The 57,671-nt window shown below is 35.5% G+C and carries 52 protein-coding genes and 4 tRNA genes (1 of these 56 running past the window's edge); 15 read left to right on the forward strand and 41 right to left on the reverse strand.

The features are described from left to right. The 22 genes from FNW21_RS02615 to FNW21_RS02720 all read right to left on the reverse strand — a co-directional run. The coding region (locus FNW21_RS02615; RefSeq protein ID WP_185963872.1) for an FG-GAP-like repeat-containing protein at positions 1-3,702 on the reverse strand (3,702 nt) is incomplete at its 3' end. Between the two features lie 55 nt (positions 3,703-3,757). After that, positions 3,758-5,290: an apolipoprotein N-acyltransferase gene (lnt, locus tag FNW21_RS02620; protein WP_144255189.1), complete on the reverse strand. Its 1,533-nt coding sequence runs from the start codon at positions 5,288-5,290 to the stop codon at positions 3,758-3,760. Positions 5,291-5,415: 125 nt separating this feature from the next. Continuing rightward, the gene (locus FNW21_RS02625) at positions 5,416-6,477 is read right to left on the reverse strand and encodes a helix-turn-helix domain-containing protein (RefSeq protein ID WP_144255190.1); all 1,062 of its coding nucleotides are present in this window, start codon (positions 6,475-6,477) and stop codon (positions 5,416-5,418) included. Between the two features lie 148 nt (positions 6,478-6,625). Further along, complete coding sequence (locus FNW21_RS02630; protein ID WP_144255191.1) at positions 6,626-6,928, reverse strand: DUF3467 domain-containing protein; 303 nt, start codon at positions 6,926-6,928, stop codon at positions 6,626-6,628. A 99-nt stretch (positions 6,929-7,027) separates the two neighbouring features. Then, on the reverse strand, positions 7,028-11,341 hold the full coding sequence (gene rpoC / locus FNW21_RS02635; RefSeq protein ID WP_144255192.1) for a DNA-directed RNA polymerase subunit beta': 4,314 nt from the start codon (positions 11,339-11,341) through the stop codon (positions 7,028-7,030). A 277-nt stretch (positions 11,342-11,618) separates the two neighbouring features. Then, a complete protein-coding gene (gene rpoB / locus FNW21_RS02640) occupies positions 11,619-15,431 on the reverse strand; it encodes a DNA-directed RNA polymerase subunit beta (RefSeq protein WP_144255193.1) in 3,813 nt (1,270 codons plus the stop codon). A 275-nt stretch (positions 15,432-15,706) separates the two neighbouring features. Beyond that, on the reverse strand, positions 15,707-16,075 hold the full coding sequence (rplL, locus tag FNW21_RS02645) for a 50S ribosomal protein L7/L12 (protein ID WP_144255194.1): 369 nt from the start codon (positions 16,073-16,075) through the stop codon (positions 15,707-15,709). 87 nt (positions 16,076-16,162) lie between these two features. Next, positions 16,163-16,672 (reverse strand): 50S ribosomal protein L10, encoded by a 510-nt coding sequence (gene rplJ, locus FNW21_RS02650; protein ID WP_144255195.1) that lies wholly within the window; start codon positions 16,670-16,672, stop codon positions 16,163-16,165. Between the two features lie 22 nt (positions 16,673-16,694). Beyond that, the gene (rplA, locus tag FNW21_RS02655) at positions 16,695-17,384 is read right to left on the reverse strand and encodes a 50S ribosomal protein L1 (protein ID WP_144255196.1); all 690 of its coding nucleotides are present in this window, start codon (positions 17,382-17,384) and stop codon (positions 16,695-16,697) included. A 13-nt stretch (positions 17,385-17,397) separates the two neighbouring features. Beyond that, positions 17,398-17,835 carry a 50S ribosomal protein L11 gene (rplK, locus tag FNW21_RS02660; RefSeq protein ID WP_035639405.1) on the reverse strand — a complete coding sequence of 146 codons (438 nt, stop codon included), beginning with the start codon at positions 17,833-17,835 and terminating at the stop codon, positions 17,398-17,400. A 67-nt stretch (positions 17,836-17,902) separates the two neighbouring features. Next, the gene (gene nusG / locus FNW21_RS02665) at positions 17,903-18,454 is read right to left on the reverse strand and encodes a transcription termination/antitermination protein NusG (protein WP_144255197.1); all 552 of its coding nucleotides are present in this window, start codon (positions 18,452-18,454) and stop codon (positions 17,903-17,905) included. 10 nt (positions 18,455-18,464) lie between these two features. After that, positions 18,465-18,662, reverse strand: coding sequence for a preprotein translocase subunit SecE (secE, locus tag FNW21_RS02670; protein ID WP_144255198.1), 198 nt, complete (start codon positions 18,660-18,662; stop codon positions 18,465-18,467). Positions 18,663-18,680: 18 nt separating this feature from the next. Beyond that, a tRNA-Trp gene (locus tag FNW21_RS02675) sits at positions 18,681-18,751 on the reverse strand. A 58-nt stretch (positions 18,752-18,809) separates the two neighbouring features. Continuing rightward, a complete protein-coding gene (gene tuf, locus FNW21_RS02680; RefSeq protein WP_144255199.1) occupies positions 18,810-19,997 on the reverse strand; it encodes an elongation factor Tu in 1,188 nt (395 codons plus the stop codon). 53 nt (positions 19,998-20,050) lie between these two features. Continuing rightward, positions 20,051-20,122: transfer RNA gene (locus tag FNW21_RS02685), tRNA-Thr, on the reverse strand. Between the two features lie 77 nt (positions 20,123-20,199). After that, positions 20,200-20,280 (reverse strand) — tRNA-Tyr (locus tag FNW21_RS02690). Between the two features lie 124 nt (positions 20,281-20,404). Beyond that, positions 20,405-20,478: transfer RNA gene (locus tag FNW21_RS02695), tRNA-Thr, on the reverse strand. 89 nt (positions 20,479-20,567) lie between these two features. Next, entirely contained in the window at positions 20,568-20,870 is a 303-nt protein-coding gene (gene hpf / locus FNW21_RS02700) for a ribosome hibernation-promoting factor, HPF/YfiA family (RefSeq protein WP_144255200.1), read from the reverse strand. Between the two features lie 36 nt (positions 20,871-20,906). Next, on the reverse strand, positions 20,907-21,803 hold the full coding sequence (locus FNW21_RS02705; protein WP_144255201.1) for a tyrosine-type recombinase/integrase: 897 nt from the start codon (positions 21,801-21,803) through the stop codon (positions 20,907-20,909). 70 nt (positions 21,804-21,873) lie between these two features. Then, positions 21,874-22,071 carry a 30S ribosomal protein S21 gene (gene rpsU, locus FNW21_RS02710; RefSeq protein ID WP_024982054.1) on the reverse strand — a complete coding sequence of 66 codons (198 nt, stop codon included), beginning with the start codon at positions 22,069-22,071 and terminating at the stop codon, positions 21,874-21,876. 173 nt (positions 22,072-22,244) lie between these two features. Then, entirely contained in the window at positions 22,245-23,387 is a 1,143-nt protein-coding gene (locus FNW21_RS02715) for an acyl-CoA dehydrogenase family protein (protein WP_144255202.1), read from the reverse strand. 16 nt (positions 23,388-23,403) lie between these two features. Then, a complete protein-coding gene (locus tag FNW21_RS02720; RefSeq protein WP_317129287.1) occupies positions 23,404-24,351 on the reverse strand; it encodes a ComEA family DNA-binding protein in 948 nt (315 codons plus the stop codon). 198 nt (positions 24,352-24,549) lie between these two features. Here FNW21_RS02720 and FNW21_RS02725 point away from each other — a divergent pair, with 198 nt between their 5' ends. Beyond that, a complete protein-coding gene (locus FNW21_RS02725) occupies positions 24,550-26,031 on the forward strand; it encodes an amino acid permease (protein ID WP_144255203.1) in 1,482 nt (493 codons plus the stop codon). Between the two features lie 61 nt (positions 26,032-26,092). Here the strand turns inward: FNW21_RS02725 and FNW21_RS02730 are convergent, their stop codons facing one another. From FNW21_RS02730 to FNW21_RS02740, 3 genes are all read right to left on the reverse strand, one after another. Further along, on the reverse strand, positions 26,093-26,311 hold the full coding sequence (locus FNW21_RS02730; protein ID WP_144255204.1) for a PspC domain-containing protein: 219 nt from the start codon (positions 26,309-26,311) through the stop codon (positions 26,093-26,095). Positions 26,312-26,359: 48 nt separating this feature from the next. After that, positions 26,360-27,631 carry a DUF2851 family protein gene (locus tag FNW21_RS02735; RefSeq protein ID WP_144255205.1) on the reverse strand — a complete coding sequence of 424 codons (1,272 nt, stop codon included), beginning with the start codon at positions 27,629-27,631 and terminating at the stop codon, positions 26,360-26,362. 142 nt (positions 27,632-27,773) lie between these two features. Further along, positions 27,774-28,256, reverse strand: a complete 483-nt coding sequence (locus FNW21_RS02740; protein ID WP_144255206.1) for a 3'-5' exonuclease — start codon at positions 28,254-28,256, stop codon at positions 27,774-27,776. A 504-nt stretch (positions 28,257-28,760) separates the two neighbouring features. Here FNW21_RS02740 and FNW21_RS02745 point away from each other — a divergent pair. Then, a complete protein-coding gene (locus FNW21_RS02745) occupies positions 28,761-29,066 on the forward strand; it encodes a hypothetical protein (RefSeq protein ID WP_144255207.1) in 306 nt (101 codons plus the stop codon). A 141-nt stretch (positions 29,067-29,207) separates the two neighbouring features. Here FNW21_RS02745 and FNW21_RS02750 read toward each other — a convergent pair whose 3' ends face one another. Both FNW21_RS02750 and FNW21_RS02755 read right to left on the reverse strand, forming a co-directional pair. Beyond that, entirely contained in the window at positions 29,208-30,398 is a 1,191-nt protein-coding gene (locus FNW21_RS02750; protein ID WP_144255208.1) for a pyridoxal phosphate-dependent aminotransferase, read from the reverse strand. 79 nt (positions 30,399-30,477) lie between these two features. Further along, the gene (locus tag FNW21_RS02755) at positions 30,478-31,575 is read right to left on the reverse strand and encodes a fatty acid desaturase family protein (RefSeq protein WP_144255209.1); all 1,098 of its coding nucleotides are present in this window, start codon (positions 31,573-31,575) and stop codon (positions 30,478-30,480) included. 107 nt (positions 31,576-31,682) lie between these two features. Between FNW21_RS02755 and rsmG the strand changes: the two genes are divergently transcribed. Further along, entirely contained in the window at positions 31,683-32,312 is a 630-nt protein-coding gene (rsmG, locus tag FNW21_RS02760; protein ID WP_144255210.1) for a 16S rRNA (guanine(527)-N(7))-methyltransferase RsmG, read from the forward strand. Positions 32,313-32,384: 72 nt separating this feature from the next. Then, positions 32,385-32,849 (forward strand): hypothetical protein, encoded by a 465-nt coding sequence (locus FNW21_RS02765; RefSeq protein ID WP_235889579.1) that lies wholly within the window; start codon positions 32,385-32,387, stop codon positions 32,847-32,849. Positions 32,850-32,935: 86 nt separating this feature from the next. Here the strand turns inward: FNW21_RS02765 and FNW21_RS02770 are convergent, their stop codons facing one another. After that, positions 32,936-34,843: an ABC-F family ATP-binding cassette domain-containing protein gene (locus FNW21_RS02770; RefSeq protein ID WP_144255211.1), complete on the reverse strand. Its 1,908-nt coding sequence runs from the start codon at positions 34,841-34,843 to the stop codon at positions 32,936-32,938. 65 nt (positions 34,844-34,908) lie between these two features. On the opposite strand from FNW21_RS02770, the gene FNW21_RS02775 reads away from it, so the two are divergent. Then, positions 34,909-35,286, forward strand: coding sequence for a DUF983 domain-containing protein (locus FNW21_RS02775; protein WP_144255212.1), 378 nt, complete (start codon positions 34,909-34,911; stop codon positions 35,284-35,286). 4 nt (positions 35,287-35,290) lie between these two features. On the opposite strand, the gene FNW21_RS02780 is transcribed toward FNW21_RS02775, so the two are convergent. The 7 genes from FNW21_RS02780 to topA form a co-directional block, all read right to left on the reverse strand. Next, positions 35,291-36,340, reverse strand: coding sequence for an NAD(P)/FAD-dependent oxidoreductase (locus FNW21_RS02780; RefSeq protein WP_144255213.1), 1,050 nt, complete (start codon positions 36,338-36,340; stop codon positions 35,291-35,293). 91 nt (positions 36,341-36,431) lie between these two features. Next, the gene (gene porN, locus FNW21_RS02785; RefSeq protein ID WP_144255419.1) at positions 36,432-37,421 is read right to left on the reverse strand and encodes a type IX secretion system ring subunit PorN/GldN; all 990 of its coding nucleotides are present in this window, start codon (positions 37,419-37,421) and stop codon (positions 36,432-36,434) included. Between the two features lie 49 nt (positions 37,422-37,470). Beyond that, positions 37,471-39,012: a type IX secretion system motor protein PorM/GldM gene (porM, locus tag FNW21_RS02790; protein ID WP_144255214.1), complete on the reverse strand. Its 1,542-nt coding sequence runs from the start codon at positions 39,010-39,012 to the stop codon at positions 37,471-37,473. A 46-nt stretch (positions 39,013-39,058) separates the two neighbouring features. Continuing rightward, positions 39,059-39,706 (reverse strand): type IX secretion system motor protein PorL/GldL, encoded by a 648-nt coding sequence (gene porL, locus FNW21_RS02795; RefSeq protein WP_144255215.1) that lies wholly within the window; start codon positions 39,704-39,706, stop codon positions 39,059-39,061. Between the two features lie 49 nt (positions 39,707-39,755). Then, complete coding sequence (porK, locus tag FNW21_RS02800) at positions 39,756-41,159, reverse strand: T9SS ring complex lipoprotein PorK/GldK (RefSeq protein ID WP_144255216.1); 1,404 nt, start codon at positions 41,157-41,159, stop codon at positions 39,756-39,758. Positions 41,160-41,268: 109 nt separating this feature from the next. After that, entirely contained in the window at positions 41,269-42,420 is a 1,152-nt protein-coding gene (locus FNW21_RS02805) for a formimidoylglutamase (protein WP_144255217.1), read from the reverse strand. A 6-nt stretch (positions 42,421-42,426) separates the two neighbouring features. Further along, positions 42,427-44,943 carry a type I DNA topoisomerase gene (gene topA, locus FNW21_RS02810; RefSeq protein WP_144255218.1) on the reverse strand — a complete coding sequence of 839 codons (2,517 nt, stop codon included), beginning with the start codon at positions 44,941-44,943 and terminating at the stop codon, positions 42,427-42,429. Positions 44,944-45,299: 356 nt separating this feature from the next. Here topA and miaB point away from each other — a divergent pair, with 356 nt between their 5' ends. The 9 genes from miaB to groL all read left to right on the forward strand — a co-directional run bounded on the left by miaB (position 45,300) and on the right by groL (position 52,596). Beyond that, positions 45,300-46,745, forward strand: coding sequence for a tRNA (N6-isopentenyl adenosine(37)-C2)-methylthiotransferase MiaB (gene miaB, locus FNW21_RS02815; RefSeq protein ID WP_144255219.1), 1,446 nt, complete (start codon positions 45,300-45,302; stop codon positions 46,743-46,745). A gap of 233 nt (positions 46,746-46,978) precedes the next feature. Then, positions 46,979-47,188 (forward strand): GxxExxY protein, encoded by a 210-nt coding sequence (locus FNW21_RS16730; protein WP_317129288.1) that lies wholly within the window; start codon positions 46,979-46,981, stop codon positions 47,186-47,188. After that, on the forward strand, positions 47,178-47,369 hold the full coding sequence (locus FNW21_RS16735; RefSeq protein WP_317129289.1) for a GxxExxY protein: 192 nt from the start codon (positions 47,178-47,180) through the stop codon (positions 47,367-47,369). The genes FNW21_RS16730 and FNW21_RS16735 overlap by 11 nt, the downstream gene beginning before the upstream one ends. Positions 47,370-47,417: 48 nt before the next feature. Beyond that, a complete protein-coding gene (locus tag FNW21_RS02825; protein ID WP_144255220.1) occupies positions 47,418-48,674 on the forward strand; it encodes a sigma 54-interacting transcriptional regulator in 1,257 nt (418 codons plus the stop codon). A gap of 43 nt (positions 48,675-48,717) precedes the next feature. Continuing rightward, positions 48,718-49,221 carry an LptE family protein gene (locus tag FNW21_RS02830; protein WP_144255221.1) on the forward strand — a complete coding sequence of 168 codons (504 nt, stop codon included), beginning with the start codon at positions 48,718-48,720 and terminating at the stop codon, positions 49,219-49,221. Positions 49,222-49,252: 31 nt separating this feature from the next. Then, positions 49,253-50,095 (forward strand): tetratricopeptide repeat protein, encoded by an 843-nt coding sequence (locus FNW21_RS02835; protein ID WP_144255222.1) that lies wholly within the window; start codon positions 49,253-49,255, stop codon positions 50,093-50,095. A 3-nt stretch (positions 50,096-50,098) separates the two neighbouring features. Beyond that, the gene (secG, locus tag FNW21_RS02840; protein ID WP_144255223.1) at positions 50,099-50,428 is read left to right on the forward strand and encodes a preprotein translocase subunit SecG; all 330 of its coding nucleotides are present in this window, start codon (positions 50,099-50,101) and stop codon (positions 50,426-50,428) included. A 132-nt stretch (positions 50,429-50,560) separates the two neighbouring features. Then, on the forward strand, positions 50,561-50,836 hold the full coding sequence (locus FNW21_RS02845) for a co-chaperone GroES (protein ID WP_144255224.1): 276 nt from the start codon (positions 50,561-50,563) through the stop codon (positions 50,834-50,836). Between the two features lie 131 nt (positions 50,837-50,967). Continuing rightward, entirely contained in the window at positions 50,968-52,596 is a 1,629-nt protein-coding gene (gene groL / locus FNW21_RS02850) for a chaperonin GroEL (RefSeq protein ID WP_144255225.1), read from the forward strand. Between the two features lie 79 nt (positions 52,597-52,675). On the opposite strand, the gene FNW21_RS02855 is transcribed toward groL, so the two are convergent. The 6 genes from FNW21_RS02855 to xrtF form a co-directional block, all read right to left on the reverse strand. Continuing rightward, positions 52,676-53,359 carry a DedA family protein gene (locus FNW21_RS02855; protein ID WP_144255226.1) on the reverse strand — a complete coding sequence of 228 codons (684 nt, stop codon included), beginning with the start codon at positions 53,357-53,359 and terminating at the stop codon, positions 52,676-52,678. Positions 53,360-53,496: 137 nt separating this feature from the next. Continuing rightward, positions 53,497-53,841: a heavy-metal-associated domain-containing protein gene (locus FNW21_RS02860; protein WP_144255227.1), complete on the reverse strand. Its 345-nt coding sequence runs from the start codon at positions 53,839-53,841 to the stop codon at positions 53,497-53,499. A 94-nt stretch (positions 53,842-53,935) separates the two neighbouring features. After that, positions 53,936-55,945, reverse strand: a complete 2,010-nt coding sequence (locus FNW21_RS02865) for a TonB-dependent receptor plug domain-containing protein (protein WP_144255228.1) — start codon at positions 55,943-55,945, stop codon at positions 53,936-53,938. Between the two features lie 74 nt (positions 55,946-56,019). Continuing rightward, positions 56,020-56,424, reverse strand: coding sequence for an HYC_CC_PP family protein (locus FNW21_RS02870; RefSeq protein ID WP_144255229.1), 405 nt, complete (start codon positions 56,422-56,424; stop codon positions 56,020-56,022). Between the two features lie 45 nt (positions 56,425-56,469). Then, positions 56,470-56,919, reverse strand: a complete 450-nt coding sequence (locus FNW21_RS02875; protein WP_144255230.1) for an exosortase F system-associated membrane protein — start codon at positions 56,917-56,919, stop codon at positions 56,470-56,472. After that, positions 56,894-57,445: an exosortase family protein XrtF gene (gene xrtF / locus FNW21_RS02880; RefSeq protein ID WP_144255231.1), complete on the reverse strand. Its 552-nt coding sequence runs from the start codon at positions 57,443-57,445 to the stop codon at positions 56,894-56,896. Before xrtF ends, FNW21_RS02875 begins: the two co-directional genes overlap by 26 nt. Before the next feature lie 68 nt (positions 57,446-57,513). Here xrtF and FNW21_RS02885 point away from each other — a divergent pair, with 68 nt between their 5' ends. Continuing rightward, positions 57,514-57,671, forward strand: partial view of a GAF domain-containing protein gene (locus tag FNW21_RS02885; protein ID WP_144255420.1) — the beginning only. Its footprint extends 298 nt past the window's final position; only the first 158 of its 456 coding nucleotides appear in the window; it begins with the start codon at positions 57,514-57,516; its stop codon lies off the right edge, out of view.

A 57,671-nucleotide genomic window follows, 5' to 3' on the forward strand; every position in this document is an offset into this window, starting at 1 on the left:
AGTTTTGGCATAAGTCATTCCATTTACCGACCACAAATAACTGTCGCAAGCCGAAGCAGTCGTAGTATTTAAAGAACTTGGTGTGATGGTCAAATCCAAAGTTTCGGTAACACAACCATTCCCGAAAGTGTAAGTACCTGAATTTGTGTATGTCATTCCATTTACTGACCACAAATAACTGTCGCAAGCCGAAGTAGTAGTAGTATTTGTTGAACTTGGCATAATGGTTAAACCCAAGGTTTCGGTAACGCAACCTTTAACGAAAGTGTATACTCCAGTTTTGGCATAAGTCATTCCATTTACCGACCAAAAGTAACTGTTGCAAGAATATGCAATTGTAGTAATTGATGAACTTGGCGTGATGGTTAAATCCAAAGTTTCGGTAACGCAACCTTTCACGAAAGTGTAAATTCCGGTTTTGGCATAAGTCATTCCATTTACCGACCACAAATAACTGTCGCAAGCCGAAGCAGTCGTAGTATTTAAAGAACTTGGCGTAATGCTTAAATCCAAAGTTTCGGAAACGCAACCTTTCCCGAAAGTGTACACTCCAGATGTTGTGTACGTCATTCCATTTACCGACCACAAATAACTGTCGCAAACCGATGCTGTCGTAGTATTTACAGAACTTGGCGTGATGGTCAAATCCAAAGTTTCGGTAACACAACCTTTCACGAAAGTGTAAGTACCTGAATTTGTGTACGTCATTCCATTTACTGACCACAAATAACTGTCGCAAGCCGAAGCAGTAGTAGTATTTGTTGAACTTGGCGTGATGGTTAAATCCAAAGTTTCGGTAACGCAACCTTTCCCGAAAGTGTACACTCCTGAATTTGTGTACGTCATTCCATTTACCGACCACAAATAACTGTCGCAAGCCGAAGCAGTAGTAGTATTTGTTGAACTTGGCGTGATAGTCAAATCCAAAGTTTCGGTAACGCAACCATTCCCGAAAGTGTAGATTCCTGAATTTGTGTACGTCATCCCATTTACTGACCAAGCGTAACGGTCACAACCCACTGCAACTTCAGTATTTGTTGAGCTTGGCGTGATAGTCAAATCCAACGTTTCAGTAACGCAACCTTTCACGAAAGTGTAGATTCCTGAATTTGTGTACGTCATTCCATTAACTGACCACAAATAACTGTCGCAAGCCGTAATAGTTGTACCCGATTCTATAATTGGAATAGCTGTAATAGTAGCTGAATTTACATTAAAAGCAGTATGCTTTATACCATCTGTCCCAGTTACAGCAACGAGTGTGTAGGTGGTTGTAGCATCCACCGAATTGGTATATACATTAAAAGGAACCCCACTAACCACATTGGTAGCCGTTCTATTGGCGACTCCATCATTATAGACTACCGTAAATGGACCGACATTATCTGTTGTGGTCCAAGTAAGTTGTCCAATACTGCCCGAACATACAGTTCCATTTCCTGTTAAACTCCCCTGCGGAAGTACTACTTGCTGTAATACCGAAACCGAGTTAGAATTAGAACTAGAATTTGCAACTACCAAATCTGGTTTCCCATCGCCATTCAAATCGCCAATACTAACCGAGTAAGGGTTTGATCCTACTAAATAATCACGTTTCAATTCTAAACTACTTACAGGGTCAAAACTATCCGTAATGCGACCTGAAATAGCTTTGTTACGAAATAAAGACACACTCGAAATATCGTAATTAGCCAAAGCTAAATCCTGTTTTCCATCACCATCAACATCGCCAATAGAAACAGAATAAGAGTTGGATGGGGAGTTAAAAAGCATTCGAGATTCAAAACTACTGGTATTAATGCTACCCATACTTGCATTGTTGCGTAATATCGTTAAGTAAAGATCGTGAGAAGCAGAAAGAACCAAATCAGGTTTTCCATCACCATCAATATCACCAATTTTTACACAAGAGGGAGAACCAGTAAATGATGCACCAGTATTGTAATCCACTTTACTGGCAAAACTACTGGAGGTTATTGCACCACAACCTGCTGTGTTGCGCAGTATCGAAAACCGATCTGTATTGAAACTCGTAACTACCAAATCTGGTTTTCCATCGCCATCTAAATCGCCAATTGCTAATGAATACGGACTTACTCTAGTGGTAAAAGCAACCTGACCAGCAAAACTATTAGAATCAATAACTCCCGAAATTGCCGTATTTTGAAATACAGATACCGTACTGTTACCATAATTTGAAACAACCAAATCCGGTTTTCCATCCCCATCTATATCACCAGTAACGATACTTTTAATATCTTGACCTGTCCTAAAATCGACTTTAGTTGCAAAACTAGTCCCATCAATTATTCCAACTGTAGCAGTATTACGAAGTATTGATACTGAATCCTGACCGCCTGTATTCGCAACTGCCAAGTCTAATTTCCCATCTCCATCAATATCCGAAACAGCAACAAACATAGGATTCGCTCCTACCGAAAAATCAACTTTTGGAGCAAAACTAACCAAATCTAAACTTGAAGTATTACGAAAAATGGACACCGAACTACTAGTGAAATTAGCGACAATCAAATCGGGTTTACCATCGCCATCAATATCACCTATTTGCACTTCAATAGTATACGGACTAGTAACAAGATCCAGTTTGGGTCTAAAAGAAAAACTACCCGACGAAGTAACTTGAAAAGATTTTGCAGAATAAATAGTAGTATTTGTAGCAAGATTCGTTACCGATATGTATTGATACGTAGCACCCAAAGGCACCGTAACCGTTAAACTAGTTGTGGTAGCCCCCGTAACAGTAGCTTTTGTAGCACCAAAAAACACAATGTTTTGCCCCACAATAGGATTAAAATTAGTACCAGTTAGGATTACAGTACTCCCAACAGCACCCTTTTCTGGCATAAAACTAGTGATTTGACTTGTATTTGGTACGTTTGCTCTAACGGCTGTTCGAGGCACTCCTACTGTACAGTACGAAAATTGCTGACAATAATATAACTTTCCATTCGCTAACGGAGTGGTAATAGGCAGTAATGTACCCCCTGACGCAGCATCAAACCATTGTATATTGGCACCACTAACAACTAAATCCGCAAGTGTTGCATTCGCTTTATTACATAAAATTTGATTAGCATTTGCCACGGGTGCACTCGGATTAGCGAAACAATCTCCTGTAATTAAGGTTGGTGTTTTACCTAATAGAGAGACACCTACCATTTTAAAAATGTAGGTTTGAGACGTTTCAACATGACTTGTAGGATATATTCCATATTCATACTCTGTTGATTGTCCTTTTGTTAAGGTAAAAGGGGTTATAGGTGCAAAAAAATCCATAACTCGACCTATAACAAAAGAGGCTCCTGATGAAATTTGCTGTGTTGTTCGACTAAAATAAGTATTATTCTCATAAGTAGCAATAACAAGACCCGAATGAAATATTCTAAAATCATTTACGGTATTCAAATCATTGTCCATTGTAATCCAGGTAGTCCCGTTATCTTTCGAATATTGAAGCAAAGGATCAATAGTGGCATCTTTACTCGCTTCAATATCCATGCGCAATCGCAAGGCACCAAGATCATGGGTACTGATTTGCAAAGGAGCATCGGTAGCGGCTTTCCAAGTTGCCGAAGTTTCGGTACCATCATCATTTCGCCAGCGATAATGTCCTATAGTGGAATAGGCACTAACTGCATACACATTGACCAGTAGAAAAATAAAAAGCATCATTTTTTTCATTGTATTCTGTTTTTAGTAATGTTGGTATTAAAAAATTTAATTTCTTTCAAAAAAGTCATTCTATGGTTGTTTTATGTATTTTGGCAAACAAATAAAATGAGACGAGTATAAAAAAAGCCGCCAGAATTATTGGGAATAAATTAGGAAAACGACTAAACAAAGTCCTATTGCTATTGGGAAATAGCATTCCTGAAACAACAGTTCCTATAGTATCCTTTTTCTGTTCCACAACATCACCATAGCTGTTAATGATGGCATTAAACCCACAATTATTAGCAATACTGCAATCCTTCCTGTTTTCTACTGCCATCAATCGGGCGTAATACAAATGATGTTTTGAGACATAAGTACCTCTAAACCAACCATCATTACTAACATTAAACAAGAAATTAGCTCCAGCACGCACTTGAACAGCCGCACTACTCTCAACCACGATTTCGTTACAAACCAATGTTGCCACTTTGCCAAAACGAGTTGCTATAGGATCTTGAGCAACTCCATTTGCAAAAACAAAACCTTCTTTACTGGCAAAAGGTACTAGCAAGTCTCCAATGGGTTTTTCAATACCTTTTAACAAAATTTGCTTGTTATAAACAGCAGTAACTTTGGCATTGTTACCAATATAATAAACCGAATTATAGTTCCTTTTATCAATTGGATTCTCGGTATTTATCCCGATTACTTGCGTGAGTTTTGAACCGCTACTTATTTTAAGTAGTGCCTTCAATAAATCATCATCAGGAGCATACGTCCAAGGCAATGCCGATTCTGGCCAAACAATAAAATCTGGACGAAGTGCAACCGCTGAATGACAAAGTTCAAAATAATTTGCCGCCAATGCGTTGCCATTATCACTGTTCCATTTGGTTTCAGGACTTGTATTATCCGAAACAAGGACAACTTTGAATGGTTTTTTTATAAAAATAGGCTGGTAATTACAATAGGTAACAGCCCCAAAAACAAGAAAGAAAACAAAAATGACAGCGTTATAAATTAAATAAACTGTGTTTTTTTGGATAAAAAAAACAGCAAATAGTATGTTAATAAGTACCGTGAAAAAAGTAAGTACGGATAAACCGCCAAAAGAAGTAAGTTGCAACAAATAAATATTAGCACAGAAAGAAAATCCCAACCTAAAAAGATGCAATGGAAAAGAAGCCATAACGGTGGTCAAACCCAATTCCAAAAGTGTCCATAAAGCAGCTATAGCAACAGCGTTTAACAGGATTTTAAAGCATAAATTGGAATTAGAAAACCAAAAAAATCGGGTTATAAAGAGCAAAATGCCAAAATACAAACCCAACAACAAACAACTGACCACAAAAACCAAAAAACCAAACCAAAAGCTAACTCCAGTATAATGCCCTACTCCTTTAATCATCCAAAAAAACAGTCCTAAACCCAATCCAACTCCAAAAGCAAGTCCACAAAAAAAGGAAGCTTTTTTAGATTCTTTGAAAACAAAAATAAAAAGGGGAGCAATCGAAATGCAAGCCAATACATACCACATATTCATGGTAACAACTGCTGTAAAAACACCTGAAACAAACGATAAATAAAGACTTTGATTTTTGTAAAATAGCTTCAAATTTTTTGCTTTTAATAATGAAAAAGATAAAACAGCACCTGCTGCTATCAATTGAAAGCAAATCTACCTTAAATAAAAACCGTTAAATAGCCAATTAAGACCCATTTTTTATTTCTACAAAAAAATCAATTCCTAAATTCGGAAGGCAATTTTCCAAACCTTTTCTTAAACGTTGCTGCAAACTTACTCGCACTGTCATAGCCCGTTATTGCTGCAATAACATTGATCAAAGCTGTAGAATTTTGAACAAGTTGCATTGCCAACAACATGTTTTGCTCTTTGTGGTATTGCAACATCGAATACCCAAAAACCGTTTTGAAGTACGTTTTTAGTTTAGTCGGCGACATCATAACTTCACTTGCAATTTCTTCAACACCAACAAATGGTACACTCAAGTTCAGAGAAATCATTTTTTCGGCTTTGGCAATTTTAGCATAATTCAAATTGCTCAACGAAACATTTTCTGCAATGCGATTGTCATCAAATACATTGTCCACAAAATAATCTATTAATGTCAAACAATTTTTTCTCAACTCTTGAATATGAAAAACACCGTCCTTTTCACTCAAAATAATTTCCGATACTATTTTGGCCACTTCATTTGCCTCTGGAGTACGATTTGACCAAGTAAAAGAGCCTGTTTTACCATCCAAAAAAGCCTGAAAAGTAGTATTATGAGCACTGTTTTTAATCAAAATAGTTTCGTCGGCCCATTTTTTATCAAAAACTAAATTATAAAATTTTCCTTTTGTAGTCTGATAGAAATACGTTTGAACCTCGGTTTTTGGCTTGGAAAGTGTCCAACAAGTATTGGTTATTTTTATATTTTGGCCTGTAGCATTTTTGACAGGGAATTCATGTTCAAACACTGAAAATGTCAAAATATAAAATTCACTAGCAAAATTCTCATCATAAATAGATTTGGCAATAATATTTTTTTTGATTTCAATATGACTGGTCAAAAGCCAAAAATTATCTTCCATTTCTCTATAATACATCGTTCCCTTACAAAACAAATTGTTCGAAAAAATGCCTTGTTCCAGTAACTTGTGATTGGAAACAGGATTTTTAATTAGGCTATCAACCATGATTTGGGGAGAATTTGCCAAATACGGTAATTCAAAAAAACCATCTTTGAACATAAAAAGATATTTCGCAACAAATAAATCCCATTTAGATTTGGTCATAATTTAAAGGCATTAGAATTTAGGTCCATTAAATACCTAGTTATTTTTTTAGAAAAGGTAACAAATTTTAAGCGATACTCATAAAAGAAATTCTAAACGCTTTGATTTTCATCCAATAAAAAAGGCTCCATCACTGGAGCCTTTTGATTTATGCTTGTCCTGTTGGACCAAAGTTTAATGGTATAGGAGTTTGTTCGGTGTCTTTGATTTCGCCATGAGCGACTTCAAAACGATGAATATTTTCTCCAATCGCCTTAAATAATCTTTTGGCGTGTTGCGGAGTCAAGACAATTCTTGACTTCACTTTAGCTTTAGGAATACCCGGCATAATACTTACAAAATCTAAAACAAATTCAGAAGAAGAATGATTTATAATAGCCAAATTAGAATAAATTCCTTCGGCAATTTTTTCATCTAGTTCAATATTTATTTGTTCCTGTTGTTCTTTCATATTATAAAAAATTTAAAAATTGAAAGATTTAATGATTTAAAAACCCAAAGATTATCAAGACAATCATTAAATTTTTAAATCTTTCAATCTCTAAATTAATTAGTATATATACTCTTCTTTATTAGCCATCATATCGTTGTAATCTTCTTTAGATCCAACAATAGTATGATCGTATTCTCTCATACCAGTACCTGCAGGAATTCTATGTCCTACAATTACATTTTCTTTCAATCCTTCTAGGTAATCCACTTTACCTGCTACAGCAGCTTCGTTTAAAACTTTAGTTGTTTCTTGGAAAGAAGCAGCAGAGATAAATGATTTCGTTTGAAGCGATGCTCTTGTAATACCTTGTAAAACTGGAGTTGCTGTTGCTGTGATAACATCACGAGCTACAACAAGGTTTTTATCAGTACGTTTCAATAATGAATTTTCGTCACGCAATTCACGAGGTGTAATAATTTGCCCCGCTTTTAATGCGCTAGAATCCCCAGCATCTTCAACGACTTTCATACCATATAAATTATCGTTTTGAACGATAAAATCTTTAGTGTGAATCAATTGATCTTCTAGGAACAATGTGTCTCCTGGATCTTGAACTCTAACTTTACGCATCATTTGACGTATTACTACTTCAAAGTGCTTGTCGTTAATTTTCACCCCTTGCAAACGGTATACTTCTTGAATTTCGTTAACCAAATACTGTTGAACAGCTGCTGGTCCTTGTATTCTTAAAATATCATCTGGCGTAATTGCTCCATCAGACAATGGTACACCTGCACGTACGAAGTCATTTTCTTGAACTAGAATTTGGCTTGATAATTTAACCAAGTATTTTCTAACATCACCAAATTTCGATTCAATAACGATTTCACGGTTTCCTCTTTTGATTTTTCCAAAAGAAACAACACCATCAATTTCCGAAACTACCGCTGGGTTTGAAGGATTACGAGCTTCTAACAACTCTGTAATTCTAGGTAAACCTCCTGTAATATCTCCTGATTTAGAAGAACGACGTGGAATTTTTACCAATACTTTACCTGCTTTAATTTTCTCCCCGTTTTCAACCATTAAGTGGGCTCCAACTGGTAAGTTATACGAACGAATTAATTCGCCATCTTTACCGTAAACCAATAAAGTTGGGATTAATTTTTTGGCTCTTGATTCTGAAATTACTTTTTCTTGGAAACCAGTTTGCTCATCAATTTCAACCATAAATGATTGTCCTTGTTCTAAATCTTCATAGGCAATTTTACCTGTAAATTCAGAAACAATAACACCATTATAAGGATCCCATTTACAAATCACATCTCCTTTTGCAACTGATTGACCATCGGCAACAAAAATACTAGAACCGTAAGGAACGTTATTAGTACTTAATAAAATACCTGTTTTTTCGTCAATTAATTTTAATTCCGTAGAACGAGACACGACAATATCAACAGCATTCCCTTCGTTGTCTTCTCCTTTAACAGTTTTTAAATCTTCAATTTCTAGTTTACCACCAAAACGGGCAACAATACTAGACTCCTCAGATATACCACCCGCAACCCCACCAACGTGGAAGGTACGCAAAGTCAACTGTGTTCCAGGTTCTCCAATAGATTGTGCGGCAATTACACCAACAGCTTCTCCTCTTTGTGTCATTTTACCAGTAGCTAAATTTCTACCGTAACATTTGGCACAAATACCTTTCAACGCTTCACAAGTTAATGGAGAGCGAACGTCTACTTTCTCGATAGGAGAAGATTCGATTGCTTTCATAATAACTTCGGTAATTTGTTGTCCAGATTGAACTAAAACTTCACTAGTCAAAGGATTAATTACGTCCTGCAAGGCAACACGTCCTAAAATTCTTTCTCCAAGTGATTCAACAATTTCTTCATTTTTCTTCAAAGCCGAAACTTCAACACCTCGCAAAGTACCACAATCATCGATATTTACAATAACATCTTGCGATACATCATGCAATCTTCTTGTTAAGTACCCCGCATCGGCCGTTTTCAAAGCCGTATCCGCAAGACCTTTACGAGCACCGTGAGTGGAGATAAAATACTCTAAAATCGAAAGTCCTTCTTTAAAGTTAGAAAGAATCGGGTTTTCAATAATCTCACCACCACCGGCAGTTGATTTTTTTGGCTTTGCCATCAAACCACGCATACCCGTTAACTGACGAATTTGTTCTTTGGAACCCCTCGCTCCAGAATCAAGCATCATGTACACCGAGTTAAACCCTTGTTGGTCTTCTCTAATGTTTTTCATAGCCAACTCTGTCAATTGAGCATTAGCAGAAGTCCAAACATCAATAACTTGGTTGTAACGCTCGTTATTGGTAATAAGACCCATGTTATAATTAGCAGAAATACCTTGAACTTGTTCTCTGGCGTCTGCAATTAATTTAGGTTTTTGTTCTGGAATTCGAATATCCCCAAGAGAGAAGGACAATCCTCCTTTGAAGGCGAATTTGTACCCCATATTTTTCATGTCATCCAAGAAACTTGCCGTTGTAGGAACATCGGTAGAACTTAAAACGTGACCAATAATATCTCTAAGGTTTTTCTTGGTCAATACATCATTGATATATCCAGCTGCTTCTGGTACTACTTCATTAAATAATACACGTCCAGCAGTAGTTTGAATAATTTGATATACTAATTCTCCAGCTTCATTAAAATCTTTTGCTCTAATTTTTACTCTAGCATTCAATTCTAATCTTCCTTCGTTCAAAGCAATATTTACTTCTTCGGCAGAATAGAAAGTGATTCCTTCTCCTAAAATAACTTTTTCAGGTGTTGACAAACGTTCTTTGGTCATATAATAAAGACCCAAAACCATATCCTGAGAAGGAACTGTAATTGGAGCACCATTAGCAGGATTCAAGATATTATGAGAACCCAACATTAACAATTGCGCTTCCAGAATAGCTTCTGGTCCCAATGGCAAGTGAACCGCCATTTGATCCCCATCAAAATCCGCATTAAATGCTGTACAAACTAAAGGGTGCAATTGGATTGCTTTTCCTTCAATTAATTTTGGTTGGAAAGCTTGAATACCCAATCTGTGCAAAGTAGGGGCACGATTCAGCAAAATTGGGTGACCTTTGATTACATTTTCAAGGATATCCCAAACTACTGGCTCTTTTTTATCTATTATTTTTTTAGCTGATTTTACCGTTTTTACAATTCCTCTTTCTATCAATTTACGGATAACAAAAGGTTTGTATAATTCGGCTGCCATATCTTTTGGGATACCACATTCAGATAATTTCAATTCAGGTCCAACAACAATTACCGAACGAGCAGAATAATCCACACGTTTACCAAGTAAGTTTTGACGGAAACGACCTTGTTTTCCTTTAAGGGAATCCGAAAGTGATTTCAAAGGACGGTTAGATTCAGTTTTTACAGCCGATGCTTTTCTTGTATTATCGAAAAGTGAATCTACTGATTCTTGCAACATACGTTTCTCGTTTCTCAAGATTACTTCAGGAGCTTTAATCTCCATTAATCTTTTCAAACGGTTGTTACGAATAATTACACGACGGTATAAATCATTCAAATCCGAAGTGGCAAAACGACCTCCATCAAGCGGCACTAAAGGACGCAATTCTGGTGGAATAACAGGAACGACTTTCATAATCATCCATTCTGGACGATTCTCACGGTTCAAGTTAGACTCACGGAACGATTCTACAACTTGTAATCTTTTTAAGGCTTCTGTTTTACGTTGTTTAGACGTTTCATTATTAGCAGAGTGACGCAAACTATAGGAAAGTTCGTCCAAGTCTATTCGTGCTAATAAATCCATAATACACTCTGCTCCCATTTTGGCAACAAATTTATTTGGATCAAAATCATCTAAATATTGATTGTCTGCAGGAAGAGTATCTAAAATATTCAAATATTCTTCTTCGGTCAAAAAATCCAATCTTTTTACCGATTCCCCTTCAGCATTTTGAGCAATACCTGCTTGAATTACTACGTATCTTTCGTAGTAAATAATCATATCCAATTTCTTCGAAGGAAGACCTAAAATATACCCAATTTTATTAGGAAGAGAACGGAAATACCAAATGTGAGCAATTGGCACCACCAAATTGATGTGACCTACTCTATCTCTACGTACTTTTTTCTCCGTAACTTCTACACCACAACGATCACAAATGATTCCTTTGTAACGGATTCTTTTGTATTTACCACAAGCACATTCAAAATCTTTAACTGGTCCAAAAATTCGTTCACAAAAAAGACCATCGCGTTCTGGTTTGTGCGTTCTATAATTAATTGTTTCCGGTTTCAATACTTCTCCTCTTGACTCTTTCAAAATAGATTCTGGAGAAGCTAATCCTATGGAAATTTTATTAAACCTTTTTACAGGGTTTTTATCCTTATTGTTGTTATTTCTAGTATTCATCATAGTTTTTACTATTGATTTATTGACAATTAAAAAATTAATTTTTTATTGATTTGTAGATTTTTTGTAGAGTAGCAGTGCTACGTCTCTGCAAAAATCTACAAATTAATAACCTCGATTTACTTCTCTAAACTTCAAATACAATTTTGAAGTGCTAATTATAAAAACAACGTTTTCATAAAAAATCGGAACGGGTTACGGGACTAAATCCTAAAAACTCTTATAAATGCCAAAGTAGAGAACGTTGCAGTGCAACGTCTCTACTGTGACAAATTATTATTTATTCTTCTAAACGAATGTCTAATCCAAGACCTTTCAATTCGTGCATCAATACATTGAATGATTCCGGTAATCCTGGTTCTGGCATTGATTCACCCTTAACAATCGCTTCGTACGTTTTGGCTCTACCAATAACATCATCTGATTTTACAGTTAAGATTTCGCGAAGTGTACTTGATGCACCGTATGCTTCAAGTGCCCAAACTTCCATCTCTCCAAAACGTTGTCCTCCAAATTGCGCTTTACCACCTAAAGGCTGTTGCGTAATTAATGAGTATGGCCCGATAGAACGTGCGTGCATCTTATCATCAACCATGTGTCCTAATTTTAACATATAGATCACACCTACAGTTGCTGCTTGGTGAAAACGTTCTCCTGTACCACCATCATAAAGGTGTGTATGTCCAAAACGTGGTACTCCAGCCTCATCAGTTAAGGCATTGATTTGATCTAAAGAAGCACCGTCAAAAATTGGAGTAGCAAATTTTCTACCCAAGTTCATTCCAGCCCAACCCAATACCGTTTCATAGATTTGACCAATGTTCATACGTGAAGGTACCCCAAGTGGATTCAATACAATATCAACAGGCGTTCCATCTTCAAGGAAAGGCATATCTTCGTGGCGAACAATACGCGCAACAATACCTTTGTTACCGTGACGTCCTGCCATTTTATCCCCAACTTTCAACTTACGTTTTTTGGCGATATATACTTTGGCTAATTTCAAGATTCCTGCTGGCAATTCATCTCCAACAGTAATAGTGAATTTCTCTCTACGCAATGCACCTTGTAAATCGTTCAATTTAATTTTATAGTTATGAATCAAATCATTAACCATTTTATTAGTTACATCATCTGCAACCCATTGACCTTTGCTTAAGTGAGCAAAATCTTCAACAGCATAAAGCATTTTTTGAGTGTATTTTTTACCTTTTGGTAAAACCTCTTCACCCAAATCATTCATTACCCCTTGTGACGTTTTTCCGTTTACAATCAAGAAAAGTTTTTCGATTAATTTGTCTTTTAATTCAACAAACTTCACTTCAAACTCCATTTCAAGTGCGCCTAAAGCATCCTTGTCTTGCGTACGTTTGCGTTTATCTTTTACCGCTCTTGCGAATAATTTTTTATCTAAAACAACACCATGTAAAGATGGAGACGCTTTCAATGAAGCATCTTTTACATCACCTGCTTTGTCCCCGAAGATGGCACGAAGCAATTTCTCTTCTGGAGTAGGATCTGATTCCCCTTTTGGCGTAATTTTACCAATAAGAATGTCACCAGGTTTTACCTCGGCTCCAATTCTAATCATACCATTTTCATCTAAATCTTTAGTAGCTTCTTCAGAAACGTTTGGTATATCATTCGTCAATTCTTCGTTACCTAATTTTGTATCTCTTACCTCTAATGAGTAATCGTCTACGTGAATTGAAGTAAAGATATCATCACGAACTACTTTTTCAGAAATAACAATCGCATCCTCAAAGTTGTACCCTTTCCATGGCATAAACGCCACTTTAAGGTTTCTACCTAAAGCTAATTCCCCGTTTTGAGTAGCATAACCTTCAGACAATACTTGACCAGGAATCACTCTATCCCCTTTTCTTACGATAGGTTTAAGGTTGATACTCGTTCCTTGATTTGTTTTTCTAAATTTAATTAAGTTGTATGTTTTATCATCAGATTCAAAACTTACCATTCTTTCTTCTTCAGAACGATCGTATTTGATAGTGATGATGTTGGCATCAACATATTCTACAACTCCATTACCTTCGGCATTTATCAAAACTCTAGAATCTGAAGCTACTTGACGCTCTAAACCAGTTCCTACGATTGGTGCTTCAGGACGAATTAATGGTACGGCCTGACGCATCATGTTCGATCCCATCAAAGCTCTATTCGCATCATCATGTTCCAAGAAAGGAATCAAAGATGCCGAAATTGAAGCAATTTGATTAGGAGCAACATCCGCATAATCCACTTTAGTTGGGTCAATTACTGGAAAATCCCCTTCTTGACGAGCAATTACATTTTCGGCAGTGATTTTTCCAGTAGCATCCATTTGAATGTTTGCTTGTGAAATCATCATACCTTCTTCTTCTTCTGCACTCAAATATACTGGTGTAGAAGTTAAGTCTACAACACCATTAGTTACCTTTCGGTACGGTGTTTCAATGAAACCCATTCCATTAACTTTGGCATAAACTCCTAGAGAAGATATCAAACCAATGTTTGGTCCCTCTGGCGTTTCAATAGGACATAAACGTCCGTAATGTGTATAGTGAACGTCACGCACCTCAAATCCAGCTCTTTCTCTCGAAAGTCCACCTGGTCCTAGTGCAGATAATCTTCTTTTGTGTGTTATCTCCGCCAATGGATTCGTTTGATCCATAAATTGAGACAACTGGTTGGTACCAAAGAAAGAGTTAATTACTGATGATAATGTTTTAGCATTAATCAAATCAATAGGCGTAAACACCTCGTTATCTCTAACGTTCATTCGCTCTCTAATAGTTCTAGCCATACGAGCCAAACCAACACCAAATTGTTGCGACAATTGTTCACCAACTGTACGAACACGACGGTTTGACAAGTGATCAATATCATCAATCTCTGCTTTAGAGTTGATCAATTCGATCAAATATTTTACGATTGTAATGATATCTTCTTTGGTCAAGACTTGCTTTTCCATTGGAGTATCTAACCCTAATTTTTTGTTTATTCTATAACGACCTACTTCACCAAGGTTGTACCGTTGGTCAGAGAAGAATAATTTATCTATAATACCACGAGCCGTTTCTTCATCAGGCGGTTCAGCGTTACGCAATTGTCTGTAAATATGCTCAACAGCTTCTTTTTCAGAGTTTGTTGGATCTTTTTGTAGCGTATTATGAATGATAGAATAATCAACTTGATTATTATCCTCTTTATGCAACAAAATAGATTTAACGTTAGAATCAATGATTTCTTCTACATTATCTTTGTCGATAATAGTATCTCTATCAAGGATTATTTCGTTACGTTCGATAGAAACAACTTCGCCGGTATCTTCATCCACGAAATCTTCATGCCAAGTGTTCAAAACACGAGCCGCTAATTTTCTACCAATATATTTTTTAAGTCCTGTTTTAGACACTTTGATTTCTTCGGCAAGGTCAAAAATCTCAAGGATATCCTTGTCTCTTTCGAACCCAATGGCACGGAATAAAGTGGTTACAGGTAATTTTTTCTTTCTATCGATATAAGCATACATAACGCTATTAATATCGGTTGAAAATTCTATCCAAGATCCTTTAAAAGGAATAACACGGGCAGAATACAATTTTGTTCCATTAGCATGGAATGATTGTCCAAAGAAAACCCCTGGAGAACGGTGCAATTGAGAAACAACAACACGCTCGGCGCCATTGATTACAAAAGTACCACTAGGCGTCATGTAAGGAATTGTACCAAGATAAACATCTTGAACAATAGTTTCAAAATCTTCGTGTTCTGGATCTGTACAATATAGTTTTAACCTTGCTTTCAAGGGAACACTATAGGTAAGACCTCTCTCTATACATTCTTGAATGGTGTAACGGGGTGGATCTACAAAATAATCAAGGAATTCCAATACAAAGTTATTTCTTGTATCTGTAATTGGAAAATTCTCCATGAAGGTGTTGTATAACCCTTCGTCGCCTCTTTCGTCAGATTTAGTTTCTAATTGGAAGAAATCTTTAAATGACTTAACCTGAACATCTAGAAAATCTGGATATTGCGGTATGTTTTTTGTAGAGGCAAAATTCAATCTTTCAGTTTGATTTGATAGCATCAATTGACAAAATTTTGATTAAAAAAAAGTAATTTTAGTGTGAAACACTGACTAATATAAAATAATCTATACTTAATTTCTAATCAATACCTCTTTAAAAATAACCAAAAAACTGACACTTTTTGTTTATTTTCTTTCATCGTATTGATTTAAAACCATAAGGTATTGTAAACTATTTTATAATAAAACTTATAATAATTTTATTATACGAAAAAGGGTTTAGGTCTTTGGAAATATATCCAAGACCTAAACCTAATTCTTAAAACCGAGTAGAACTATTTAAGTTCAACCTCTGCTCCAGCTTCTTCTAAAGATTTTTTAAGCCCTTCAGCTTCTTCTTTAGTTACACCTTCTTTAACATTACTTGGTGCACTATCAACTACATCTTTAGCTTCTTTCAAACCTAAACCAGTCAATTCTTTTACCAATTTAACAACTGCTAATTTAGAAGCACCTGCTGCTTTTAATACTACAGTAAATTCTGTTTGAACTTCTTCAGCTGCAGCTTCGCCACCTGCTGATACTACTACAGCTGCAGCAGCTGGTTCGATTCCATACTCATCTTTTAATATTGTTGCTAATTCGTTAACTTCTTTTACTGTTAGGTTAACCAATTGTTCTGCGAATTGTTTCAAATCTGCCATTTTTTCTATCGTTTTAAAATGATTTGTAAAATATAATTTATTTATTGTGCGCTTTTTTAAATAAAAAAGAGATAACCTCGTTTTTTATTATGCTTCTGTTTCTTCAGTCGCCTCGCTAGCAGCGAATTGATTTTGAAGAGCCGAAATAACTCTTTGTGCTGGTGATTGCAATAATCCAATAAGTTCGCCGATAAGCTCTTCTTTAGATTTAATAGTTGCCAAAGCATCTAATTGATCATCTCCAATATAAATTTCAGAATTAATATAAGCCCCTTTCAATACAGGTTTTGCTGATTTTTTTCTAAAATCTTTAATGATTTTTCCAGGAGCATTTGCTATATCCGAAATAAAGATAGCACTGTTACCAGTCAAAACTGACGGTAAATCGCCATAATCATTATCCGAAGCTTCCATTGCTTTTGCAAGCAACGTGTTTTTCACTACCTCTAATTTAATACCTGCTTTAAAACAAGCTCTTCTCAAGTTTGAAGTTGTTTCTGCATTTAATCCAGAAATATCAGATACATAAACAATGTTTGTACCAGCTAACTGTGCAGTTAATTCTTCAATCGCGATTGATTTTTCTTCTCTAGTCATACTAAAAATTATTAACTACCAATTATACTGCTTTTGGGTCCAAAGCAATAGCAGGACTCATAGTGCTTGTAAGGTGTATCCCTTTAATATAGGTACCTTTAGCAGCAGTTGGTTTAAGTTTGATTAATGTTTGAATAATTTCGTGTGCATTGTCATAAATTTGCTCCGCTCCAAAAGAAACTTTACCAATTCCTGCATGTACAATACCAGTTTTATCAACTTTGAAATCGATTTTACCAGCTTTAACTTCTTGAACAGCTTTTGCAACATCCATAGTTACCGTACCTGTTTTTGGATTAGGCATTAAACCTCTAGGCCCTAAAATACGACCTAATGGACCCAATTTACCCATTACAGATGGCATGGTGATAATTACATCAACATCTGTCCAACCGTCTTTAATTTTTTGTAAATAATCGTCAAGACCTACATAGTCAGCACCAGCTGCCAAAGCTTCCGCTTCTTTATCTGGAGTAACTAATGCTAATACTTTAACATCTTTACCAGTACCATGAGGCAATGTTACTACACCTCTTACCATTTGATTCGCTTTTCTTGGATCTACACCCAATCGAACTGCGATATCAACAGACTCATCAAATTTTGCAGAAGCTATAACTTTAATTAATGCCGCAGCATCTTTCAAAGAGTATAGTTTATTCTTTTCAATTTTTGAAGCAGCCTCTTTTTGCTTTTTTGTCAATTTTGCCATGTCTTGCTCTTAATTAAAAAGGAGAATCTCCTGATACAGTTATACCCATAGACCTTGCAGTTCCTGCGATCATACTCATTGCTGATTCGATCGTAAAAGCATTTAAATCTACCATTTTATCTTCAGCAATTGCTTTGATAACATCCCAAGTAACGCTAGCTACTTTTTTACGATTTGGTTCACCTGATCCAGACTTTAGCTTTGCAGCTTCCAATAACTGGACTGCCGCTGGAGGAGTTTTAACAACAAAATCAAATGATTTGTCTTTATACACAGTAATTTGTACTGGGCATATTTTGCCAGGTTTATCTTGAGTTCTAGCATTAAATTGCTTACAAAACTCCATGATATTTACCCCAGCAGCTCCTAAAGCAGGTCCAACCGGTGGCGACGGATTCGCAGCACCTCCCTTAACTTGTAGTTTAACTACCTTACTAATTTCTTTAGCCATTTTTTAAAAAATTTAACACGACAATCATTGGAAGCGATTGTGGTGGATATTATAGATGTAACAAAAATTATACTTTTTCAACTTGCATAAAACTCAATTCTAACGGTGTTTTTCTTCCGAAAATTTTTACCATTACTTCCAGTTTACGCTTTTCTTCATTAATTTTTTCAACAGTTCCGTTGAAACCATTAAATGGACCATCAACTACTTTAATAGTTTCGCCAATAGTAAAAGGAATAGCGCGAGTATCTGTATTTACAGCTAACTCATCAACTTTTCCAAGCATTCTATTTACTTCTGAAATTCTCAAAGGAACAGGCTCACCACCTTTAGTTTCCCCTAAAAAACCAATAACACTTGTAATAGACTTAATTATGTGCGGAATCTCTCCCACTAAATTAGCCTCAAGCATTACATAACCCGGAAAATAAACTTTGTCTTTAGCTATTTTTTTTCCTTCTTTTACAGTAACAACCTTTTCAGTTGGAACCAGAACTTGAGAAACATAATCCTCCATGCCCAATCTTGCGATTTCGGTTTCGATGTATGCTTTTACTTTGTTCTCTTGCCCGCTAACAGCGCGAACTACGTACCACTTTTTTATATTATTATCTGCCATCTCAAGAAATTTATGCTTTCATCCAGTTAAAAAATCCTTCTAATGCTTTTGCAAATACTTCATCTACTCCCCAAGTTGCCAAGGCGAAAACTACTGAAAATACTGCTACAACAATAGTAAGACGTTGCACTTCAGACCAAGCCGGCCAAGTCACATTTGAGCTTAATTCTTCAAACGATTCTGATATGTAATTAACAACTTTTGCCATTATACTGTGTTTTTTTTGCACGGGCGGAGGGATTCGAACCCCCATCAACGGTTTTGGAGACCGCTATTCTACCCTTGAACTACGCCCGTATTAAAAGCCAGTGCCATCAAAAAAAATGACACTGGCTTTAATGAGTTATTTATAAAATTAACCTACAATTTCTGTAACTTGTCCAGCACCTACAGTTCTACCACCTTCACGGATTGCAAAACGTAAACCAATGCTCATTGCAATTGGGCTTAATAAAGTAACATTAATAGTTAAGTTATCTCCTGGCATTACCATCTCTACTCCTTCTGGCAAAGTAATAACTCCTGTTACGTCAGTTGTACGTACGTAAAACTGTGGACGGTAGTTATTATGGAATGGAGTATGACGACCACCTTCTTCTTTTTTCAAGATATAAACCTCTGCTTTGAAAGTAGCGTGTGGTTTTACTGAACCTGGCTTAATGATAACCATTCCTCTTTTGATAGATTCTTTATCAACACCTCTTAACAATAAACCTACGTTATCTCCAGCTTCACCTCTATCAAGGATTTTACGGAACATCTCAACTCCTGTAATAGTAGAAGTTAATTTTTCAGCTCCCATACCAATGATTTCAACAGCATCACCTGTATTAGCAATACCAGTTTCGATACGACCTGTAGCAACAGTTCCACGACCAGTAATTGTAAATACATCTTCAACTGGCATCAAGAAAGGTTTTGCAGTATCACGAATTGGCTCTTCGATCCATGAATCACAAGCAGCCATTAATTCAATAATTTTTGGCACCCATGCAGCATCATTATTCAATCCACCTAAAGCTGAACCTTGAATAACTGGACAATTATCACCATCATATTCGTAGAAAGACAATAAATCTCTAATTTCCATTTCAACAAGTTCCAACAATTCCTCGTCATCAACCATATCTACTTTGTTCATAAAAACAACCATTCTAGGAATACCTACTTGGCGACCTAAAAGGATGTGCTCACGTGTTTGTGGCATTGGACCATCTGTAGCAGCAACTACCAAGATAGCACCGTCCATTTGAGCAGCACCAGTAACCATGTTTTTTACGTAATCGGCGTGACCAGGACAGTCAACGTGAGCGTAGTGACGGTTAGCAGTTTCATACTCAACGTGTGAAGTATTAATTGTAATACCTCTTTCTTTTTCTTCTGGAGCATTATCAATTTGATCAAATGATTTTGCTTGACAGTAACCAGCATCAGATAATACTTTAGTTATCGCTGCAGTTAATGTAGTTTTTCCGTGATCCACGTGCCCAATTGTTCCAATGTTTAAGTGGGGCTTGTTACGGTTAAAGGTTTCTTTTGCCATTTTACTTAATTTTTAATCTAGTTATATATTTATTTTAATTTCCTACTTACTTGAGCCAACTACGGGAATTGAACCCGTGACCTCTTCCTTACCAAGGAAGCACTCTACCGCTGAGCTAAGCCGGCATAATCCTTGATTTAAGAGTTTGCATTTCTAATTTTAGACCAAAAACCCAAAACTTTCATTCTAAAATCCCTTCTAGTGGGGAGAGCAGGATTCGAACCTGCGAAGTTCACACAGCAGATTTACAGTCTGCCCTCGTTGGCCGCTTGAGTATCTCCCCATTTATTTTAGATTTTTTGAATTTAGATTTCAGATTACTCTAAAAGCACATTTCATCATTCTAAAACATTTTCCCTTTACGCATCGAAATCTAAAATCTACATTCAGAAATCTATAATTTTTTGAGCCGGCGGAGGGACTCGAACCCACGACCTGCTGATTACAAATCAGCTGCTCTAGCCAACTGAGCTACGCTGGCAATATCAAAAAAAAGCCCGCTATTTCTAACGGACTGCAAATGTATAGATTTTATCTCTCAATCAAAACTTTTTTTGAGAAAATTTTTGATTAAATATGTGCTCTTGTTTTTTCTTTCCTTTTTACTAACAATCGCTCTAAAGATTCTGCAGAAAGCTCTACTGCCTCCTCAAAAGTTTTACATTGTTTTTTTACCAAGAAATCATCCCCAGGTACATTGATCTTTATCTCAACGATTTTATTTTCTTTATCACTTGTCTTTTCCACTTTCAAAAAAACATCTACCGACACAACCTTATCATAATATTTTTCTAATTTATCCATTCTTTCTTCAACAAAATCTACTAGCTTTTTGTCAACTGTAAAGTTAACTGCATGAACATTTACCTTCATAATCTCTATTTTTATTGGTTAAACATTATTTTTGAATTACTTTGACCCTCTAGGATGCGACTCATTAAACACTTTTTTTAATTCAGACAAACTATTGTGTGTATAAATTTGAGTCGAAGCCAAACTAGAATGACCTAATAATTCTTTCACTGAATTCAAATCGGCTCCGTTATTTAACAAATGAGTGGCAAATGAATGCCTTATTATATGCGGACTCTTTTTTACTTTCTCGGAGACTCCACTAAAGTAAGAATTTATTAGCCGATACACAAAAGAATCGTTTAGTTTTAACCCTTTTTTTGTTAAAAAAAAATAGTCCGAATCTATAATTTCCGTAAGCGTCTCTTTTTCTTTTCGATACGAAAAAATTTGCGCTGCAAGTACAGGCACAATTGGAATAATTCGTTCTTTATTCCTCTTGCCCAATACCTTTATAGTAGCATTTGCTAAATTTATGTTATGATTTTGTAAATTAATAAGCTCGGATCTTCTAATTCCTGTGGTATAAAACAAATCTATAATAAGTTTATCTCGCACTTCTTCGAATCCTTTTGGGTCTTGAAATTGTGCCAAAACAGCCTCTAGCTCTTTTTCGGAAAACGGAATCTGGATTTTTTTGGGTGTTTTGAGCGCTCGGTGTTGCAGTAACGGATTGGAGGTTATTTGCTGTATTTTTAAAAGAAATTTAAAATACGCTTTTAATGAAGCTATTTTTCTATTGACCGAAACGTTAGATAAACCATCATCAATCAAGGATACAATCCAGTTTCTAATTTGAGGATAATGAACCTGATCTATATTTTCTTGTTCAAAACACTCCTTATTATAGGACTCAAAAAAAAGCACATCATTCAAATAGGCATTTACAGTATGTGGAGAATATTTTTTCTCCAAGGAAAGGTATTCCCGAAATGCGTCTTTATTTGTAGTCATAAAAAAAACCGTTAGTATCAAAGTTAAGAAACTTTAATGACTAACGGCATTTTATTTTAATATAATTTGACTAGATATTTTCTAAACCATCTTTCATGTTTTGAATATAAGCCGCTTTTTGAAATTTCATTCTATTGATAACTGATGGTTTTATAAAAGCAGTACGTGCTCTTAATTGTCTTACAGTTCCAGTTTTATCAAACTTTCTTTTATAGCGCTTTAATGCTCTATCTATATTTTCTCCGTCTTTAATTGGTATAATTAACATAATTTTATCACCCCCTTTCGTTAAGTGTGCAAAAGTAAAAATTAATTATGAATTATGAGTTATGAATTATGAATTATTTTAAAGAAGAAAATAGAATATAGAAAAAAGAGAATTGATTGAACAAAAAAGCCAAGTTACAATTGCTTGCTTCTTGGCTCTTTACTCTATATTCTTTAACCTTTCAAAATATTCCTAGAAATAACCACTTTTTGTATTTCGGTAGTGCCTTCGCCTATGGTGCATAATTTAGCATCTCTGTAAAATTTTTCGACAGGATAATCCTTGGTATACCCATATCCTCCATGAATTTGAACGGCCTCATTCGCTACTTTAACACACATTTCGGAGGCATACATTTTGGCCATTGCCCCAAGTGTAGTTACCGGTTTATGTTGTTCTTTTAAGAAAGCAGCTTTGTGCAATAGCAATTCTGACGCTTCAATTTCAGTAGCCATATCGGCTAATTTAAAGGAAATTCCTTGAAATTCGGATATTGCTTTTCCAAATTGGTACCGCTCTTTCGAATATTTCAAAGCAGCTTCGTATGCTCCTTTTGCTATTCCTAGCGAGAGCGCACCTATAGAAATTCGGCCTCCGTCTAGTATTTTCATGGCCTGAATAAAACCTTGCCCTACTTCGCCCAAACGATTGGCATCTGGAATGCGACAGGAATCAAAAACCAATTCAGCGGTTTCGCTGGCACGCATTCCTAATTTATTTTCTTTTTTGCCCGAAGTAAATCCTGGAGTTCCTTTTTCGAAAACAAAAGCAGTCATTCCTTTCGAATCTCCTTTCTCGCCTGTACGAACAACTACTACTGCGATATCGCCCGAAATACCATGCGTGATAAAATTTTTTGACCCATTTACAATCCAAAAATCGCCGTCCTTTACCGCTGTGGTGTTCATTCCGCCCGCATCGGAACCGGTGTTGTGCTCGGTCAAACCCCAAGCTCCAATATGTTCGCCCGAAGCTAATTTCGGAATCCATTTTTTCTTTTGTTCGTCGGTACCAAAAGTCAAAATATGATTGGTACAAAGCGAATTATGAGCAGCTACTGATAGCCCAATGGATGGATCTACTTTTGAAATTTCTTCTATAATAGTTATGTAATCGTGGTAACTCAATCCAGAACCGCCCAGTTCTTGTGGTACAAGAATACCCATAAAACCCATTTCACCTAATTTTTTGAATAACGGGATAGGGAAAATTTGATTTTCGTCCCAATCCATTATATAAGGTCTTATGTTTTGTTCGGCAAATTCTTTTATAGATTGGGCAATCAGAGTTTGTGTTTCGGTATAATCAAAGTTCATTTGAAATGCTTGTTTTTTAGAACTTCAAATATAAGCCAATTATTTTTGCTTTATCAACAGGAAAACCCTTAATTTTTATTAAATCCTCAATATTTTTGATTTCGCCATTCATACTTCTATAAATTACAATTTGCTTGGCTAGTGGATATTTAAAATAATAAAACTGTGAAAGCTCTTTCATAGAAGCATTGTTAATATCGATTTTGTTAAAAAATGGAGGCTGAATAACCTTAAAATGGGTTTCCAAATTTTGAATTACTTCGGGCGAAAGTCCCCAAACATCCTTCATTTGTTCCATAGAAACGAAGCCTCCCATGGTTTCTTTTTGTTTCAAAATACGTTCTGAAATAGCCTCGCCAATGCCGTAAATTTTAATTAAATCCGCTTGTGTGGCTTGATTGATATCGAGTATCACAATTTTTTCTTTTTTGGTGAAAGCCGTATTGTCGTATTTTTTATATTCTTTAAACTCTTTTTTTTGACTTACCCAATCCGGAAATTCAAAATAAGGCGAAATAGCCCACAACAACGAATCAGAAATTTGCGTAACCGCTTGAAATTCCTCGGGAGAATTAACGTATTTATTTTGTTTTCGAAATGCCAAAAGTCGGTCTATTTGAGCAACAGACATCCCGAGTTTGTAGCCTTTGTAATCGGTTATAAAATTAGGATTGAATACGTATGGTTTTGAAATTGCATTTTGAGTAGCACTTTTCAAGGAGTCCATTTTGGTTTGCAACGAAAGCCATTGTTGCTGTTGCGGTTCTTGCTTAAAAACGACATTAAAATCAACAAAAAAGCAAGCCATTTGCAACGAGATAATAATTGCGAACAAAAACAAGATTCCTACCCGCTGTTGGCGTGAGAATTTAAAATAATCTTTGCTTGTTTTAGAAATCATAATTGACAATTGAGTTACTCCTTTTTGGGAACCGAAATCTAAATTTATAAAATATATTGACATCAAAGTCTTTATTAAGAAATAAACTAACAAAAAAAAATTATGAATTCATTTTACACCTACAAAAAAGGATTTTTCCAGCAAAAATCTACTCTAAAACGGCAAAACGGTTCTTTTTTATAACTTAAAACTCAATTTTTGTTTTTATTTTTTACAAAAAACAATACATTTGAAACTTAATAATATTTAAACCCAAAATATATGTCAATTTGGAAAAGAAAACCTTTAGCCCAGCTATTAGCCGAAGCTGCTGATTCTGAAAAAGGATTAAAAAGAACGTTAACAGCTTGGTCATTAATTGCATTAGGAATTGGAGCAATTATTGGTGCTGGTTTATTTGTTAGAACAGCAATGGCGGCATCTCAAAACGCGGGCCCATCCGTAACTATTGCATTTATTGTTGCAGCTATTGGTTGTGCATTGGCAGGATTGTGTTATGCAGAACTTTCCTCTTCAATACCAATCTCAGGTAGTGCATATACGTATACTTACGCCACAATGGGCGAGTTTTTGGCTTGGATTATTGGTTGGGATTTAATTCTTGAATATGCTGTAGGCGCAGCAACTGTGGGAATTGCTTGGAGTGAATACCTCAATAATTTACTCATTAATGTGCTTCATATAAGCCCCATACCCTACTCGTTGTCGCATTCTCCGTTTCAACAAAATCTAGAAACTGGCGAACACGGATTGATTAATTTACCGGCTCTATTTATAGTGGGGTTAATCAGTTTATTGTTAATAAAAGGGATTCAAGAATCAGCATTTGTTAACGGCATCATTGTGGTTGTCAAAGTAACAATTGTTGTTTTGATAATTATAATTGGTTGGAACTTTGTAAATCCAGCCAACCATACACCGTATATTCCACCAAGTTCTATCTTTACAGACGAACATGGTATTGATCATAATTTTGGTGGTTTTTGGGGAATAATAGGTGCAGCAGGAACAGTATTTTTTGCCTTTATAGGTTTTGATGCCGTAAGTACAGCGGCACAAGAAACAAAAAATCCAAAACGAAATATGCCCATAGGAATTTTAGGTTCCTTGGCCGTTTGTACGGTATTGTATATTTTATTTGCACACGTTTTAACAGGAGTTGCCACCGTAGAAGATTTTAGAACAGGTGGCAAAGAAGCTTCTGTAGCATTTGCAATAAACAAATACATGATTGGCTATGCTTGGCTAGGTCAGTTAGTTACTGTTGCCATTTTGGCCGGGTTTTCATCCGTAATCTTGGTCATGCTTTTAGGACAGTCAAGAGTATTTTATGCCATGGGAAAAGACGGATTATTGCCTAAAATGTTCAGTGATTTGCATTCAAAATACAAAACACCCTACAAAGCAAATCTTGCAATTTTAGTTATTGTTGGTGCATTCGCAGCCTTTGTTCCTGGCGACATTGTAGGTGACATGACCAGTATTGGAACTTTATTTGCGTTCTCACTTGTATGCGTTTCAGTAATAATTTTAAGAAAAAAAGAACCTAATATGGTTAGAGAATTCAAAACCCCATTCGTACCTTTAGTTCCTATTTTAGGTGTAATCACTTGTGTATTAATGATGGCTGGATTAGGCTGGACCAACTGGTTGAGACTTTTTGCTTGGATGGCAATTGGAATCGTTTTCTATTTCGCTTATGGCAAAAAGAACAGTGTTTTAAACAATACCGACCAAGAATAAATTTAGATAAAACCAAAAAAAAGGATTTTAAAGCGAACCACTTTAAAATCCTTTTTTTTTGTTATAGATCAAAAACCGAAGTTCGTTTGGCTCTAATTAAATCCTTTAATCGCATCCAAAAAGCTAATGTGAGGTACACCGCAAACCACAATCCAGCTGTCACAAAGGATAAATAGATAAAAAACAAACGCACATTACTAGCGCGCATTCCTAACGTATCCGCAAGACGCGAGGAAACATGGAAACCGTGTTTTTCGAAAAAAAATTTGAGTTTGTTCACCTGCTTTCAATTTGTACAAAAATACAAAAATATCTCCTACTACAGCAGCTAATTATTCTTTACTAATGCTAGACCAATTGCGCAGGACAGACACTTACTTTTATTGCAATATTCGTTTTTGAGTTGCAACATCGATTGGGTTTCAAAAGCACTTTGGGGTTTGATTCCAAAAGAACTAAACTTATCAACAACAGCATTTTTCTCTGGTTTTATAGCCCTTAACAAGGGAATTAAATCTTCAATTATCTCCTTTCCAATGCTTCTTGCATAGGCAAATTGAATGGGAATAATGGTATTTATAATCAATAAATCGATGAAGGATTGTGACAATACTTTCTTTTTCTTGGGACTTTCTTTATCAAATTGGTAGTGATTTTGCCAGTAGTTCGATGCTGAAACTTGGAACAAAGCATACATTTCGTCTAAAGAATTCAAGCTGCAAATTTTTGAAAATAAATTTTGCTCACGGTGGTACACATTGGCTAATTGCGAAAGCCGAATGGTGGGAAAATTATCTGGTCGGTGTTTAAAAAACTGAACGGGTGCAACTGTTTTAGTTTCTAATTGGAATTTATGCACCATATAAAAATACCGGAACTTCAAATCCTTGAAATAGGTATCTTCCTTCTCTAAATCTAACAATCCTGCCGTTCCAAGCAACAAAGCTTCCAGATTTTCGACTTCAAAACTTTCTTTCCTGATTACCGAAAATGGGATTGATTGCGCTATTGTCATAAAAATTTCACCATTGGAATTCAACCCAAAATTCTTGGCCAAAAGTTGGAACAAAACCGCTTCCCAATCCTGATTCGTTGCTGCTAATAAATCGAAAATGGGTTTGGATTTTCGTTCTAAACGTTCAAAAAACAAGCGTTCTTGCCAATTTTTAAGCACAAATTCGTCTGTATCTTTTAATTCTTTCTCACAAAAAATCCACGATTTAGGAGTAAGTAACGATTGGTAATTAGCAACCGTAACGGCATCAACATAGTGCTTTAATTCCAAGACGGGAATTTCGGTGTTATTGCTCCTGAAAATCTCGGTATCATGTTCCCAAACTACATGAAGAATTACGTTTTCATACCCCGTATCTCTCTCGTGGTGGTGCACGTACCAATCCGAAGATTTAAGGTGAATTTCTACGTTTCCAGCCCATTTTTGATTGCCAATAGTAATTTGCGCATTAAAAAAATCCGGCCCAGCGAGTGCTAAATACTGCCCGACATTACTAATCGTAATGGCTTCTCCAGTAAAGGTTTTTAAATTCAAAACATCAAATTTTTTGAATTTCCAGAGGTAATGGAGAAAATCTTCTTTCATGCTTTTTTAGATAATTACTATTAAAGGAGTAAAAAACAGACCCCTACCAAAAAACTAAAGTAGTAAAAAAAGTGACAGGTTGTCTTACAAAAACAAAAACACTTTGTCCCCGCTTGTTCCAAAAGAAAAGGTGCTATAAAAACTATTGCAATAAATACAATTGAGCACAAGCACGAGCATCGGACAAGGCTTCGTGATGGTTTAATTTTATATTCATTTCGCGACAGCAATCGCTTAATTTAGTTGGTTTCAACCCTTTGGCTTTGTATATTTTAACGGTACATTCCCAACGAGCCGCAATATTCAAATCGTCGTAATTGAGACCACAAAGCGCCATTGATTTAGCTAAAACATTGCGGTCAAAACTTTCGTTATGCGCCACAACAATGCGATTTTGCAATCGTTTTTGAATTTCAGGAAATACTTGTGCAAAGGTTTTAGCATTAATCGTATCCTGCGGATAAATTCCATGAACTTGAATGGTATACGGATTGTATTGATTGTACGGAGGCTTGATTAAAGTCACGAATTCATCGACAATTACTCCGTTTTCGACGGTAACAATTCCTACGGAGCAGGGATGAAAAGCGGTTGCCGTTTCAAAATCTATAGCGGTGAAGGTCATTTGATTTGAGATTATTGGTTTTTTATTGACATTGTTATTGCAATTTCTATTGAAAATTAATTGTTCATACGCAGAAAAATCTTCTAATTGCAGTTAAATCTTTTTATTTATATTTCCTAAAGCATAAAATTCAGCGTTAAAACAAACTCAAGGTTTAGTTGACCATTTCTTCTACTTTAATTTCAAAATTCAATTTAGAAAAGCCGACTATATTTGACTTACGTTAGCATTTTTTTTTTAGAAAATACGCTCCTGAAATTCAATTTTAATAGCGCACAAATATAATGAAGAATACAGTTATATTGGTGGCAAATTCAAAACCTGCAGCGCAATTAAAACGAATTGGATAAATTTCAGTTCCTCAAAATTGGCCTTTACACTTGTATGAAAAATAACAGTTTATTTAGAAAATATTTTACTGTAGCTCCGTTTTTTTTTATACTTTTATTATAGAAAATGATTCATTTAAAAATACAAGTAATTTAACCCATTAATACTAAAATTATGATAGTACAGTATCAAGGAAAACAGCACGGAATTTCAACTTTATTTACCATTCGGATAATTGGAAATAACTTGTCAAAATCAAGTTCCAATTATCAAATTGACTTGTTGGTTGGCGACAAACAATTGCCCACTTTCACAACCGAAATCCATCAGAGTTTGTCTAATTGTTTAAAGGAAATTTATTTGTTTAGAAAACACAACCATATTCTTTTTGACGCAACTTCAGAAAAAATTGGCAGCCCTTTAGTCCCTTACGATTTGGTGTTGTTTAATTATAACAAACCTACTTTATTTATGGCGTAAGTTCCATTTAAACTTTATTCCTAAAACTGTTCTTTGAGCAGTTTTTTTTATATAAAATAGACTTTACCCATTCCCAGAATTTGATTTTAAATAAAATAGCCCCAAGTTTCCTTGAGGCTATTTCTTTATATTGAAAATGGTTTATGCCACGGCTTCTTTGATTCTGCGCAAAGCTTCTTTTAGTAATTCTTCGCTGGTAGCGTAAGAAAAACGAATGCAATCTGGATTTCCAAAGGCATCTCCAGTTACAGTTGCTACATTGGCCTGTGCCAAAAGATACATAGAAAAATCGTTAGCATCTTTAATAAAAGTACCATTTAAGGTTTTTCCAAAGAAAGAAGAAACATCAGGAAACACATAGAATGCCCCTTCTGGAACGTTAATTTTAATTCCTGGGATTTCTTTTAACAAACCAACAACTAAATCTCTGCGGCTATGAAACGCTTGAACCATGTGATTCAAAACACTTGGATCCGCATCAACAGCAGTAATCGTGGCTCGTTGTGCCACGGAATTGGCTCCAGAAGTTACTTGACCTTGAATTTTTGTACAAGCTTTGGCAATGAATTCTGGCGCACCAATATACCCAATACGGTATCCTGTCATGGCAAAAGCTTTGGCAACTCCGTTTACAGTAATTGTTCTTTCAAGCATTCCTGGAATAGATCCAATGCTACAAAAAGTTCCCGAAAAATTAATATGCTCATAAATTTCGTCAGCAACTACATATACGTTTGGATATTTTTCTAATACTTTGGCCAAAGCGGTTAATTCCTCACGGTTATATACAGATCCACTTGGATTACAAGGAGAACTAAACCACATCATTTTCGTTTTTGGCGTAATGGCAGCTTCTAACTGTTCTGGTGTAATTTTAAAATCAGTTGCCACAGATGTAGACACTTCTACAGGAACACCACCAGATAACTTAACGATTTCAAAATACGAAACCCAGTATGGTGCTGGCAAAATCACTTCGTCACCATCATTAAGCATTACTTGTGCAATGTTGTACAAGGATTGTTTTGCTCCCGTTGACACCACGATTTGAGAAGGTTTGTAATCTAAACCGTTGTCTCTTTTGAATTTTCTACAGATAGCTTCTTTCAAATCAGCGTAACCTTCAACTGGTGAATAGGTGCTGTAATTATCGTCAATAGCTTTTTTGGCCGCTTCTTTAATGAAGTCTGGTGTATTAAAATCAGGTTCGCCTAAACTTAAACTGATAATGTCTTTTCCTTGCGCTTTTAATTCTCTTGCCAAAGCGGCCATGGCCAATGTTTGTGATGTCGCCAGATTATTAATTCTGTCTGAAAGTGGATTATTATTCATTAAAAAGGTGTTGATTGCCTTTAATTCTGAATCAGAAGATTAAAGGAGGTTAATTAATATTTTAAAAAAAATTATGATTTTATATGCTTAATTCAGGTTTCATTCCTAACTCTTTCAAATGCTTGAAATGAGCGATTACTGCACTGCGCATGGTTTTATATTCGTAATACGGCAGGTTGCATTCGGCTGCGGTTTCTTTGACAATTTTGGCAATTTTACCATAATGAACGTGACTGATATTCGGGAAAATGTGGTGCTCAATTTGATGATTCAATCCGCCAGTGTACCAGTTTACAATTTTGTTTTTTGGAGCAAAATTAGTGGTGGTAAACAATTGATGAATTGCCCAAGTATTGTCCATTTCACCCAACTCATTTGGAGACGGATTCGTTGTTTCCTCTACCACATGCGCCAATTGAAAAACAACACTAAGTATCAATCCAGCGGTGTAATGCATAACAAAAAAACCAATAAGCACTTTCCACCAAGTTATGCCAATTACAATGGGCAAAACAATCCAAATAGACACATAAATAAATTTAGTAATTATCAAAGTTGTCCAAAGTATTTTGGGACTTTTGGCTTTACCATAGGATAATTTTCGTTTCAAATAGCTTTTCATTTGTTTAAAATCAGTAGTAATTGCCCAATTGAAAGTCAATAATCCGTATAAAAAAACAGAGTAATATTGTTGAAAACGGTGAAAATTGTACCATTTTGCTTCTTTTGTAAAACGAATCACGCGCCCAGCATCTAAATCCTCGTCATGACCAGGAATATTAGTATACGTATGGTGCAAAACATTGTGCTGTACTTGCCAGTTGTACACATTTCCAGCAAGAACATAAATAGTGCCTCCCATTACTTTATTGATCCAGTTCTTGGTCGAATACGATCCGTGATTACCGTCGTGCATGACATTCATCCCCACACCTGCCATACCTATTCCCATAACAATTGTCAATAAAAGATGCTCCCAAAAAGGCATATCTAATGTCAAAATCAAAAAATAAGGCGCTAAAAAAACCGCAAATAAAATGATCGTTTTCATATAAAGCCTCCAATTTCCAGTTTTTTGGATATTGTTTTCCTTGAAATAATTGTTAACTCGAGAGTTAAGCGTCCTAAAAAACTTTAGATTATCTTGCTTGGCAAAAGTTATTGTGGTGTTATTCATGTTTAAATTGTACTAGATTACAAAGGTAATTATTATAAATTTTCGATTCACAAAATTGCTACAAATATTTCGACTCTAAAGTATTACTTTTGTTAAAAATTATAAAGATGGACGAGATTCTAAAGTATTTTCCTAATTTGACTGCTATTCAAAAAGAACAATTCGAAAAATTGGATTTTTTATACCACGATTGGAACGAAAAAATAAATGTTATTTCTAGAAAAGACATTGATGCTTTGTATACCAAACACATTTTGCATTCGTTAGGAATTGCCAAAATTATAAAATTCGAACCCGGAACTTATGTTTTGGATGTAGGCACAGGTGGCGGATTTCCTGGGATTCCGTTGGCTATCTTGTTTCCCGAAACACGTTTTTTCTTGATTGATATTATTCTAAAAAAAATAAAAGTAGTACAAGCTGTTGCCGAAGCATTGGAACTCAAAAACGTAAAAGCCGAACAATTGCGTGCCGAAAACGTAAAAGGAGATTTTGATTTTATCGTGAGTCGTGCGGTAACGAATATGCCAGATTTTGTTTCTTGGGTAAAAACCAAAATCAAAAAACAAAACAAACACGAACTCAAAAACGGAATTCTGTACCTAAAAGGAGGTGATCTAACTGAAGAATTAAAGGATTTCCCCAAAGCTACAGAATATAATTTAGCAGCTTTTTTTGAAGATGAGTTTTTTGAAACTAAAAAAGTGGTGCATTTGCCGTTGAAGTTTGTGGTTTAAATTGCTAGTATTTAAAAGATTAATCTCGTAGAATTATAATTAATTTACATTTTTTATCAGCTATTTTAAATTATGCATATACTAAAAAAGGCATTATCACATTGTATCGCTTTATTCGCTATCCTTTTAGTATTGACAGTGTTTGGATGCAATAAACAAAAGGAATTTAAAAGAAAATATTCATTTTATCGAGCAATTAATACTAATGATACCGCTTATTTATCCATCTCGGTGACAAAACCCTTTTTTGTGGGTAATTATGAGATAAGGTATGAAAATTCAGGGAAAGATTCAGGAGAAATCAGAGGAAAAATTTCAGGTGATACTTTATTAGGGCTATTCAATTGTATTACATACGGCGGAAATAACAAAATAGTTCCAATTGCTTTGTTAAAAAAGGGAAATAAGCTTTTATTAGGCAAAGGATTGGAAATGAACTATATGAATATTCATTATTTTTCAAAAGAGGAGCCAATTGTATATACCAATCCTGAGTTTGTTTTTGAAAAAATAAACAAATCAGAAAAGAAGAAATAAAAAAAATTTTCTTTCAAAAGGTCTTGTTTCTTATCACAACACAAGAAACAAGACCTTTTTAGGAAAAATAAAGTCTGTTAAAAAGACTATAAATTGTCGATTTCTTCTTGCACAATTTCCCAATCCAAAAGCAATTGGTCTAGTTCTTTTTTCTTTTTGTTGTAAGCCATAAAAAATTTGGCATCTTCAATATGCTTATCATAATTAGAAGCCAGCATTTTGTCGTCATGCTGAATGTCTTTTTCTAATTGTTTGATTTGGCTTTCTATTTTGCTTAATTTATTCTGCAAAGCTTTCCCTTTTTTCTGATCTTCGTAGGACGCTTTGTTGCTTTCTTTTGGAGCAGTAGCTTTTTGGGCATCTTTTTTCTCGACTTCTCGCATGTTTTCTAGGTTGCGTTGTTCCAAGAAGTAGTTGATATCTCCTAAATATTCTTTGATTTTTTGGTCTTTGAATTCGTAAACCAAATTCGACATTCCTTGCAAGAAATCCCTGTCGTGCGACACTAAAAGTAACGTACCACCAAATTTTTGAAGGGCAGCTTTCAAGACATTTTTAGATTTTATATCCAAGTGATTCGTGGGCTCATCCATCAACAAAACATTAATGGGCTGCAACAACAATTTGCATAGCGCTAAACGGTTTCGTTCGCCACCTGAAAGGACTTTAACCTTTTTCTCTACATCATCGCCACGGAACAGGAAAGAGCCTAACATATCGCGTACTTTCATGCGGTTAGTATCAGCGGCAGCATCCTCCATGGTTTGCAACAAAGTAATTTCGCCATCAAGATATTCAGCTTGATTTTGTGCAAAATACCCCAATTGTACATTATGTCCAAGTTTTATAGTGCCTTGGTATTCAAATTCGTCAACTATTGCCTTGATAAAAGTAGATTTTCCTTGTCCGTTTTGTCCAACAAAAGCAATTTTACTTCCTCGTTCTACTAGCAAATTAATATCCTTTAGAATCGTTTTGTCGCCATAACTTTTGGTCACGTTTTCGGCTTCGACCACAACTCTACCTGGCTCTTTTGAAACAGGAAAAGAAATATTCATCACCGAATTATCATCTTCATCCACTTCAATTCGCTCTACTTTATCTAATTTTTTTATAAGCGACTGAGCCATAGAAGCTTTGGAAGCTTTGGCACGAAATTTTTCAATTAGCTTCTCGGTTTCTTCAATTTTTTTGGCTTGATTTTTTTGAGTTGCTAATTGTTTTTCACGAATTTCATGTCGCAATTCTAAATACTGCGAGTACGGTTTGTTGAAATCATAAGCTTTACCAAGCGAAATTTCGATAGTTCTATTGGTTACATTATCCAAAAACATTTTATCATGCGAAACAATTACAACGACTCCCGGATAATTTCGAAGGAAACTCTCTAACCAAATAATACTTTCAATATCCAAGTGATTCGTAGGTTCATCCAGCAATAAAACGTCATTGGCTTGCAGTAATAATTTAGCCAATTCAATTCGCATACGCCAACCGCCCGAAAAAGTTTCGGTTTGATTGTCAAAAACTTCCCTTTTGAAACCCAGACCCAAAAGAATTTTTTCGGTATCGCCTACATAATTATAACCGCCTAAAAGTTCAAAACGATGGGTGTACTCGGATAAATCTTCGATAATTTGACTGTATTCATCACTTTCATAATCGGTGCGAGTGACTAATAAATGATTCACTTCTTCCAGTTTCTTCTCTACAATTTTAATCTCCGTAAAAGCTTCGTACGCCTCCTCGAGCACGGTTCTTCCTTGTTCAAAATCAATATCCTGACGCAAAAAACCCATCCGAAGATCTTTCTCTTGTGAAATAACCCCTGAATCAGGAGCGAAATCTTTTGCCAACATTTTAAGCATGGTCGATTTCCCTGCACCATTTTTACCTACGAGACCCACTCGATCTCCAGCACCCAAACGGAAGGTTACTTCTTCAAACAAATAAGAACCACCAAACGAAACCGATAAATTGTGTATATTAAGCATATTTTGTGACTAATGTTACATAAGGAACTTTTCAAAAAATGTACCTTTGTTAAAAATTTTTGCAAATGTTAAAAAAAGGATCCAAACTAAATAGTATTTTAACAGGAACTTGTCCTAAATGTCAGAATGAGAGCATGTATTTGGATAAAAATCCACTTCATTTAGGCTCTGTACTAAAAATGAATGAAAATTGTAGCCATTGTGGCTTGCGATATCAAATCGAGCCTTCCTTTTTTTACGGCTCCATGTATGTAAGTTATGGATTAAATGTTGCCATAGGTATTGCTGCATTTATTATATCCTACGTCATCTTTAAGGCTGGAATAAAAACCGCTTTTATTGCCATAATAGCGAGTTTGGTAATTTTATTCCCGTGGGTTTTGCGTTGGTCAAGAAATATTTACATCAACATGTTCGTTTCGTACGACCCAAAAACAAAATAATACCTTATTTGTTTTTATTCAAAAAACGCTCAATATTGATTTCTTTATCCAGAGGAATATCGTTTTCAATACATTCGAATAAGGCTTTTGCCATTGCTGGCCCGAGCATGACGCCACGCGTTCCCAATCCGTTTAGAATATGAACTCGATCATGGTTAGGATGTGTCCCAACTAGCGGACGCCTGTCTTTTACGGTAGGACGAACTCCAGCAAAATGAGAAATAATTTCAAAATCACAGGTAATTATTTCTTTAATACGGTCTACCAATTCCAATTTTCCCTCCTCTGTGGGGAGATTAGTTTTGTCTTTCCAATTGTAAGTTGCGCCTACTTTGAATAAATCATTACCCAATGGCAATATAAAAACACTCGTGTTTACAATTACTTCCAAATTTAATTCAGGAGCTTTGATAATAAAAAGCTCCCCTTTGGTTCCATCCAAAGGCAAATGACTAAAAAAAGGATTAGCATGCAACCCAAATCCCTCTGCAAAAATAATATGTTTGGCTTTAAAATTTTGATATGTAACGCCGTTAGCTGCTATTTTTAATTCGTTGTAATCGAAAGTAGCTGCTAGAAACAACTCATTGTCAGTAAGGTATTTTTTGTATTTTTCTAACAAAGTTGCTGTGTCTACATATCCTGTTTGCAGAACTTCACCATAACCATAAGGCGAAGCGATTCCGTCAAAAGTTTTAGTAATTAATTTAGTTGACAAAAAAGGAGCTAAACCCACTTTATCCGATGCTAAAAACCAATTGTTTTGTTCCTCAATTGAAAAAAATTTCCTCAATATTGATATTTGAAAATCCACTTTATGATTTATTTTTTTTTCTAAAACACTATAAAAAGTATTCATAATAGCCAATTGCTCCTGCGCTTTCCAGACTTCGCTAAACCGTTTCAAAATTACAGGATTGTACAAACCACCGGCAATCTTGGAGGAATTTTGCGAATTATTATCCAACACCAAAATAGATTTATGGTGCTGCAAAGCAATTTCTGCAAACGAAATTCCAGCTAAACCAGAACCCACTATTAAATAATCTAACATCCGCATTAAAATTTAAAAGTACACAAAACCAATAACACAAAAAAACTCTTACCGATAAAGTAAGAGTTTTATATAAATTAAAAAAAGTGAATTAATAATTCCACATGTCTTGTTCGAAATTGCGAATTTTCTCTTTCACTCTATCCGATTCTAACAATTGATTTAAAGAATTGTCTTTCATGTATTCATCAATAGCTCTATCACCATAGACATTTTCTTCTTTGTAAATAACGCTATTGAACTTTCTTGAATTTAAGATTTGATCAAACGAAACTGGCATTGCAGAATTCTTGTCATTAAAAGCTTTAGCTTCGTGCAAGACATCCCTAGCCGCTGGGAAGAAAACCCAAAACAACTCAATATAATCCTTCTCTTCAGCATTCATGGTGTACACATCAGGTGTTACTGGGCAAATTCCCAATAAACGATATTTTAATTCACTTTGACGTTTGTCAAAATACCAATATCCTTTTACTTTGTACTGGGTAACATCTTGAGCGGTAAGATCTTGTTTCAAGATATATTCAGCAGGAATTGTTTTAGAAGCTGGCACAGTTTCCTCAACATAAGAAACGACTTTCTTTTTGCCTTTACCAGTAACTACTTTATTTTTCACAACATGCGTTACATAAGCAGTAGGATCTTGATTAATTAGCTCTCTACCAGCATCGGTTGTATCAACTCGCGATAAGGAAGCTTGAATGTCTTTCAATGATTTTTTGGTATTGAAATAACTATCTGTATACACTTCTGTAATCTTACCATTTTTCATGGCTTTAGTCATCACATCATACAAAGAGCGTCTATCAGAACCAATATTAGCTGTGTCAATAGGATAATATAAAGCAAAATTTATTTTCTCGCTCAAGTCGATAATCTCCCAAGTCGTTTTCCCCATCAAAATATCTCTGTCATGAACATACCCGTAAACTAAAGGTTTGTCGTTATCAGAAATAAGTTGTGCTGGTGTTTTTAGACCTATTTCAGAAGGCTTTTTTGCATTAAGCAAATTAGATTGTGCAAAGGATGCAAAAGTCCCTGATATAGAGATAATAGCTATTAAAAAAAATCTTACTTTCATCATGATATTATTATAAAAAATTGAAGTTCGTTTATTAAAAAGAACTATTTTATTGTATTTCAAAAATTACTGGAGCAGTTCTAGGCAACATATAACTACCTGCACCAACCAATTTAGTTTTAATTTCAGAAATGGTAACTTGATCTCCTCTTCCTGCTTTAGAAAGAATCGAATTACATTGTGCATTTAATTTATTACCAGCAACAACAACTGTAGGTTGTCCCGCCACTTTTAAATTGAAACCAACAACGTCTAATCCTACTTCGAAGTCAAAATCTACTAGTTTAGCTCCAATTGTAGAAACTTGTAGGTTTGATTTAGGTCCTTTTACAACACCCATTTCACCCCGTATGGTACCTGCAGGGCCAGGAATACCTTTAATTCTATATACTTTTTTATCAGAAGCTACTTTACCATCTGACATTTTCCCAGAAACTGTAATAGCGACTTCAGTACCTGTTCCAGGTCTCATTTCGTATTTGCCATTTCCAGTTTTAGACAATCCAGGAGCTGAAGCTGTAACTGCATTATCAGCAATTCCAGCAAATGAAATAGACATTGGGTTAACAACACCTCTGTAAACTACGTTCATTTTATCGGCAGAAATAGTAGCTGAATTTGGTCTTGGAACCACTACATATTTACCAGCAAATTTAAGTGGAATATTTTTACCATCTTCCAAAAACGTAAATTGTCCATTAATATTTTGTTCACCAATACCACCAGCAGTCATTGCAATAACGGCCTGACCATTTACAATTTTACCAGGTCCTGAAAAAGAGGTAGGTTTTGTATTCTCGTCATATCGACCTAAAACTACTTTACCAGTTACTTGTTCTCCTTGAAAATAAGCATTTTTGTCTAAAACTACGATAGCCTGATAATTGCTGTAAGAAGCTGCAGCAACTGCTGCTTTTCCTAACAATGTATTATAGACTTCAGTTTCTGAAATTTTAACGTCATTTTGCCAAGCTGAAACTTTTGCTAATGAAGCGACGGCAGGAAAACCCTTAAATTGATATTCCAAAACTGGAATCATTTGACCGTCTTTATTTTTAACATCAGCTAAATTAAATTTAGAATTCACTTCCTCTAAAATTGGTGCTAATTTCTTGTTATTACCCAAAACAGCTTTCATGTCTGCTTTGTATTTTTCAACAGTAGCAATAACTTCCTTTCCTTTAGCCGAATAACCTGCTGGACTAAACCACAAATTGTCAATATTTTCTCCTTTGTCCATATCCTCGTATGGCAATTTACCAGTTTCTTTATCAATTTCTGTTCCTTTAAGAACATCTGCTTTTATACCTGATAAATAGCCGTAAAAAGTTTTGGAAATCGCTTCTACTTTGTGTGCTGTAATTGCTGCTTGAGCAAATTCTCCGCCTGCTTCGGCAGCTTTTGCATCTAAACCAACAAGCATTTGTGTATTACTAGCTTCAGCTGCTGTATTCGATCCTTCAAATTTTTCGTTCATTAATCCAAAAGCGGACATCACTTCTTTGGACACATTTAATGCTAACATTGCGATGAAAACCAAGTACATCAGGTTTATCATCTTCTGTCTAGGGGTTAATTTTCCTCCTGCCATATTTTCTACTAATTAGTTTATTGTTTTTTTATAGTTTTTAAACTAATTATCCTTTGTTACTCATTGCAGAAAGCATACCTCCATAAACCGTGTTAAGAGAAGCAATATTTGAAGTCATTGACTGCATTTGCTCTTTTAGTTTTGTAGCGTTGTCAGCAATTTCGCTGTTCGCTTGTGCATTACGAGTAGCACTTTCTAATTGTACTTTGTATAGGCTATTTAATGACTCCATTTGTGCTGCTGCCATTGACATTTCTTCTGCATATTTCTTTTGTCCAGCCATAGAATCTACGGTTGGAGCAATTCCTTTTGCTGCCGATTCGAAATTTTTGATACTATTTCCTAAACTTGCCATTAATTGACCATCAATTTTAGCGTCTTTCAACATGCCGTCTAATTTTTGAGACAATAATCCTTGTGCATCAGCTGGTGTTTCCACTTTTTTAGTTTTGGCTTTAGCCTCTCCGTTAGCCAATTCTGGGTATACTAATGTCCAATCTAATTCGGCATCAACTGGTTCAAAAGCAGAAAGAGCAAAAATTGCAGCTTCAACAACTAGACCTACTGTTAACATTCTATTACCAGTTATGAATCCAAATTCCATGTGTGTAATTTTGAATAATGCACCGATAATTACAACCGCTGCTCCCATTCCATATGCGAAATTCATTGCTTTTTTACTTAATACTGCCATAATACTTTTTTTAGGGGTTTGTTTAATAGTTTGATTTGGGTGTTATTTATTATCTTTTTTTAGTGTTCCCAGTGTTTTGAGTTCCCATGTAATCTTGAACGGTTCTAAAACCAATGTAACTTCTAGCTGAATCAGCATATTCATGATCACGAGTACTTACTTGCAAAAAATAAGCAACATCTTTCCAAGAACCGCCACGAACTACTTTTCGTTTATTAGAAGCATCCAAAACATTTGGATTCATAGTAGATACATATTCATATGCGTTTGGATCATAAGAGGAATCGGTCCATTCAGAAACATTTCCAGCCATGTTGTATAAATTATATCCATTAGGCTCGTATGATTTAGCTTCAACGGTATACAAAGCTTGATCTGCTGCATAATCACCTCTGTTTGGTTTGAAATTAGCAAGAAAACAACCTCTGTCATTTTTAGTGTAAGGCCCACCCCATGGGTAAGTAGCCGACTCTAAACCTCCTCTTGCTGCATATTCCCATTCTGCTTCGGTAGGTAACCTGAAAGAATTGATTAAATCACGTCCTTTCTTTTTTGATTTTATGTACGAGTTTTTGTTCAAAGTTCTCCATGCACAAAATGCTTTAGCTTGTGTCCATTTTACACCAACAACAGGATAATCTCCGTATGCTTTATGCCAAAAGTAATCATTATGCATTGGCTCATTATAGGAATAAGCAAAATCTTTAATCCAAACGGTTGTATCAGGATATACGTTTACTTCTTCTGTTCTAATAAAATCTTTTCTAGATCCTTTTTTAGCTTTTGCGGCAGCTTGAATATCCATCCAAGTATATTTGAATTTCAATTTATTTACATCGATTGTTCTCAAACCGTTGTAGGAAGCCTCTATTGGCAAATACATAGAATCCATTACTTCTGTGTAATATTCATCCGGATACAATTTAGTATCTTTTATTAATTTGGTCTTTTTATTCAATCTTCTTCCAGCATATGGATCCTTATCTGTTCCTACACTGTAATAGTTATCGTACATGTATTTATCATAAGCAGTCATTTTTGCTGGATCAGTATCATTGAAAGCAAAATCACCAATGCTTCCAGCGTTTTTCCCTTTACCAGTTGTAGCTCCTGCTTTTTGACCACTTTCATCAGCTAAAATTGCTAATCGAACTCTCATTGTTGAATCTTTCACCCATTCTACAAAGGAACGATACTCACTATTGGTAATTTCAGTTTCGTCCATATAAAACGAACGAACTGTTACCGTTTTGGTAGGAGCATCTTCTACATTAGCCAAATCATCATCTGATTTACCCATAATATAAGCACCACCTGGCACTAATGTCATTCCATAAGGTTTTTCAGGATGCCATTTTCCTCCATTAACACCTACTAACTCTCCTTTGTCGCTTGATTTACCACAGCTAATTAATACCATTAAAATTGCCGTAAACGCAATGAACTTCTTCATATAAATTGGGGTTAACTATTCATTATTCTTTAAGTGTGTAAACCTATTTATTATTTTTTAGAAAAACAATTTTTTTACACGAAACAACATTTATTTTTATAAAAAAAACTTAAATACTATTTTTTCGCTGTGCTTTCCACCATCTTTCGGGGAGTTCTTGATTGCAAGCGGCCAAATATTCTTCATAGGAACAGGGTAATAACGTATTTCTTTTTAGTTTATTATTGCCATTTGAAATAAAAGGGATTTCTATCCACCATCGATCTGTTTTATCACTTTTATAAAAAACTAATTCTTGGTCTTCAAGGGGAATTATATATTTTAAATAACTATCCTTACTGCCAAAAGGATACTCATTCGAACGGTAATGAAATCCTTCTATAAAATACCAAATCACTTGAGCTATCAAAGCAGATTCTTGCTCTGAACTCGTGTGATTAAAAACACCAAACGAGGTTACTTTGTCGCTAATTCCTGCATATCTAGACAAGGTACAAATCTCTTTTCCATTAAATCCATTAGGGGAAAATGGTTTCAAATTTCCAGAATCAGCGGATTTTACCGAGGTTAAATCTAAACTTACTACATCGGCATCTCTAAAAACGGGTTCCGAAATAGCACTATTATTAGCCACTTCGCCTAACCTGTAACTATCAAAAAACAATTTCTCTATTAAATCAATCTCTTCTTGAGCGTTATAATACGTTTGATAACCAATATTACAATAGTTAAACAAATTATTAGGCTCGTCAATTATTATTTTAGTCAAATAAGAAGCAGCAGACAAGGTGTCACTTTCTTTTCCGAAATCAAATTTATTGTCAATCGCCACTAAATTTACCATTTGTTCGAGTTCGTCATAAGCTCTATAGAGTGCGTAGGTCAAATCTTGTGAACCTCCAATAACGATTGGGATAATTTTCTTTTTAATCAATGAGGAAACTACTTTCTTTAGTGCAAAATAGGTATCTTCAATGGTGTTCCCTTCCAGAATATTACCTAAATCCGCAATTGTAGCGTCCCAATTCCCTGCAAACAAACTATACAATTCTTTACGAATAAGAATCAAATCTACTTTTGAATCACTCCCTTGATTTCCTCTATTTTCTAAAACGCCAATTACAGCAATAGTCACCACTTCTAAATCAGGAAAATAATCAGTTGAATGCAACTGCATTTTACTTCCTAATTGTTGTGATGACAATCCTTTTGCATGAACAAGGATTTCGGTATCTAAAGGAGTTAGAAAATCAAATTCCATTTTTTATTACTTTTTAGCAACTGCTTTTTTTGCAGCTGGTTTTTTGGTTGCTGTTGCTTTTTTGGCGGCTACTTTTTTAGCAGGCGTTTTTTTGGCTATCATTTCTTGTACTTCGACCAATGTGAGCTGGGTAGCATCTACGTCCTTACTCAATTCGATTTTGATTTTTCCTTTGGTAATTACCGAGCGTCCCCAACGGGCTTTTTCGACCAAAATCCCTTCGGACTCCCAGTTGTGTAACACTTTGTCAATATTTTTTTGTAATTTATCTTCAATCAAATCTTGAATATCTTGTTGTGACAAACTATCATAATTATATTTCTTGGACACATTTATAAAAATGCCATTCCACTTAATAAAAGGACCAAAACGCCCTGTTCCCTTTTGAACACCTTCGCCTTTGTAAACAGCAATCGGCGCATCGGCAAGTGCTTTCTCGTCAATTAATTCTTGTGCTCTTTGCATATCTACGCTCAAAGGTTCTTCGCCTTTTGGCAAGGAAACAAAAGCGGCACCATGACGAATATAAGGGCCATATCGTCCATTAGAAACCTCTACTTCTTCTCCTTTATAAACGCCTAAATTTTTAGGTAACAAAAACAGATTTAGGGTTTCTTCCAAGGTAATATTCCCAATATTCTGGTCGTTCATCAAGCTAGCAAATTTCTTTTCCTCATCATCAGGTGCACCAATTTGAGCCATAGGACCAAATTTACCTAAACGTACCGAAACTGGTTTTCCAGAAACAGGATCAATACCCAAAATGCGCTCTCCGCTTTCTCTATCGGCATTGGCTTCTACATCTTTTACGGTTGGATGAAATTTATCGTAGAATTCTTGCATCATTTTTGTCCAAACGATATTTCCATCTGCAATTTCGTCAAAATCCTGCTCCACTTTGGCAGTAAAATTATAATCAAGAATATTTCCGAAATTTTTAACCAAGAAATCAGTAACAATTGTACCAATATCTGTTGGCACTAATTTTCCTTTATCGGAACCTGTATTTTCTTTTAAAATTTTCTCCCCAACTTTACCTGATTGCAAAGTTAGTTGTGTATAATTTCTTTCTTGACCGTCAAGATTTCCTTTTTCAACATAGTTTCTGTTGATAATAGTTGAAATAGTTGGTGCATACGTAGACGGACGACCAATTCCTAGTTCTTCTAATTTTTTCACCAAAGAAGCTTCCGTATATCTTGCCGCTGCACGCGAATATCTTTCGGTTGCCGTAATATAATTGTTTGCTAATTTTTCGTTGACTTTCATGGCTGGCAACATACCTTCCTGCTCTTCTTCGTCATCATCATGACCTTCAAGATATACTTTTAGAAATCCTTCAAAAAGCAATACTTCTCCAGAAGCGGTGAAAATCTCTTTATGATTGTTGGCTTCAATTTTCACATTGGTTCGTTCTAATTGCGCATCACTCATTTGTGATGCTAACGTTCTTTTCCAAATCAAATCATACAAACGGGCTTGGTCTCTATCAATATTTACGGTGTGGCGCGACATATCTGTAGGACGAATTGCCTCGTGTGCTTCCTGTGCTCCTTTGCTTTTATTAACAAAAGTTCTAGGTTTAGAGAACTCTTTTCCGTAGGATTTAATGATTTCGGCTTGAGCGGCTTCCATCGCATCTTTAGATAAATTCACACTATCCGTTCTCATATACGTGATAAGTCCCGCTTCGTATAAACGTTGTGCTAATTGCATCGTAATTCCAACAGGCAAATACAGTTTACGAGCTGCTTCTTGTTGTAAAGTAGAAGTCGTAAAGGGACCCGTTGGTGATTTTTTGGTAGGTTTGGTTTCTAAATCTGAAACTTTATAGGTAGAACCGATATTTTTATTTAAAAAATCTTCAGCTTCTTTTTTAGTATTGAAATTTTTAGGAAGTTTGGCTTTAAATGCTTTTCCTGATTCATTAACAAACTCTGCTACAACAGAATAGGATGCTACTGCATTAAAATTTTGAATTTCTCGTTCCCGTTCTACAATCAAACGTACAGAAACCGATTGTACACGTCCTGCAGAAAGTCCTCCTTTAATTTTTCTCCAAAGAACAGGCGACAATTCATAACCAACTAATCGATCCAAAACACGACGGGCTTGTTGTGCATTAACTAAATTATAATCGATTTCACGAGGATTATCAATTGCTTTTAGAATAGCTGTTTTAGTAATTTCATGAAAAACAATCCGTTTTGTTTTCTTCTTGTCTAATTTTAATTCTTCGGCAAGATGCCAAGATATAGCCTCACCCTCGCGATCCTCATCACTTGCTAACCAGACCATTTCGGCATTTTTGGCTAGTGTTTTTAGTTTAGAAACCAATGCTTTTTTATCGGCCGAAACTTCATATTTGGGTTTGAAACCATTCTCAACATCTACACCAATTTCTTTGGAAGGTAAGTCAGCAATATGCCCATAACTGGATTCTACTTGAAAATCACTTCCTAGAAATTTCTCGATTGTTTTCGCCTTTGCAGGGGACTCCACTATAACTAAATTCTTTGCCATTGCTCTATTTTTCTGGGACAAAAGTAGAAGTTTTTTTTAAATATTGGGCTTTTGATTTTATTTTTGAACTATTTCACAATCATTAATAGGTAAGTTATCGCCATACTCGACTGTTTTTTAGCACCGATTATAGTGAAAAGCCCGGAGCAAAAAAAGTAAAAGTTTCCTGTTCTAGAAAAGCGACCAACGGAAGCTCTTTCTAGGACTTTGGAAACTTTACTTTTTTTGTGAGGACTTGTAACGGAAAGCGGGATTAAGCTCCCCAGAAAAAAAGCATTAAAACAATGTTAATTCTTCGGCTGACATCTTGTCATATTTATTTGAATTGCGTTATCTTTGTGCTCTGAAAATATAGGATGGAAAAGATTATTGAAGAAAGTAAACAAGGTGAAAGTCTTGTTTTAGAACATAAACCCGAGAATACTAAAAAATTATTTATAGAAAGTTATGGCTGTGCGATGAATTTTTCGGATAGTGAAATCGTAGCTTCTATTTTATCTGGAAATGGATATAATACAACGCAAGTGCTGGAGGAAGCTGATTTGGTTTTGGTTAATACCTGCTCCATTCGAGACAAAGCAGAACAAACAATCCGCAAACGTCTGGAAAAATACAATGCTGTAAAACGCATCAATCCAAAGATGAAAGTGGGCGTTTTGGGCTGTATGGCGGAACGTTTGAAAAGTCAATTTCTGGAAGAAGAAAAAATTGTAGACCTTGTTGTGGGCCCTGATGCCTATAAAGATTTACCCAACCTTTTGCAAGAAGTCGAGGAAGGTCGAGATGCCATTAATGTGATTTTGTCCAAGGATGAAACCTATGGCGATATTTCTCCTGTGCGATTAATGAGCAACGGAATTACGGCTTTGGTTGCTATCACTCGTGGTTGCGATAATATGTGTACGTTTTGTGTGGTGCCTTTTACTCGTGGTCGGGAACGCAGCCGAGAGCCACAAAGTATTATGAGTGAAATTCAGGATTTATGGAGCAAAGGTTTTAAAGAAATTACACTTCTAGGTCAAAATGTAGATAGCTATTTATGGTACGGCGGCGGCTTGAAAAAAGATTATGAAAATGCTACCGAAATGCAGAAAGCAACTGCGGTAGATTTCGACCAATTACTCGAAATGGTAGCGGTTGGTTTTCCTAAAATGCGCATTCGATTTTCAACCTCCAATCCGCAAGATATGCACGAAAGTGTGCTACATGTTATTGCCAAATATCCTAATATTTGCAAGCACATTCATTTGCCTGTTCAATCGGGAAGCAATAGAATTCTAAAGGAAATGAACCGTTTGCACACGCGTGAGCGATACATGACTTTGATTGATAAAATAAGAACGATTATACCTAACAGTTCTATTTCGCAAGATATGATTGCCGGTTTCCCTACCGAAACAGAGGAAGACCATCAAGATACTTTGAGTTTAATGAATTATGTAAAATATAATTTTGGGTATATGTATTCGTATTCAGAGCGCCCAGGAACCTTGGCAGGACGTAAAATGGAAGATGATGTTACCGAACAAACTAAAGCCAGAAGATTACAAGAAATTGTTGATTTACAACAACAACATGCTTGGTTCCGTTCGGAAGAATTCATAGGTCAAACCGTAGAAGTTTTAGTCGAAAAAGTTTCAAAAAAATCTACCGAGGAGTTTTCAGGAAGAAATTCGCAAAGTATTACTGTTGTTTTTCCAAAAGAGGATTATAAAATTGGGGATTTTGTAAATGTAAAAATCACGAGTTGCACTAGCGGAACTTTAAAAGGAGAAGCGGTTGGCTATTCTGAAATGAATTAAGAAAAAAGTTAGCCAAAATTTAAAGAAAGTGGCTGGACTTTCATAACTATTTGCTAACTTTTTTTAAAACCAAAAATTGCACAAATTCAAATAAATGATCAAATAGAATTACACTAATTTTTAAAAATAGTTAAGATTTAAAATTTGTGATAATTTGTGTAATTTATGGTAAAATAAACTAACATTAAAAGGAGTTAGTTAGAATTAAACAAATTTTCACAAATTAATGATCCATGAGTGACACTAACGAATATTACTACAAGAAAGATGAGAATTACAAGATTGTAGGCATATGCATGGAAGTACATAGATTATTAGAACCTGGCTTACTTGAAATTGTATATAAAGACGCATTAGAAATTGAATTTAAAAGCCATAATATTCCTTATCAACGAGAAAAGGAATTTGCAATAGAATATAAAGGCCGTTGTTTTGCCACATAAATTTTATGCCGATTTTATAGTTTATTATGCTATAATATTAGAAGTAAAATCTGTAAAAGAAATCAGTAATGATCATCTCGCTCAAACATTAAATTATATGAAGCTTGTAGATACACCAATTGGAATAATTACAAACTTTCAAAACAAATCATTAGTCCACAAACGCCTAATTAATTCATAAAATAAATTTTGCGAAAATTTGCGCAATTTGTGGTTAAAGAAGAAACATATGGAAACTGTACAAAATATAAAACAACGCTTTGAGATTATTGGGAATGACCCAAAACTCAATCGTGCGATAGAAAAAGCAATTCAAGTAGCACCAACGGATATTTCGGTGTTGGTGGCTGGAGAAAGTGGCGTAGGTAAGGAGAATATCCCTAGGATCATCCATGCGCTTTCGCATCGCAAACACGGAAAATATATTGCCGTAAACTGCGGTGCCATTCCCGAGGGAACCATTGATAGTGAGCTTTTTGGCCACGAAAAAGGCGCTTTTACAGGAGCAACAAATACCCGTGAAGGTTATTTTGAAGTAGCCGATGGCGGAACAATTTTCCTCGATGAAGTGGGCGAATTGCCATTGACAACACAAGTTCGTTTGCTTCGGATTCTGGAAAATGGAGAATTTTTGAAAGTAGGTTCGTCACAAGTACAAAAAACCAATGTTAGAATCGTAGCTGCAACAAATGTCAACTTATTTAACGCCATCGAAAAAGGGAAATTTCGCGAGGATTTGTATTATCGTTTGAGCACCGTAGACATTACACTCCCTCCTTTGCGAGAGCGAAAAGAGGATATTCATTTGCTTTTTAGAAAATTTGCAGCCGATTTTGCTCACAAATACAAAATGCCGCCTTTAAAGTTAGATGATACTGCCGTTCAAGTTTTACAAAAATTTCGCTGGAGCGGGAACATTCGTCAATTGCGAAACGTAGCCGAACAAATTTCGGTTTTAGAAACCAATAGAGACATTTCGGGCAACACCTTACAGTCCTATTTACCTGCCGAGGGAAGCAATTTACCATCCGTAATAAAGGACAAAAAAAACGATAGCGATTTCAATACCGAAAGAGAAATTCTGTATAAAGTGCTTTTTGATATGAAAAGTGACCTGCATGATTTAAAGAAATTAACATTAGAATTAATTAAAAACGGCACTGCAAACGTACAAGAAACAAACAAATCCTTGATTACAAAAATTTATGGTTCCAAAGAGCAAGACAGCGAAATAGAGTACGAAGAACAACCACGAACCGCAGTCATGACAAGCACAAACAATGAAGAAGAGTACGAGGAACAGGAGGATAATTACCTTTTTGCCGAAACGATAGAGGAAGAAGAAATCTTGAGATTGGAACAAAAAGAAATTGAAATGATCAAAAAATCTCTAGAAAAAAACAAAGGAAAACGCAAAGCGGCAGCCGATGAATTAGGCATTTCCGAAAGAACGTTATACCGAAAAATAAAACAATTTGACCTTTAATAACGTCTACAAATTTTAAATACCTTTGTCCTTTAAATTAAAAATGAAAAACATACACTATATCTTAATTCTAGTACTCTTGGTAACTTTTAATAGTTGCTCTGTTTACAACTTTACGGGATCGTCCAAAATTGATGCTAAAACATTTCAAGTCAACTTTTTTCAAAACAACGCACCACTTATTGAACCTGGAATTGACCGTACGTTTACCTTGCAATTACAAGATTTAATTCAAAATCAAACCAATTTAAACTTGGTCAAAACAGGTGGCGAATTAACGTATGAAGGCGAAATTGTAGATTATAGAATTAGTCCAATGACCGCCACTGCTGACCAGCAAGCCGCTCAAAACCGTTTGAAAATCCGCATCAATGTTCGATTTACCAATAAAAATAAAGAAACAGATAATTTCGAGAAACCGTTTGAGTTTTTCTACGATTATCCCGCTGGCGTACAACTTACTGGTTCTGCGTTGAACACTGCGGTAAAAGAAATTTTTGATAGGATCACACAAGATATTTTTAATGAATCGTTAGCCAAATGGTAATTTATCACTAAAAAAAGCAGTACTTCCCACAATGAATGTAACCGACTATAGTTTTTTAATCAACAAACCAAGCACTATAAATGAGAAACAAACCGAAGCCTTACAAGGCGTTCTGGAAGAGTTTCCGTATTTTCAAAGTGCCAGAGCGTTGCGTCTAAAAGGGCTGTTTAGTCAAAATAGTTTTAAATATAATTTTGCCTTAAAAGTAACAGCAGCACATACAACAGACAGAACAATTTTATTCGATTTTATTACCTCCGAGGGTTTTACAGCCATTCAAAAAGAGTTATACGACAAAAAAAATCAAGAACTGCTGGACATAATCGTTATTGACAGCGTTGTTTTAGAAAATAAAGCAACACAATACAGCCCACTAGAAACCGCTATTTTAAGTTCCATCAAAGAAGCTGCCATTCACGATGTCAAACCAATACAAACCGCAATTGAAACCAAATTAGATTTGGGTAAACCATTGGATTTTACAGCAAGCGAAAAACATTCGTTTCAAGAATGGTTGCAATTATCCCGTACAGCACCAATTATTCGAGAAAACGAAACCAGTCCTGCAACTAATGAATTAAATCTTGATCCTGCCAAGAAGAAAAAAATAGATTTAATCGATAAATTCATTGAAACCAGTCCAAAAATACCACCAGTAAAACAAGGAACAGCAACCAATGTGACTTTACCAACAAATTCCGATGACCAATCCTACTTGATGACAGAGACTTTGGCAAGAGTTTATTTGGAACAAAAAAAATATCAACGTGCCATTCAAGCATATGAAATATTAATTTTGAAATATCCAGAAAAAAGTAGTTTCTTTGCAAACCATATAACAGAAATTAAGATTTTACAAAATAACAATAATTAAACAATGAGCACATTTTCAATTTTTTTAGTTTTAATAACTATAGTTTGTTTCCTATTAATAGTAGTAATAATGGTTCAAAACCCAAAAGGTGGTGGTTTATCTTCCACAATTAGCGGTTCTCAAATGTTAGGTGGCGTACAAAAAACAACCGACTTTTTAGACAAAAGTACTTGGACACTGGCCACGATATTAATTGCTTTGATTTTACTTTCTAGCTTGAGTTTTACAGGATCATTAAGTGATACTGATTCAAAAATTATTGACAAAACAGAAACTGCTGCCCCACAAACAGCGCCAGTTCAAACAGCTCCTGCTGCTCCTGCAACAAAATAATTCTCAACACCCATACAAAAATGCCAGCCTGTCAAAGCTGGCATTTTTTATAAGCAAAAATGTCAGTTTTTGGAGCTTGGCATAATTTCTGAAATCAAATAAATAAATAAAAAATAAAAAAAACATACTATTATGGCATTAAACATAAAACCGCTTTCAGACCGTGTTCTTATTGAACCAGTAGCCGCTGAAACCAAAACAGCATCAGGGATTTTTATTCCAGATACCGCCAAAGAAAAACCACAAAAAGGAACCGTAGTTGCTGTTGGAAATGGCACCAAAGAACACGAAATGACCGTGAAAATTGGCGATACCGTTTTGTACGGAAAATACGCTGGAACCGAATTAAAATTGGAAGGAAAAGATTATTTGATTATGCGTGAGGATGATATATTAGCAATTATCTAAACTGAAATTGGCTATTAGCAATTAGCTAATGGCTCAAAAAAACAATAAAAAACAACCTATTTTGGCCTAAACTTTTAAAAGGTAGCCTTACACCTGCTAAAAGCTAAAAGCTAAAAGCTAAAGAAATAAAAATGGCAAAAGATATAAAATTTGATATAGAAGCACGTGACGGATTAAAACGTGGAGTTGACGCATTAGCAAATGCTGTAAAAGTAACCCTTGGACCAAAAGGACGTAACGTGATTATTGGAAAAGCCTTTGGTGGACCTAACGTAACAAAAGATGGTGTTACTGTAGCCAAAGAAATTGAATTGAAAGACCCATTAGAAAATATGGGGGCTCAAATGGTAAAAGAAGTAGCTTCAAAAACCAACGATTTGGCAGGAGACGGAACAACAACTGCAACCGTTTTAGCACAAGCCATCGTAAAAGAAGGTTTGAAAAACGTTGCTGCAGGTGCCAATCCAATGGATTTGAAACGCGGTATCGACAAAGCTGTTGAAGCTATTGTTGCTGACCTTGCTAAACAAGCCAAAGTAGTAGGAAGCGATTCAGAAAAAATAAAACAAATTGCTTCTATCTCTGCCAATAACGACGAAGTAATTGGTGAATTGATTGCTAATGCTTTCGCAAAAGTAGGTAAAGAAGGTGTAATCACCGTGGAGGAAGCCAAAGGAACAGATACGTATGTTGATGTTGTGGAAGGAATGCAATTTGACAGAGGATACCTTTCTCCATATTTTGTGACCAATCCAGAAAAAATGGAAGCGGAACTTGAAAGTCCATACATCCTTTTGTATGACAAAAAAGTTTCTTCTTTGAAAGAATTATTGCCAGTATTGGAACCAATTGCACAAACTGGAAAACCATTATTGATCATTGCCGAAGATGTAGATGGTGAAGCATTATCTACTTTAGTGGTAAATAAATTGCGTGGAGCCTTGAAAATCGCTGCTGTAAAAGCACCTGGTTTTGGAGACCGTAGAAAAGCAATGCTAGAAGATATCGCTATCTTAACCGGCGGAACTGTAATTTCTGAAGAAAGAGGATACACCCTTGAAAACACTACTCTAGAAATGCTAGGAACTGCAAAAAGAGTGACTATAGACAAAGACAACACTACTATTGTAAGTGGTGCTGGCGAAGCGGATATGATCAAGAATCGTGTCAACCAAATTAAAGGTCAAATGGAAGCTACAACTTCTGATTATGACAAAGAAAAATTGCAAGAACGTTTGGCTAAATTAGCTGGTGGTGTTGCAGTACTTTATGTTGGCGCTGCTTCTGAAGTGGAAATGAAAGAGAAAAAAGACCGTGTTGACGATGCGCTTCATGCGACTCGTGCCGCTGTTGAAGAAGGAATTGTTGCAGGTGGTGGTGTGGCTTTATTGAGAGCTAAAGCAGCTTTGGCAGCTATCAATGCGGACAATGCAGACGAAAAAACCGGAATCCAAATCATATCTCGTGCTATCGAATCGCCATTGAGAACTATCGTAGAAAACGCTGGTCTTGAAGGTTCAGTAGTCGTTGCAAAAGTATCAGAAGGTACTGGTGACTTTGGTTATAATGCCAAAACGGACGAATATGTTGATATGCTAAAAGCGGGAATTATTGATCCTAAAAAAGTAACTCGTATTGCTTTAGAAAACGCTGCTTCGGTTGCGGGAATGATCTTAACTACCGAATGTGCTTTGATTGACATCAAAGAAGAAACTGGTGGCGGCAACCCAATGGGTGGCGGTATGCCGGGAATGATGTAATCTTAAATTACAAAAACAAAAATTCCTATTTGGGAATAACCAAAAAATCCGAAGTGTATAAGCTTCGGATTTTTTTTGTTTAAGAGTGTTTATCTTCTGGTCTTTTTTTCATTAGTTTTAGGAATACTGGCAGGGTAGAGATTAGGATTATCCCAATCACAATGTATTCAATATGCTCCTTTAAATCTATCCCGTGTTGTAAAAACACGCCATACAAGTAATGCCCAGAAAAAATCAAAACAAACGACCACATAAACGAACTAACAATATTAAAGAACATGAATTTCTTTTTATCCATCGAAACAATTCCCGCAACTATAGGTGCAAATGTTCTAAAAATGGGTAAGAAACGAGCAAAAATTATCGCTTTTCCACCATACTTTTCGAAGAAATCTTTGGACTGAAGTAAGTATTTTTTCTTGAACCAAAAAGTATCTTCTTTTTTAAATAAATAATAACCACTTTTAGCCCCAAACCAATAGCCTACCATATTTCCTAAAACACCTGAAAGTGCCACTAAAACCGATAGTATTGTTACGTTTACAAAATCACTTTCAAGAAACAAGACATTCTGAATTAAATCGCGACTGTAAATACCCGCCAAAAAAAGCAAACTATCACCCGGAAGAAAAAATCCAGCAAAAAGACCCGTTTCAGCAAAAACGATAAACAGAACAATGTACAAACCAAATTGAATCCCTCCTATTTGTAACGTAATATAAAACTCTGGATTGAGTAATTGTGTCCATTCAAAATTAGTCATAAATAGTTTTTAAGGTAATTGTATGAGCGTGTGAAATTAAGGATAATTTAGCAAAGTCGCAATTTATTACTCTTTTTTAAAGTTTTCTTAACGGATAAGAATTGAAAAAAAATTAAAAAAATGCTAGCTAGCTCCAATTATTTTTCTCTCACATACAAGCAACAAGAAGGTAGTTTTTCGTAATTCTCGGTAATTGCTTTTACTTCATCGGTGTCGTGACCTGCTTTTGCAATGGCTTTTTTGACATCTAATGGGGTACATTTTTCTTCGTTCAAAATCAGACTTAACTGATGCGTTTCGATATTCCAAACCGCCGATTTTACGCCTGCAACACCAAAAGCCGCTTTCTGAATCCTGCGCTGGCATTGTTCGCAATTGCCATTAACTTCGGTCACAAACTTGGCATTTTTATTTTTTTTCACTTGTGCATTGGCAGTAAAGCCAGCAAGAAGAAGTGCGAGTACTATAACTATATTTTTCATTTGTATAAAAGTATTAAAATTGATTTTTGAAATTGATTTTTGAAATTGCCATTGAAATTGACATTGCCATTGCCATTGAAATTGACTTTTGTCATCATTTTATTTTAAACCGCAACCCAGCATAATACATTTGTCCAAAAACGGGTGCGTACACCACCGATGCATCAAAAGTCGCTCCAAAAGGATTCTCGGAACCCAAAATAGCTTTTGATTGGGTATAATTACCTATGTTTTCGCCACCAACATAGACTTCAAAAGTTGGCGAAAAAGTTCTAGTAATTTGGGCATTCATCAAGGAATACGCTTTTGAAAATTCGGGTAGTCGGTCTGCTATAGGATTCGATGCTGTGTTGGGCAATTGTTGCGCGCCAATCCAGTTGAAGGTATAATCTAGTTTCCATTGTTGTCCTTTGTCGCCAAGATGCGTTTCGTATTCTAAATTGCCAAAAAACCTGTTTTTGGCTTGCAAAGGTTTTTGAAAACGCCCTGAAAGATAATCGGTTTTAACGTCATAGAATTTATAGGCGGTACGCAAATTCAAATGTGTAGCCAGTTCATAATTGAATTCTAATTGTAAACTATTAGCGTACGATTTTCCTTTTAGATTGTAGAATAAAACCTGTTGTGGACTTTGCATCAAATCGACCACGGCTTGATTTTGAAAATCAGTTCTATAGAAATCAAAACCAACATCGGCATTTTTGCCAAAAATTAAAAATTTCTGATTGAAACTCAAACCATAATTCCAAGCAATTTCGGGATTTAAACCATAAATTTTGCCGGAATTATCCAAAACTGAAAAGGTTCGAGAACTAGCAAAAAGCGACTGATTTTCGGCAAAAATATTTGCCGCACGCTTGCCTCGACCAGCCGAAAATCGCAACACAGCTTTTTCCCAAGGATTGTAACGCACATGCAATCTTGGCGTTACAAAAGTCCCCAAACGATTGTGATTGTCTATTCGACCACCAAGAATAATACTGAAATTATCGGCATTGTCATAGGTATATTCAAAAAAAGCACCAACCGAATTGTCGGTTCTACTGTAATCATTTATGGTGACTAATTCTTGGTATTTGTCATAGGTAAAATTCAATCCCGTGGCAAATTTGTGCATGGTATTGTTGATAATCGAATTAAAAATCAGATTCGAATAGTAACTACTTTGCTTGATATTATAAGGATTTAAACCGAAATACGATTGCTGATTGTGGCTGTTAAACGCGTTTTGAAAACCAATGCTTTGGTACGGCATATCTTTAAAAACATAGCCCACTTTGGTGGAAACATCCAGCCGTTCGGTATTGATTTCGGAACCCCAATAGTGCGTGGTACCTCGGTCTTTTGCAGGATCAAAATCCAACTGCCCTGTTTGTTTTTTATCATTCATGTACCTGAAATTGATAAAACTTACCAATCCTTTTTCGGCATTATAGTATTGATAGCGATTCAAAATATTGACTTGTTTGGCTAACGGATTATCTAGGAAACCATCTTTATTTTGATCCATTTTAGCCGTTCTCGTGTTGCCATGAAGGAACAAAGAGCTGCTCCATTTATCGGATATTTTGGTGTTGAAATGGGTATTTAACTCGAAACGAGCATCCGATGAACCATAAACATTCAAGAAAAAAGGAATGTTATTGATGGGTTTTAGTAACTCGGCATTGATTTGCCCCGAAATACTTTCGTAGCCATTGACAACACTTCCGGCACCTTTGGTAATTTGAATGCTTTCGACCCAAGTGCCTGGGGTAAACGACAATCCATACGCTTGCGAAGCACCACGAACCGAGGGAATATTCTCTTCGGTAATCATCAGGTATGGGCTCGTAAGTCCCAACATTTTGATTTGTTTGGTTCCCGTTAGCGCATCGGCAAAATTGACATCGATTGATGGATTGGTCTCAAAACTTTCGGCGAGATTACAACAGGCCGCTTTTAGCAATTCCTTGCTGGTCACCAGTATGGTGTTGCCTGTTACGGTAAAGGATTTTTGAATTCCTTTTCGCTTTGCGGTAACTTTGATTTCATTGAGTTTTTCTTGAGAAAAAACAGCATTCGAAAACAAAATACCCACCAATAGCGGTATTATTTTTTGCATAATTAAGCGTTTTATAGTGTTATAAAAAAGACTCAAACCACAAGCAATGATTTGATTTTTATACCATTATAAAATCAGGCGTAAAAAATATATTGGCTGTACAGCTGGAAAAGTGGCGGCGCATTGGCATCGCAACAATAGGAAGTTGGCTGGTTTTTATGGAAAGAAGAAGTTCCAATTGTAACAAAAGGATAGGATTGTGGAACGATAAAAACAGAGGGGAATTCAAAGAAAAAAACCTTGACGGTGGCGTTTTCGGATTTTTTTTGAAAATGAAATACTTTGTCCTTGCAACAACTGTCTTTTTTAGAAACAACTTTTTCGCAGCAACCTTTTTCGATTTTTAAAGAAGGAAAAGCAGTCTTTAAAGATACCGAAGCAATCGAATCTCCACAATAATGTACATTAAAAGCAAAACCCATATTGGAAACCAATAGGAATAATGCTAAAAATAAACTTATGGATTTCTTGGCGTTCATACTGCAAAATTATCTAAAATAGAGACACCAAAACCAAATAAAATGTTATTTTTTGTTTTGCTTTTTTTGAAAATAAAAAGCCGGCACAAAAAGAATCACAAAAACGGGTTGAATCAAAAACCGTCGGATGTAAAAGAGCAGGAAATTATGAGGTTCGTCATACAGAAAAAGCACCGAAAAGAAAGCCACGATTAGCATCAAAAAGAAAAAAAGATACAAAAAGGTAGCGAATTTGATCATTTCAATTTCTTGAAACAACGCATAAATAATCCCCAAAGACAACAACATATTCAAAGCGTACCGAAATAATAACGACAAAAACAAGGGCAAAGCACGGTACTCTGGCAATGGCAAAGCATTAAAATCTTCTTTGAAATACTCCAAAAAAGGATCGTAAAATAAAGTCGTTTCGTAAGCTCGCGTGAGTGCCAAAAGCAGTATTAAAACCAACACTGATAAGGCTCTTGCTTTATGATTGAATAGTATTTTTAGCATATTTAGAAAAATTAGTAACCCAAATTACCCATAAAAGAAAAACGACACCATAAATAAATAACGGAAAAATAATATCGTGCAAAAGTGACCCATATTCTGGAAAATGATACAGCAAAACGCACAAAGCCGCAATTCGAAAAACATTTAGAATATAAATAAGAAGGCTTCCGCCAAGGATAAAAAGCAAAGTCGTTTTAAGTTTACCCGAAAAAGCCACTACAAAAGCAATAAACAAAATGATGACACTTATGGCATTGCAGCCTTCAATGATTCGGGCAATTCCTTTTTGATGGTACCATAATTTCACGTAATTGGTACCCGATTCTTCGATCCTAACGGAATTTGGTTCCAACCATTGAAGTACTTGCTGGGTATTTTGAGCTACTTTTAGAGTAATCGAATCCAAACCATCAACACCAAAACTGCTCAAATAATAGTCATACAGCAAGGACAAAACGATGTAGGTTAGAAAAAAAGTGCCCAAAAAAAGCAAAAACGGTTTGTAAATACTAAAATATTTTTTCAAAGTGATTTTTTAACAAAATTAAATAAATTATGAAACGAGCATTAAATACTTTTGTAAAAAATAAAAAAATGACCTTTCAAGAACTACAACCAAAAGTAACCGAAATTACTATAAATACAACACTTTCTAGAGACGAAAAATTGTTAGCCGTTTGCGAACTCTTGAGCAATGGCATTGCCTATTATAATTGGGTAGGATTTTATTTTGCTAATCACGAGACCCAAAC

Origin of the sequence: Flavobacterium restrictum (assembly GCF_007097245.1) — a bacterium.
Lineage (GTDB): Bacteria > Bacteroidota > Bacteroidia > Flavobacteriales > Flavobacteriaceae > Flavobacterium > Flavobacterium restrictum.

Bases quoted from the DNA above. Each gene is read 5' to 3' on its own strand.
- secE (WP_144255198.1), bottom strand. From the start codon at position 18,662: ATGGCAAAAGTTGTTAATTACATATCAGAATCGTTTGAAGAATTAAGC.
- FNW21_RS02805 (WP_144255217.1), bottom strand. From the start codon at position 42,420: ATGGAATTTGATTTTCTAACTCCTTTAGATACCGAAATCCTTGTTCAT.
- FNW21_RS02870 (WP_144255229.1), bottom strand. From the start codon at position 56,424: ATGAACGCCAAGAAATCCATAAGTTTATTTTTAGCATTATTCCTATTG.
- FNW21_RS02765 (WP_235889579.1), top strand. From the start codon at position 32,385: ATGCATATACTAAAAAAGGCATTATCACATTGTATCGCTTTATTCGCT.
- FNW21_RS02860 (WP_144255227.1), bottom strand. From the start codon at position 53,841: ATGAAAAATATAGTTATAGTACTCGCACTTCTTCTTGCTGGCTTTACT.
- FNW21_RS02740 (WP_144255206.1), bottom strand. From the start codon at position 28,256: ATGACCTTCACCGCTATAGATTTTGAAACGGCAACCGCTTTTCATCCC.
- FNW21_RS02745 (WP_144255207.1), top strand. From the start codon at position 28,761: ATGATAGTACAGTATCAAGGAAAACAGCACGGAATTTCAACTTTATTT.
- FNW21_RS02835 (WP_144255222.1), top strand. From the start codon at position 49,253: ATGAATGTAACCGACTATAGTTTTTTAATCAACAAACCAAGCACTATA.
- nusG (WP_144255197.1), bottom strand. From the start codon at position 18,454: ATGGCAGATAATAATATAAAAAAGTGGTACGTAGTTCGCGCTGTTAGC.
- FNW21_RS02775 (WP_144255212.1), top strand. From the start codon at position 34,909: ATGTTAAAAAAAGGATCCAAACTAAATAGTATTTTAACAGGAACTTGT.
- FNW21_RS02780 (WP_144255213.1), bottom strand. From the start codon at position 36,340: ATGTTAGATTATTTAATAGTGGGTTCTGGTTTAGCTGGAATTTCGTTT.
- rplL (WP_144255194.1), bottom strand. From the start codon at position 16,075: ATGGCAGATTTGAAACAATTCGCAGAACAATTGGTTAACCTAACAGTA.
- FNW21_RS02855 (WP_144255226.1), bottom strand. From the start codon at position 53,359: ATGACTAATTTTGAATGGACACAATTACTCAATCCAGAGTTTTATATT.
- FNW21_RS02720 (WP_317129287.1), bottom strand. From the start codon at position 24,351: ATGTCAATATATTTTATAAATTTAGATTTCGGTTCCCAAAAAGGAGTA.
- FNW21_RS02865 (WP_144255228.1), bottom strand. From the start codon at position 55,945: ATGCAAAAAATAATACCGCTATTGGTGGGTATTTTGTTTTCGAATGCT.
- rpoB (WP_144255193.1), bottom strand. From the start codon at position 15,431: ATGCTATCAAATCAAACTGAAAGATTGAATTTTGCCTCTACAAAAAAC.
- rplA (WP_144255196.1), bottom strand. From the start codon at position 17,384: ATGGCAAAATTGACAAAAAAGCAAAAAGAGGCTGCTTCAAAAATTGAA.
- porK (WP_144255216.1), bottom strand. From the start codon at position 41,159: ATGAAGAAGTTCATTGCGTTTACGGCAATTTTAATGGTATTAATTAGC.
- rpsU (WP_024982054.1), bottom strand. From the start codon at position 22,071: ATGTTAATTATACCAATTAAAGACGGAGAAAATATAGATAGAGCATTA.
- FNW21_RS02735 (WP_144255205.1), bottom strand. From the start codon at position 27,631: ATGAAAGAAGATTTTCTCCATTACCTCTGGAAATTCAAAAAATTTGAT.
- porM (WP_144255214.1), bottom strand. From the start codon at position 39,012: ATGGCAGGAGGAAAATTAACCCCTAGACAGAAGATGATAAACCTGATG.
- FNW21_RS02825 (WP_144255220.1), top strand. From the start codon at position 47,418: ATGGAAACTGTACAAAATATAAAACAACGCTTTGAGATTATTGGGAAT.
- miaB (WP_144255219.1), top strand. From the start codon at position 45,300: ATGGAAAAGATTATTGAAGAAAGTAAACAAGGTGAAAGTCTTGTTTTA.
- FNW21_RS02845 (WP_144255224.1), top strand. From the start codon at position 50,561: ATGGCATTAAACATAAAACCGCTTTCAGACCGTGTTCTTATTGAACCA.
- tuf (WP_144255199.1), bottom strand. From the start codon at position 19,997: ATGGCAAAAGAAACCTTTAACCGTAACAAGCCCCACTTAAACATTGGA.
- FNW21_RS02715 (WP_144255202.1), bottom strand. From the start codon at position 23,387: ATGAACTTTGATTATACCGAAACACAAACTCTGATTGCCCAATCTATA.
- rsmG (WP_144255210.1), top strand. From the start codon at position 31,683: ATGGACGAGATTCTAAAGTATTTTCCTAATTTGACTGCTATTCAAAAA.
- FNW21_RS16730 (WP_317129288.1), top strand. From the start codon at position 46,979: ATGAGTGACACTAACGAATATTACTACAAGAAAGATGAGAATTACAAG.
- porN (WP_144255419.1), bottom strand. From the start codon at position 37,421: ATGAAAGTAAGATTTTTTTTAATAGCTATTATCTCTATATCAGGGACT.
- FNW21_RS02630 (WP_144255191.1), bottom strand. From the start codon at position 6,928: ATGAAAGAACAACAGGAACAAATAAATATTGAACTAGATGAAAAAATT.
- groL (WP_144255225.1), top strand. From the start codon at position 50,968: ATGGCAAAAGATATAAAATTTGATATAGAAGCACGTGACGGATTAAAA.
- FNW21_RS02705 (WP_144255201.1), bottom strand. From the start codon at position 21,803: ATGACTACAAATAAAGACGCATTTCGGGAATACCTTTCCTTGGAGAAA.
- rplK (WP_035639405.1), bottom strand. From the start codon at position 17,835: ATGGCTAAAGAAATTAGTAAGGTAGTTAAACTACAAGTTAAGGGAGGT.
- hpf (WP_144255200.1), bottom strand. From the start codon at position 20,870: ATGAAGGTAAATGTTCATGCAGTTAACTTTACAGTTGACAAAAAGCTA.
- FNW21_RS02625 (WP_144255190.1), bottom strand. From the start codon at position 6,477: ATGACCAAATCTAAATGGGATTTATTTGTTGCGAAATATCTTTTTATG.
- rpoC (WP_144255192.1), bottom strand. From the start codon at position 11,341: ATGATGAATACTAGAAATAACAACAATAAGGATAAAAACCCTGTAAAA.
- secG (WP_144255223.1), top strand. From the start codon at position 50,099: ATGAGCACATTTTCAATTTTTTTAGTTTTAATAACTATAGTTTGTTTC.
- FNW21_RS02830 (WP_144255221.1), top strand. From the start codon at position 48,718: ATGAAAAACATACACTATATCTTAATTCTAGTACTCTTGGTAACTTTT.
- FNW21_RS02875 (WP_144255230.1), bottom strand. From the start codon at position 56,919: ATGCTAAAAATACTATTCAATCATAAAGCAAGAGCCTTATCAGTGTTG.
- FNW21_RS02725 (WP_144255203.1), top strand. From the start codon at position 24,550: ATGTCAATTTGGAAAAGAAAACCTTTAGCCCAGCTATTAGCCGAAGCT.
- topA (WP_144255218.1), bottom strand. From the start codon at position 44,943: ATGGCAAAGAATTTAGTTATAGTGGAGTCCCCTGCAAAGGCGAAAACA.
- FNW21_RS02755 (WP_144255209.1), bottom strand. From the start codon at position 31,575: ATGAATAACACCACAATAACTTTTGCCAAGCAAGATAATCTAAAGTTT.
- porL (WP_144255215.1), bottom strand. From the start codon at position 39,706: ATGGCAGTATTAAGTAAAAAAGCAATGAATTTCGCATATGGAATGGGA.
- FNW21_RS02750 (WP_144255208.1), bottom strand. From the start codon at position 30,398: ATGAATAATAATCCACTTTCAGACAGAATTAATAATCTGGCGACATCA.
- FNW21_RS02770 (WP_144255211.1), bottom strand. From the start codon at position 34,843: ATGCTTAATATACACAATTTATCGGTTTCGTTTGGTGGTTCTTATTTG.
- rplJ (WP_144255195.1), bottom strand. From the start codon at position 16,672: ATGACTAGAGAAGAAAAATCAATCGCGATTGAAGAATTAACTGCACAG.